46 protein-coding genes, 5 pseudogenes and 1 other annotated feature (1 of these 52 running past the window's edge) are annotated in these 57,671 nt (G+C 69.7%); of the genes and pseudogenes, 27 read left to right on the forward strand and 24 right to left on the reverse strand.

What is annotated here, in order from left to right:
* Nucleotides 1-25: 25 nt before the first annotated feature.
* The 14 genes from CUC05_RS05050 to CUC05_RS05115 form a co-directional block, all read right to left on the reverse strand.
* Nucleotides 26-1,018 carry a Wadjet anti-phage system protein JetD domain-containing protein gene (locus tag CUC05_RS05050; RefSeq protein WP_108665010.1) on the reverse strand — a complete coding sequence of 331 codons (993 nt, stop codon included), beginning with the start codon at nucleotides 1,016-1,018 and terminating at the stop codon, nucleotides 26-28.
* Entirely contained in the window at nucleotides 1,002-5,351 is a 4,350-nt protein-coding gene (locus tag CUC05_RS05055; RefSeq protein WP_157965219.1) for a hypothetical protein, read from the reverse strand. Before CUC05_RS05055 ends, CUC05_RS05050 begins: the two co-directional genes overlap by 17 nt.
* Entirely contained in the window at nucleotides 5,348-6,070 is a 723-nt protein-coding gene (locus tag CUC05_RS05060; RefSeq protein WP_157965220.1) for a hypothetical protein, read from the reverse strand. Before CUC05_RS05060 ends, CUC05_RS05055 begins: the two co-directional genes overlap by 4 nt.
* Nucleotides 6,063-7,454, reverse strand: a complete 1,392-nt coding sequence (locus CUC05_RS05065; protein ID WP_108665013.1) for a hypothetical protein — start codon at nucleotides 7,452-7,454, stop codon at nucleotides 6,063-6,065. Before CUC05_RS05065 ends, CUC05_RS05060 begins: the two co-directional genes overlap by 8 nt.
* Nucleotides 7,455-7,661: 207 nt before the next feature.
* Nucleotides 7,662-8,408: an HAD-IA family hydrolase gene (locus CUC05_RS05070; protein WP_205712136.1), complete on the reverse strand. Its 747-nt coding sequence runs from the start codon at nucleotides 8,406-8,408 to the stop codon at nucleotides 7,662-7,664.
* Nucleotides 8,409-8,411: 3 nt separating this feature from the next.
* A complete protein-coding gene (locus tag CUC05_RS05075) occupies nucleotides 8,412-9,206 on the reverse strand; it encodes an HAD-IIA family hydrolase (protein WP_108665014.1) in 795 nt (264 codons plus the stop codon).
* 3 nt (nucleotides 9,207-9,209) lie between these two features.
* Complete coding sequence (gene cbbX, locus CUC05_RS05080; RefSeq protein WP_170127922.1) at nucleotides 9,210-10,136, reverse strand: CbbX protein; 927 nt, start codon at nucleotides 10,134-10,136, stop codon at nucleotides 9,210-9,212.
* On the reverse strand, nucleotides 10,133-10,564 hold the full coding sequence (locus tag CUC05_RS05085) for a ribulose bisphosphate carboxylase small subunit (RefSeq protein WP_108665015.1): 432 nt from the start codon (nucleotides 10,562-10,564) through the stop codon (nucleotides 10,133-10,135). The genes cbbX and CUC05_RS05085 overlap by 4 nt, the downstream gene beginning before the upstream one ends.
* Nucleotides 10,565-10,579: 15 nt before the next feature.
* Nucleotides 10,580-12,028, reverse strand: coding sequence for a ribulose-bisphosphate carboxylase large subunit (locus CUC05_RS05090; protein WP_108665016.1), 1,449 nt, complete (start codon nucleotides 12,026-12,028; stop codon nucleotides 10,580-10,582).
* Nucleotides 12,029-12,151: 123 nt separating this feature from the next.
* Nucleotides 12,152-13,042, reverse strand: a complete 891-nt coding sequence (locus CUC05_RS05095; protein WP_108665385.1) for a LysR family transcriptional regulator — start codon at nucleotides 13,040-13,042, stop codon at nucleotides 12,152-12,154.
* A gap of 127 nt (nucleotides 13,043-13,169) precedes the next feature.
* On the reverse strand, nucleotides 13,170-14,120 hold the full coding sequence (locus tag CUC05_RS05100; protein WP_108665017.1) for a phosphoribulokinase: 951 nt from the start codon (nucleotides 14,118-14,120) through the stop codon (nucleotides 13,170-13,172).
* Nucleotides 14,113-16,209, reverse strand: coding sequence for a transketolase (gene tkt, locus CUC05_RS05105; RefSeq protein WP_108665018.1), 2,097 nt, complete (start codon nucleotides 16,207-16,209; stop codon nucleotides 14,113-14,115). The genes CUC05_RS05100 and tkt overlap by 8 nt, the downstream gene beginning before the upstream one ends.
* Before the next feature lie 103 nt (nucleotides 16,210-16,312).
* Nucleotides 16,313-16,987: a CBS domain-containing protein gene (locus CUC05_RS05110; RefSeq protein ID WP_108665019.1), complete on the reverse strand. Its 675-nt coding sequence runs from the start codon at nucleotides 16,985-16,987 to the stop codon at nucleotides 16,313-16,315.
* The gene (locus CUC05_RS05115) at nucleotides 16,984-18,312 is read right to left on the reverse strand and encodes an NADH-ubiquinone oxidoreductase-F iron-sulfur binding region domain-containing protein (protein ID WP_108665020.1); all 1,329 of its coding nucleotides are present in this window, start codon (nucleotides 18,310-18,312) and stop codon (nucleotides 16,984-16,986) included. Before CUC05_RS05115 ends, CUC05_RS05110 begins: the two co-directional genes overlap by 4 nt.
* Nucleotides 18,313-18,584: 272 nt before the next feature.
* Between CUC05_RS05115 and CUC05_RS26065 the strand changes: the two are divergent.
* Nucleotides 18,585-19,025: pseudogene (locus CUC05_RS26065) on the forward strand (class I fructose-bisphosphate aldolase); the annotation flags it as partial.
* Between the two features lie 40 nt (nucleotides 19,026-19,065).
* Here CUC05_RS26065 and CUC05_RS05130 read toward each other — a convergent pair.
* Together CUC05_RS05130 and CUC05_RS05135 are read right to left on the reverse strand one after the other, a co-directional pair.
* Nucleotides 19,066-20,490 (reverse strand): annotated as a pseudogene (locus CUC05_RS05130) (type IV secretory system conjugative DNA transfer family protein).
* A gap of 73 nt (nucleotides 20,491-20,563) precedes the next feature.
* Complete coding sequence (locus CUC05_RS05135; RefSeq protein ID WP_157965221.1) at nucleotides 20,564-20,878, reverse strand: hypothetical protein; 315 nt, start codon at nucleotides 20,876-20,878, stop codon at nucleotides 20,564-20,566.
* 272 nt (nucleotides 20,879-21,150) lie between these two features.
* Here CUC05_RS05135 and CUC05_RS05140 point away from each other — a divergent pair, with 272 nt between their 5' ends.
* Entirely contained in the window at nucleotides 21,151-22,290 is a 1,140-nt protein-coding gene (locus CUC05_RS05140) for a class I fructose-bisphosphate aldolase (RefSeq protein WP_205712138.1), read from the forward strand.
* 7 nt (nucleotides 22,291-22,297) lie between these two features.
* On the opposite strand, the gene CUC05_RS05145 is transcribed toward CUC05_RS05140, so the two are convergent.
* Genes CUC05_RS05145 through rpe form a run of 4 tightly spaced genes read right to left on the reverse strand, consistent with a single transcriptional unit; the run spans nucleotide 22,298 to nucleotide 25,929 of the window.
* Nucleotides 22,298-23,530: a GAF domain-containing sensor histidine kinase gene (locus CUC05_RS05145; RefSeq protein WP_108665023.1), complete on the reverse strand. Its 1,233-nt coding sequence runs from the start codon at nucleotides 23,528-23,530 to the stop codon at nucleotides 22,298-22,300.
* Nucleotides 23,531-23,552: 22 nt separating this feature from the next.
* Nucleotides 23,553-24,206, reverse strand: a complete 654-nt coding sequence (locus CUC05_RS05150; RefSeq protein WP_108665024.1) for a response regulator — start codon at nucleotides 24,204-24,206, stop codon at nucleotides 23,553-23,555.
* A 44-nt stretch (nucleotides 24,207-24,250) separates the two neighbouring features.
* Nucleotides 24,251-25,228: a fructose-bisphosphatase class II family protein gene (locus CUC05_RS05155; RefSeq protein ID WP_108665025.1), complete on the reverse strand. Its 978-nt coding sequence runs from the start codon at nucleotides 25,226-25,228 to the stop codon at nucleotides 24,251-24,253.
* Nucleotides 25,225-25,929 (reverse strand): ribulose-phosphate 3-epimerase, encoded by a 705-nt coding sequence (gene rpe, locus CUC05_RS05160; protein ID WP_108665026.1) that lies wholly within the window; start codon nucleotides 25,927-25,929, stop codon nucleotides 25,225-25,227. The genes CUC05_RS05155 and rpe overlap by 4 nt, the downstream gene beginning before the upstream one ends.
* A 117-nt stretch (nucleotides 25,930-26,046) precedes the next feature.
* On the opposite strand from rpe, the gene CUC05_RS05165 reads away from it, so the two are divergent.
* A complete protein-coding gene (locus tag CUC05_RS05165) occupies nucleotides 26,047-26,859 on the forward strand; it encodes a hypothetical protein (protein WP_108665027.1) in 813 nt (270 codons plus the stop codon).
* A gap of 28 nt (nucleotides 26,860-26,887) precedes the next feature.
* On the opposite strand, the gene CUC05_RS05170 is transcribed toward CUC05_RS05165, so the two are convergent.
* On the reverse strand, nucleotides 26,888-27,946 hold the full coding sequence (locus CUC05_RS05170; RefSeq protein WP_108665028.1) for a helix-turn-helix transcriptional regulator: 1,059 nt from the start codon (nucleotides 27,944-27,946) through the stop codon (nucleotides 26,888-26,890).
* Nucleotides 27,947-28,060: 114 nt separating this feature from the next.
* On the opposite strand from CUC05_RS05170, the gene CUC05_RS05175 reads away from it, so the two are divergent.
* The 15 genes and pseudogenes from CUC05_RS05175 to CUC05_RS05245 form a co-directional block, all read left to right on the forward strand.
* A complete protein-coding gene (locus CUC05_RS05175) occupies nucleotides 28,061-28,585 on the forward strand; it encodes a DUF1641 domain-containing protein (protein ID WP_157965222.1) in 525 nt (174 codons plus the stop codon).
* Nucleotides 28,586-28,607: 22 nt separating this feature from the next.
* Nucleotides 28,608-28,976: a hydrogenase maturation nickel metallochaperone HypA/HybF gene (locus tag CUC05_RS05180; RefSeq protein ID WP_108665030.1), complete on the forward strand. Its 369-nt coding sequence runs from the start codon at nucleotides 28,608-28,610 to the stop codon at nucleotides 28,974-28,976.
* A complete protein-coding gene (gene hypB / locus CUC05_RS05185; protein WP_108665031.1) occupies nucleotides 28,973-29,677 on the forward strand; it encodes a hydrogenase nickel incorporation protein HypB in 705 nt (234 codons plus the stop codon). Before CUC05_RS05180 ends, hypB begins: the two co-directional genes overlap by 4 nt.
* Nucleotides 29,678-29,679: 2 nt before the next feature.
* On the forward strand, nucleotides 29,680-30,651 hold the full coding sequence (locus CUC05_RS05190) for an NADH-quinone oxidoreductase subunit B family protein (protein WP_108665032.1): 972 nt from the start codon (nucleotides 29,680-29,682) through the stop codon (nucleotides 30,649-30,651).
* A gap of 25 nt (nucleotides 30,652-30,676) precedes the next feature.
* Nucleotides 30,677-32,284 carry a nickel-dependent hydrogenase large subunit gene (locus CUC05_RS05195; RefSeq protein WP_108665033.1) on the forward strand — a complete coding sequence of 536 codons (1,608 nt, stop codon included), beginning with the start codon at nucleotides 30,677-30,679 and terminating at the stop codon, nucleotides 32,282-32,284.
* A 50-nt stretch (nucleotides 32,285-32,334) separates the two neighbouring features.
* Nucleotides 32,335-32,841, forward strand: coding sequence for a hydrogenase maturation protease (locus CUC05_RS05200; RefSeq protein WP_205712139.1), 507 nt, complete (start codon nucleotides 32,335-32,337; stop codon nucleotides 32,839-32,841).
* Nucleotides 32,841-33,077: an AP2 domain-containing protein gene (locus CUC05_RS05205; RefSeq protein ID WP_108665390.1), complete on the forward strand. Its 237-nt coding sequence runs from the start codon at nucleotides 32,841-32,843 to the stop codon at nucleotides 33,075-33,077. Before CUC05_RS05200 ends, CUC05_RS05205 begins: the two co-directional genes overlap by 1 nt.
* Entirely contained in the window at nucleotides 33,074-34,402 is a 1,329-nt protein-coding gene (locus CUC05_RS05210; RefSeq protein ID WP_205712140.1) for a tetratricopeptide repeat protein, read from the forward strand. The genes CUC05_RS05205 and CUC05_RS05210 overlap by 4 nt, the downstream gene beginning before the upstream one ends.
* Entirely contained in the window at nucleotides 34,399-35,325 is a 927-nt protein-coding gene (locus tag CUC05_RS05215; RefSeq protein WP_108665034.1) for a NifU family protein, read from the forward strand. The genes CUC05_RS05210 and CUC05_RS05215 overlap by 4 nt, the downstream gene beginning before the upstream one ends.
* A 5-nt stretch (nucleotides 35,326-35,330) precedes the next feature.
* A complete protein-coding gene (locus CUC05_RS05220) occupies nucleotides 35,331-36,518 on the forward strand; it encodes an NHL repeat-containing protein (protein ID WP_420810894.1) in 1,188 nt (395 codons plus the stop codon).
* Nucleotides 36,515-38,944, forward strand: a complete 2,430-nt coding sequence (hypF, locus tag CUC05_RS05225; protein WP_108665035.1) for a carbamoyltransferase HypF — start codon at nucleotides 36,515-36,517, stop codon at nucleotides 38,942-38,944. Before CUC05_RS05220 ends, hypF begins: the two co-directional genes overlap by 4 nt.
* Before the next feature lie 47 nt (nucleotides 38,945-38,991).
* Entirely contained in the window at nucleotides 38,992-39,252 is a 261-nt protein-coding gene (locus CUC05_RS05230) for a HypC/HybG/HupF family hydrogenase formation chaperone (protein WP_240606202.1), read from the forward strand.
* On the forward strand, nucleotides 39,249-40,367 hold the full coding sequence (gene hypD, locus CUC05_RS05235; protein ID WP_108665037.1) for a hydrogenase formation protein HypD: 1,119 nt from the start codon (nucleotides 39,249-39,251) through the stop codon (nucleotides 40,365-40,367). Before CUC05_RS05230 ends, hypD begins: the two co-directional genes overlap by 4 nt.
* A 9-nt stretch (nucleotides 40,368-40,376) precedes the next feature.
* Nucleotides 40,377-41,444: a hydrogenase expression/formation protein HypE gene (gene hypE / locus CUC05_RS05240; protein ID WP_108665038.1), complete on the forward strand. Its 1,068-nt coding sequence runs from the start codon at nucleotides 40,377-40,379 to the stop codon at nucleotides 41,442-41,444.
* A gap of 478 nt (nucleotides 41,445-41,922) precedes the next feature.
* Nucleotides 41,923-42,234, forward strand: a pseudogene (locus CUC05_RS05245) (transposase); the annotation flags it as partial.
* An 11-nt stretch (nucleotides 42,235-42,245) separates the two neighbouring features.
* On the opposite strand, the pseudogene CUC05_RS05250 reads toward CUC05_RS05245, so the two are convergent.
* A pseudogene (locus tag CUC05_RS05250) lies at nucleotides 42,246-43,397 on the reverse strand (IS30 family transposase); the annotation flags it as partial.
* Nucleotides 43,398-43,459: 62 nt separating this feature from the next.
* Nucleotides 43,460-43,573: a sequence feature (AL1L pseudoknot), on the forward strand.
* Here CUC05_RS05250 and CUC05_RS05255 point away from each other — a divergent pair.
* The 6 genes and pseudogenes from CUC05_RS05255 to CUC05_RS05280 form a co-directional block, all read left to right on the forward strand.
* Nucleotides 43,463-44,100: pseudogene (locus CUC05_RS05255) on the forward strand (IS3 family transposase); the annotation flags it as partial. It overlaps the preceding feature by 111 nt.
* 48 nt (nucleotides 44,101-44,148) lie before the next feature.
* Nucleotides 44,149-45,540, forward strand: coding sequence for an IS30 family transposase (locus tag CUC05_RS05260; RefSeq protein WP_170127939.1), 1,392 nt, complete (start codon nucleotides 44,149-44,151; stop codon nucleotides 45,538-45,540).
* Nucleotides 45,521-45,988, forward strand: a complete 468-nt coding sequence (locus CUC05_RS05265) for an AAA family ATPase (RefSeq protein ID WP_108665040.1) — start codon at nucleotides 45,521-45,523, stop codon at nucleotides 45,986-45,988. Before CUC05_RS05260 ends, CUC05_RS05265 begins: the two co-directional genes overlap by 20 nt.
* The gene (locus CUC05_RS05270; protein ID WP_108665041.1) at nucleotides 45,985-46,488 is read left to right on the forward strand and encodes a GNAT family N-acetyltransferase; all 504 of its coding nucleotides are present in this window, start codon (nucleotides 45,985-45,987) and stop codon (nucleotides 46,486-46,488) included. Before CUC05_RS05265 ends, CUC05_RS05270 begins: the two co-directional genes overlap by 4 nt.
* Complete coding sequence (locus tag CUC05_RS24475) at nucleotides 46,452-47,090, forward strand: DUF6308 family protein (protein ID WP_276308883.1); 639 nt, start codon at nucleotides 46,452-46,454, stop codon at nucleotides 47,088-47,090. Before CUC05_RS05270 ends, CUC05_RS24475 begins: the two co-directional genes overlap by 37 nt.
* Before the next feature lie 94 nt (nucleotides 47,091-47,184).
* A complete protein-coding gene (locus CUC05_RS05280) occupies nucleotides 47,185-48,477 on the forward strand; it encodes a hypothetical protein (RefSeq protein ID WP_157965225.1) in 1,293 nt (430 codons plus the stop codon).
* A gap of 34 nt (nucleotides 48,478-48,511) precedes the next feature.
* Here CUC05_RS05280 and CUC05_RS05285 read toward each other — a convergent pair whose 3' ends face one another.
* Together CUC05_RS05285 and CUC05_RS24480 are read right to left on the reverse strand one after the other, a co-directional pair.
* The gene (locus CUC05_RS05285; protein WP_108665044.1) at nucleotides 48,512-49,036 is read right to left on the reverse strand and encodes a hypothetical protein; all 525 of its coding nucleotides are present in this window, start codon (nucleotides 49,034-49,036) and stop codon (nucleotides 48,512-48,514) included.
* Nucleotides 49,033-49,593 (reverse strand): hypothetical protein, encoded by a 561-nt coding sequence (locus CUC05_RS24480; RefSeq protein ID WP_157965226.1) that lies wholly within the window; start codon nucleotides 49,591-49,593, stop codon nucleotides 49,033-49,035. Before CUC05_RS24480 ends, CUC05_RS05285 begins: the two co-directional genes overlap by 4 nt.
* A gap of 146 nt (nucleotides 49,594-49,739) precedes the next feature.
* On the opposite strand from CUC05_RS24480, the gene CUC05_RS05290 reads away from it, so the two are divergent.
* The 3 genes from CUC05_RS05290 to CUC05_RS05300 all read left to right on the forward strand — a co-directional run.
* Nucleotides 49,740-50,072: a hypothetical protein gene (locus CUC05_RS05290; protein WP_157965227.1), complete on the forward strand. Its 333-nt coding sequence runs from the start codon at nucleotides 49,740-49,742 to the stop codon at nucleotides 50,070-50,072.
* Between the two features lie 510 nt (nucleotides 50,073-50,582).
* Nucleotides 50,583-52,889 carry a site-specific integrase gene (locus CUC05_RS05295; RefSeq protein WP_157965228.1) on the forward strand — a complete coding sequence of 769 codons (2,307 nt, stop codon included), beginning with the start codon at nucleotides 50,583-50,585 and terminating at the stop codon, nucleotides 52,887-52,889.
* Between the two features lie 386 nt (nucleotides 52,890-53,275).
* On the forward strand, nucleotides 53,276-57,671 hold the 5' portion of the coding sequence (locus CUC05_RS05300) for a tyrosine-type recombinase/integrase (protein ID WP_157965229.1). Its footprint extends 1,610 nt past the window's final position; the window shows 4,396 of its 6,006 coding nt (coding positions 1-4,396); the start codon lies at nucleotides 53,276-53,278; its stop codon lies beyond the right edge, outside the window.

Genomic DNA, 57,671 nt, shown 5'->3' on the forward strand with positions numbered 1-57,671 from the left:
CAACTTCGACAACTACCGCATCCGCCTACTGCTGCACTGCGGCGTGGACTGGCAAGATGCCCCCGCTGCACGCATCAGGCGACGCCGACCCCCCGCAGCGGCGTAGACCCGTGTTGTCGGTGGCCCAGTCGTGGGGTCGGGATCGGCCCAGGTCGACCAGCCACAGGTAGAGGTCCACTGCGGGTCGCACATCGATCCCGGCCTCGCTTCCGACGGTGACCGCGGTGGCCGGCATGTCGAGCCCGGCGGAGTCGAGGTCACCAAAATAGTCGACCTCGGTCACGCCGGGGTGCAGTTGGGGTATCGACGGCAGCATGGAGCGGAAGCGGTTGCCGTCGCCGAACCCGATCGCCCGGTAGCGGCAGGGCCGTCCCGCCACGGCACGGACGGCCGAGTGATAGGTCGCCTTGTTCTCGATGACCAGCACGCGGCTGCCGTGACCGGTGGTGGTGGTGACCATCGGCAGCGGCTCGACATCGTAGGCGAGGAGCGTCTCGTCGAGCCGGCCGGGTGCCCAGATGGTGTGACCGCCCACCCTGCGGTCGATGGCCTTCTCGTCGCCGAAGACCTCAAGGGCGCGTTCGGTCGCTGCGATCGGTCGGAGGTCGGGGTCGGCCTTCAGCCAGGTGTTGACAGCGGTCAGTGTCGCACGGCTGGTCGGGCCCGGCCTGCCGCTGCTGAAGACGGTGGGGATCCATCGGAGCGAGGGGTGCCAGTTGATGGCGTACCAGTCGGTGGGGTCGGTCGGCGGGATGGGTTCGGGCAGGTCGAGCCGCGTGATCCGGGTGGGCAGGGGTGGGTTGGCGCGACTGTCGGTTCGTAGGGATCGGCGCAGCAGTCCTTGGCCCTCGAGGGTTTGGAGGCTGTCAGCGATGGTGGTGTCGACGGTCCCGTGTCCGATCCGGTCGGGGAAGGCGAGGGTGTAGGCCTCGTACAGCCGGGCGAGTGGGACGGTCCTGGTGGAGGAGACGGCCCGGATGGCGTCCCACAGCCGGCTGGCGTCATCGGGGCGTGGCATCGGAGCTGCCTACGTTTGTGGTGGCCCGTTGGTAGGCGGTGAAGGCATCGACTTGGGGCAGTGTTCTGCCGGTGGAGACGACGGTGAGGTGACGGTCGTTCGTGGCGCGGTTGAGTTGCTTCTTCATGTGGGTCCAACGGTGGAGGTGGGCGACGGCGTTGGGGTCGGCGATGCCGGTGCAGTAGATGAGCTGCACCTCCAACGCGTCGGCCATGCGTCGTTGCAGGTCCACCAGTGTGGTCTGGTTGGCCTGACCGAACGGGTTGTCGAGCCACAACGCCCCCGGGCCACGTCCAGTCGATGCGGTCCGTTCGCTGCGGATCCTGGACAGGACGCAGTACAGCAGGATCGCTGCGGTGAGCTTCTGTCCTTCCGACCCGCTGAACTCTTCGATCTGGTTGTACACGCAGTCCAGCTCGCTGTTTGGTTTCAGCATCTTCACCCGTAGGCCTGTCGGGCCGAGGGCCAGTTGCAGGATTCGGACCAGGAGATGCTCCAGCCGGTCGGGGGCGGCGTCGGTGGACAAGAGCTCATCCAGGACCCGCCGGGTGGGTGCGGCGAGGTCCTTCTTGGCCTCACGGTCGTAGTTGACGAGGATGAACTTCTTGCCAGTCCAGTCGCCAAGGTCGCCGTGCATCGTCGACATCCGCGACATGCGGTCCAGCAGCGACAGTACGGAGCCGGCTGCCCCGGCGATCTCCGCGACCATGTGGTCGCGTTCGGTGTCGAACGATTCGAGTTCCACGGTGAGCGCAGCGATCCTCTTGTCGACCTCGTCGGCCACGCGGAGGACGTCGGCGTGACTGACGTTGACGGCCAACCGCATCTGTTCGGCCAGCCTCTGCGGGAACCCGTCGTGGTCGGCGAGCACGGCTAGCACCGCTTCCCTCGCCTCGTGAGCCTGTTCGCGGGCAGCGGTCACCGCCTCCGAGGTGGCACCGAGCTGGCGACGGGCACCGGCCGCGGCGGTCTTGGCCGCGGCCGCATCGCCGGGGAACGGACCGGTGTCGGGCAGCGGCTCTGGGACGTCCAGCCCCCGATCAGCAAGGGTGTTGGTCAGCGTGGTGGCACCCGTGCGGAACACAGTTGCCCGCTGGGTGCAGTCGCGGGCCTTGCCATCGGCGATATCGCGCTGCTCCTGAGCGGAGCGTGCCGCTGCTGCCGCATCGGTGCTGAGCCGTTCTGCGGTGGTCACAACCTGCGCGGCGTCCTGTTCTGAGGTCGGGATGGGCAGGTGGTACTGCTCGGACGGCCTCTCGCCGTGGGGGAGGGCAGCGAGGTCGCGTTCGGCGTTTGCCATGGCCGTGGCGGCTTCACCGGACCGGTGCTGGGCGACCCTGCGGCGCTCGGTGGCATCAGCGATCCGCCGCTGACGCATGAACGCGTCATGGGCGTCGGTGGTGTCGGCCAGCTCCTCGGCATGGGCACGGGTCGCCTTGGTGAGCGGCGCCAGCCGCGTGGTCGCCTGCCCGACGCGTGTCTCCGCTGTCTGGAGTTCCTCCCGGAGGCCGTCGGTCGGGCTGACCTCCTTGACCTTGTCACGCAGCCGTTGGATGTCGACGTACAGCCGTTCGAGGGGGACGAGGTCCGCCGGGTCGACTCGGGCTGCGTCGCCGTCGGGATCGAGTGAATGGCTGACCGCTTCGGTGAGGAGCCGCTCTGCGCTGGTGACCCATGCAGCGGCCTTGGCGCGGAGGTCGGACGCGGTGCCTTCCAGGGCGTCTCGTCGCCGGGTCAGGTCGGGCCGGGCCGATCGGATGTCGGCCAGCCGGGTGTCGCTGTCGTCGATGGTGGTGCGCCAGGTCCGTGCACGTCCGGCCCGTTCGGCCAGCGGGATCAGCCATTCGAGCTCGGTGGTGGCCTGCCGGGCGGTCGTATCGAGGATGTCGATGGACGTGCTGACCGACGCCAGCTCCTCCTGCGCCGTGTCGATCCGGCCGTCCAGGTCCCGCATCGTCGCGCGGTGCCGCCCGATCACCTCGGCGGCGTCGCGTTCGCTGTCGGCTGCGGCGGCGCGTTCGGCCCCAAGACCGGTGAGCCCCTCCAACGCCAGGTGCAACGACGACCAGTTCTTGGCCGCCGAGCGGGTCCGTTCGGCGTCGTCGGCGTCGGCGCGGATCTGCTCGTCGAGTTCGGCCTTGCGTGCTGTGGCGGCGTCGGGATCGTACCGGTGCGGTTCGGGGAGCAGCACGGCATCCACGCCGTTGTGGTCGTGCGGCGCATCGGGTTGGGTGATGACGATTGCCCGGTCGACGGTCACGCCGGCCAACTTGGCGGCGGCGTCCGTCGGGGTGGTGCCCGTGACGACGATGCCGTTGGCCATGCCCGGACGCCGGGTGGCCAACCGGGTGCGGTCAACGGCATCGGAGTCGGCGATGTGTTCCCATCCGGCGTGGGCTGACACGCGTTGCCGGCGCAGCGACGCGACGGCCGCTTCGACATCGGCGTCGACCTCGACCAGGCCGTCGAGACGGGCACGTTCGCTGCGCAGGCGAGACAGCCGGTCGTCGATGTCGGCCAGCCGGTCGCGGGCCTCCGACTCCCTGTGGGAGGTCATGGCCAGGACTGCGTCGAGGTCGCCCAGGACGCTTCCGGTGTCGGTGATGTCAGCAAAGCCGGCGCGTGCCGCGACCTGTGCGACGGCTTTGTCGACCGTCGCGATGCGTTGGCGGGCCAAGGCATGTGTCGACTGGGCCGAGGTCAACAGGCCATTGGCCTTGGCGTGCCGGCTGCGCAGTTCGGTCAGGCCGATCCCCATGCCGCTGTGGACCTCGCGCAACCGGGCGGACTCGGTTTCGGCGTCGGCGCGTTCGACACGTCGGGCATCGGTGGCGCCGACCACGTCCCGGTCGTGAAGGTCCCCGGCGGCGATCCGGGCATCGATGTCGGCGTTGAGCGCGTCAAGCGCATCGCGTGCCGCAGTGAGGTTGGCAACGATCGTTGCCTCCTGTGCTGCCAGTCCTTCCAGTTCGGCCTCGACGGCATTGCGGCCTTCGATGGCCGTGGCCGCGTCTTGCCTGGCGGTGGCGGCCCGGCCGCGGTAGTCGGCGTCCAGGTGAGCGATGGTCCCCAGGGCAACGGCGATCCGGCGGTCGAGGGCCTGCTGGTAGGGCGCCGCCGTGGTGTGGGCGTCATCGATCTCGGTCCGGATCCTCTCGCGGTCCTGACGGGCTGCACGGAGTTCGATGACGTCCTCCACGGCGTTCCATGCGTCGGCGCCCCGTTCGGCCTCCTCCGCCGTCTGCGCGGCGTCGCGGGCGGCCTGTGTCACCCGTTGGACCCGGTAGTCCTGCTGGGTGCGTCGTGCCCACTGGTACCGCTTGTTCCACGCTGCCCGTGCCGTTTCGGCTGCTGCACGACGTGATTCGGCGGCCTGGCGGTCGTTGCCATGGCCAACAGCAAGGTCATCCAGTGTGGCGGCTGACCTGGTCAGACGGCCGGCCAGTTCGACTGCGGCCCGCGCTGATTGATCACGGCGACCCAGGGCCTGGGACAGGTCGTCCAGCATGATCGCGGCGTTGGCCAACGGGTCGGACACGGCGGTGAACGCGTCCAGTTCCTGCCGTCGAGATGCGGTGTGCTGCGCCTTGTCGTGCAACGCCGCGATCGCTGCGACCGCGGCGTCGGACGCGGCGTCGGCGGTGAGTTCAAGCAGACGTTGGGTGAACGTCCACACGTTGCCGTTGTCCTTGAGCAACGACGCGGCGCCGGACTCCTGGGAGTTCATGTTCGCCTGCATCTCGATGAGGTCCGGGTCGATGTGCTCGCCACGCAACCAGGCCGCCCACCGGTCGGTGGTGGCCGGGTGGTCATACAGGTTGTTGTCGCCTTCGGCGGCGGTGCGGATCGCCGCCATGTAGTCGGCGGCCCCCAGGTAGGACCGTTCTCCGGCGCCGTGGGGGAGGGAGTCGAACGACAGGGTGGGGGTGCTGCGGAAGCCGTAGACACGCCGGTCGGGCAACACGTTGGGGCCCCGGCCGGTCATGACCAGGCCGGTCACCTTGGTCTGGAATGCGTCACCGTCCAAGGTAGGTGCAGTGAGCGGCACGGCCCATTCGCAGATCACGTGGGCGACGCTTCCTGCGGTCACGTAGTCGCCCATCCTGTGGCTGGACGTGCGTTTCGTTGCGATGAACCTGGACGGCCGCGGGTCAAGTGAGGCGAACACCCATGAGATCAACGTGGTCTTGCCGCCGCCGTTCTCCAACAGCAGGCCGGAGTGGCACGGCACCCCGCGTTCGTCGACGAAGGACAGCTCGACGGGGTCGAATCGGACCCCCGATGGGCCCGAGGGTCCGAGTCGGACCAGCAGGCAGCGGCGGAGGTACATCATGGTGTCGTGCTCCGGTCGGTTGGGCGGGTGGCGGACCGGAACAGAGACAGGGCGAGGCTGTCGCCCGCTTCCCGCAGTTGGACCCGGAACCTCGCGGTGGTCCGGTACTGGCCGGCCACGCCGGTCTCGCGGATCAGATGGTTGGCCGCCAGCAGGCCGATGGTCTGGTCGAGGTACCAGGCACGGGAGCCGAACTTCTTCTGTCCCCCCGATGCGGTCGGGTTGACCGGGTCCTTCTGCAACCACAGACGCCAGGCGGTCCGCAGGTGCTCCTCATCGACGTCCACACCGTCCCAGTCGCTTTCCAGCACTCGGCACTGGTCGGTGATGTGCGCCGACAGGGCGTCCCGGGTGAAGACCTCCTCCCGGTCGTCGTCGAGCCGGGCGGGCGAGGGATAGCAGTAGGTTGCCACCCCAAGCCAGGCCAGGCCGTACAGCAGCCGGTCGCCCGCTCCGCGGCTGTCACCGGTCAGATCGCCGACGCTGACGGTGAACGGCGAGTTCGGTTGGGGGGCCAGCACCAAACCGGACAGGTCGCTGACGTCGAGCACGTCCAGACCGAGGCCGTTGGCCATGACCTCGGTGAGGTCCCGGAAGCCGGCGTCGGTGCGGTACCGGGTGAGGAGCGCACGATGCTCGGGATGTCGGCCCGGGAGGTGGCGTGCGAGGGTGTGGCGTAGCAGGGTGGCCACGCCGGCGACGTCATCTCGGTCAAACATCGGTGTCGGTTCCTGGGGTGATGGTCAGGTCGGTTCCGTGGTGGGTCGGGCCCACGAAGTTGCCGTCGGCGACGATGCCGACGTCGATGGTTGGGGTGGCCCACTCCGCAAGGGTGAGCATGACAAGCAGGTCGGCAGCCTTGGGGTCGGCGGGGTCCAGGAGGGACGACAGGTTGGTCGGGCTGTCAAGCTCCGAGAGCCGGTGCAGTGCCGCGGTGATGTCGTTGGCGGAGAAGATGTGCCGTTCGGGTTCCTCGACGAGGTCGCGGGGGTCGGCATCGATCCGCTCGCCGGCTACGCGGGGTGCGGCGAGGAGACGATGCAGGGCGTCGCCGACGGTGACGACCGGAGGGGCCACGGGTGTTTGGACCTGGTGGCGCACCGCATCCACGGCGTCGGCCAGTTCGCCCGCCCCCATCAACAGTGCCTGGTGAAACGCGTCGGTGAAGTCGATCGCCGGTTCAACCACGACACCGAACCCCTGGTAGGCCTGGGCGTCCAGGAAGACCGCCTGGGCACCGATCACCTCGGTGAACAGGTGAAGGTGGATCCCACGGTAGGCACGGATCTGCTCGACAACAGCCACGAGGGCGGCGTGGCTGTCGGTCTCGCCCTTCTCGGCCTGTTCCACCATCAGGTTCTCCGAGATCTGGATCAGTTCCTCCTCGTCGGCGAGGCGGTCGTGGATGTGCTGGCGGGCCGTTTCGATGAGTGCGGGGATGCCGTGGGACCAGTCGGCGGCCGCAACGTTGCGCTTGGTCAGGTCGAGCTGGCCGGTGAGTTGCTTTGCGAACGCGGAGGCGACGGCGGCGTTCTGCTTGGCCGTTTCCTGGGCGGCGGAGAACCGGCCCTGGGACAGCTGGGCACGGATGACGGCGTCGTGGGCCACGGTGGCGTCGGCGAGGCTGTTGTCCAACGCGACGTACAGCATGTTGATCAGCGTCGTGTCGGCGGTGATGACCAGGTCGTCATCGACACGGGACTGCTGGCGACGCAGCAACGGCACGTCGAGGGACTCGAAGATGTAACCCTTGGCCGGGTTGGCATACCGGGCGCGGCGGTGCGTCCTGCCCTGGTCCTCCCCGAGCAGCCAGTCGACCACCATGCGTGCAACCGTCGTCCCACGGTCGTTGTCGTCGGTCATCAACAGCGCGGTGGAGGTGACGTGGTCGATGAGTTGGCCGAGATCCGCACCGCCGGCGTCGGTGAAGATGTGGTCGACACAGAACGTCACCGCGGCCTCGACACAGGCGAACACGTCGACGTCATTGGTGGCCTCAGTGGTGTGGCCCCTGCCTGTCGCGCCGGCGAGGTTGGTCAGCTTCGAGGTGCGCCACAGCCCCCGGATGCGTTCTGCGGACCGGGCACGGCTCGCCTGCAGCATCGCCTCAATGGCTGCCGGACCTGACGGTTCGGAGGGAGTCGACATGGGATGGGGTGCGTAGGTGAGCGCCTGGCATGAGGATGCCTGGTGGGTGTGACGCCGTGCTCGCGGAGGACCCGTGAGAGCCAGGCGGCGCGCCCGACCCCCAGACGGCACGTGCTGGCCACAGGCCCGACCCCCTCGTGTGCGAAACGGAACGCCGCAAGGTCACCGCTCTGGCTGGCGTGCCGACCACCATGCCCGGTGGGCCGTCTGGCAGGTCTCGTATGTCAGCGGATCCGCGCCGTCATAGCCCGGTCGTACCATCGCGGCCCCTGTGAAGTCTTGCCGGCTGGTGTAGTTGGTGGTGACGACCACGGTTGCGAGGTGTGCACCGACCGAGGCTGCCAGCCCGGGCTGGGAATCCTCCATGGCCAGTGCGGACCGCGACGTGATCCCGAGCCCCTCCAGGGCGCGGAGGTAGACCTCCGGGTGGGGTTTGAGGCGACGCACGTCGTCTCCGGTCACGGTCACTTCCACGGTGCCCGCGCCAAGGATGTGATCCACCAGTGGTTCAACCCATGCCCGTCGCCCCGTGGTCGCCACCGCGAGGCGGATCCCGGCTTCGGTGAGGGCGGTGACGAGTTCGGGGAGGCCGGGCCGGGGACCGATCTCGCCGGCGAGGACCGACTCCCGGAATATCCGGGTCTTCGTTGCATGCAGCTCAGCGGCCAACGCGTCCACGCGGTCGGCAGGGAAACCTCTGGTCCGCAGGTCCACGACGATTCGTTGACGGCCGCCCGGCGTCCTGAGGAGCCGGCCGTACTCGATCTCGTCCCAGCTGATGTCGATTCCGTGGACGGCGAACGCTGTGTTGAACGCCGGCCGATGCCCATCGCGTTCGGTGTCGGCCAGTGTGCCGTCGACGTCGAAGATGACGGCGTCGAACGGCCGGCCCATGTCCGACCCGGTCACCGGCTACTCCACCGTCGTGTGATCGAGCAGACGGCAGACCATTCCGGCCAGGTCCGCAACCACGTGCTCCGGGCCCGGGGTCACGGGGAGGGCCTCCTCGCTCGTCACACCGGACAGGACCAGCCCGAAGTCCAGGCCCAACGCGTGGGCGAGCAGCCCGTCGGTCTCGGGCCGGTCGCCCACACCGACGCCGGGGGCCGTTCCCCATCGTCGGCGGATCAGGTCCACGATCGGCTGGTGGGGCTTGCCGGCCACGACCGCAGGACGGCCGCCTGCGGCCTCGATCGCGGCGACGATGGCGCCGCAGCCCGGATCGAGTCTGCCGTCCGTGGCCGGGAACGTCGTGTCGTCGTTGGTGGCGACGAGCCGGGCACCGTCCCGGATTGCATGTCCGGCGGCCCGCAGGGTTTCGTAGTCGAAGTGGCGGGAGAGGCCGACGAGGACGGTGTCGCAGGGCCCGGACGTCGGTACCGCGCCCGCCTTGGCGGCGGCGTCGGCGATCCCGTGCTCGCCGATGACCATCACCCGTTCTCCGGGGCGTAGGAGGGAGGCGGCGGCCTCTGAGGAGGTGACGATGTTGCCTTGTGATCGGATGCCGAGGTGCGCCAGCCGGGCGGTGACCTGCTCGGGGGTCCTGGTGGAGTTGTTGGTGGCGAACACCACGGTTGCGCCGGCCCGCTGCAGCCGGTCGATGGCGTCACGGCTGCCGTCCACCTCCTTGCTGCCACGCCACACGACGCCGTCGAGGTCCAAGACCCAGAGCTGGCCGGCCAGAGTCTGGTCGATGGGGTCCGTCATCGGTCAGGACGGCTCGAAGACGCGGCTGGCGAGGATGTCGGAGGGTTCTATGGTGACCAGGTCGTCCAGGCCGAGCTTGCCGCCGGCGGTGACGAGGCGGTTCGCGTGACGGAGCCGGATGCGGTCGAGGGCGTTGCGGACCGATCGGGCGTTGGCGAACTGGGGTTGGTCCACGCGCCGCTGGAGGTAGTCGGTGAAGGCCTGTCGTGCATCGTCGTTGAAGCGGTAGTTCTGGTCGGCCAGCATGATGTCGGCGATGGCGGCCAGCTCCTGGACGGTGTAGTCGGGGAAGGTGAGGTGGTGGCCGATCCGGGAGCGGAAGCCGGGGCTTGCCTGGAAGAACGCGTCCATCTTGTCGGCGTAGCCGGCGAGGATGACGACGAGGTCGTCGCGGTGGTCCTCCATGGTCTGCAACAGGATCTCCACGGCCTCCTGGCCGTAGTCGCGCTCGTTCTCGGGCCGGTACAGGTAGTAGGCCTCGTCGATGAACAGCACGCCGCCCATGGCACGTTTGATGGCGTCTTTGGTCTTGGGGGCGGTGTGGCCGATGTACTGCCCGACCAGGTCGTCGCGGGTGACGGTGACGACCTGGCCCTCACGGACGTAGCCGAGCCGGTGAAGTATCTGGGCCATGCGGACCGCGACGGTGGTCTTGCCGGTGCCGGGGCTTCCGGTGAAGCTCATGTGGAGTGTGGGTGGTCGTGACGTCAGCCCGGCGTCCTGCCGCGCCTGGTCGACCAGTAGGAGCGCGGCGATCTCGCGGACTCGGGTCTTGATCTCCGCCAGCCCGACAAGGTCCCGGTCGAGGTCGTCGAACACCTCCTGCAAGCCGGAGTCGGCCATGGCGGCGGCCAGGTCGACCGGTGGCCGGTCGTCGCGATGCCCGACGGTTGTGTCCTGCGGGTCGGTGGCGGTGGTGTCGGCGGTCACGGGCCGTCGGTGCCGTAGCGGCGTCCGGGCGGGTCGTCGGTGGCGTAGGCGGTGGAGGTGTAGCGGATGCGGCGGCCGTCGATCTCCTGGCGGTGGAGGCGGAAGCCGGGTTCGTCGTCGGGCCGGTTGACGATGAACGACAGGCGGGTGGTCTCCCATCCCTCGGAGCTGTCGAACCCGACGATGCGGATGTAATCGGTGGGGTGCACGGCACGGCACTCGGTGAGTTCCATCAGGACACCGGCGGGGTCGCGGAGGTCGAACATCGGCTGTTGCCACATCTCCCAGTAGGTGTTGCGGGGGTGCGGGTCGTCGGTGTGCTCGATCCCGACGGCCCAGCCGTGGTCCAAGCAGTACTTCACCTGGCTGGCGATCTGGTCGTCGGTGAGGTCGGGGAGGAAGGAGAACGTGCCTTGGGTGAGTCGCATGGTGGTGACCTGTGGCTAGGAGGGGGTCGGGGTCGGGACGAAGTCGGGGGTGTCGGTGGAGGTGTAGTCGAAGGTGATGTCCTTCCAGGTGTCCAGCGCGGCTTCCAGCGGCCGGCAGGTCTTGGCGGCCTCCCGGAGGATCTGTGGGCCTTCGGCCAGGTAGTCCCTGCCCTCGTTGCGGGCCATGATCATGGTCTCCAGGGCCACGCGGTTGGCGGTCGCGCCGGCTCGGATGCCCATGGGGTGGCCGATGGTGCCGCCGCCGAACTGCAACACGACGTCCTCGCCGAGGTAGTGCAGCAGCTGGTGCATCTGCCCGGCGTGGATCCCGCCGGAGGCGACGGGCATGACCTTGTTGAGCGACGCCCAGTCCTGGTCGAAGAAGATGCCCCGTTCGAGGTTGACGGGGTTGTGGGTCTCCCGGAGCACGTCGTAGAACCCGCCGACCATGTTGGGGTCGCCCTCGAGCTTGCCGACGACGGTGCCGGCGTGGATGTGGTCCACCCCGATCATCCGCATCCACTTGCTGATGACGCGGAAGCTGACCCCGTGGGTCTTCTGGCGGGTGTAGGTGGAGTGCCCGGCCCGGTGCAGGTGCAAGATCATGTCGTTGGCGCGGGCCCACTTCGAGATCGACTGGGCGGCGGTGTAGCCGATGACCAGGTCGATCATGATGATGACCGACCCGAGGTCCTTGGCGAACTCGGCCCGCTCGTACATGTCCTCCATGGTGGCGGCGGTCACGTTGAGGTAGTGGCCCTTGACCTCCCCGGTGCGGGCGGAGGCGTTGTTGACGGCCTCCATCACGTACAGGAACCGGTCGCGCCAGTGCATGAACGGCTGGGAGTTGATGTTCTCGTCGTCCTTGACGAAGTCCAGGCCGCCGCACAGCGCCTCGTACACGACGCGGCCGTAGTTCTTGCCCGACAGGCCGAGCTTGGGCTTGGTGGTGGCGCCGAGCAGTGGTCGGCCGAACTTGTCCAGCCGTTCGCGTTCGACCACGATCCCGGTCGGCGGCCCGGTGAACGTCTTCATGTACGCGACGGGGATGCGCATGTCTTCCAGGCGCAGTGCCTTGACGGCTTTGAACCCGAACACGTTGCCGATGATCGAGGCGGTAAGGTTGGTGATCGAGCCCTGCTCGAACAGGTCGATGTCGTAGGCGATGTAGGCGAAGTACTGGTCGGGGCTGCCGGGCACCGGGTCCAGCCGGTAGGCCTTGGCCCGATACCGCTCGCAGTCGGTCAGCCGGTCGGTCCACACCACCGTCCAGGTGGCGGTCGATGACTCACCCGCGACCGCCGCGGCGGCCTCGCCGGGGTCGACCCCCGGCTGGGGGGTGATCCGGAAGACCGCCAGCACGTCGGTGTCGGCCGGTTCGTAGTCGGGGTCCCAGTAGCCCATCTGCTTGTAGGGGATGACCCCGGCGTCGTAGCGCCGGGTGTCGGGTTGGGTGGTGGTCATGCCGGCAGTGTGGGTCGCACCCCCACATCAACTCAACATCTAAACGCTAACACTTTCACATGACTGATAAACTCTGATTTATGTGATGGCATTTGGGGGGCGCGGTTGCAGGCGGTCGTCGGGTCAGGGCCGTCGGAACGGGGTGGAGGCGTCGTCGGTGAGGAGGTCGGTGATGAACAGCTCCGCCGTGGGAGGGGCGTCGGCGTGGGTGACGGCGTGCCAGGGCCGGTCCAGTGGCGTGACGTCGGTGGGGAGTTCCACGAGCGTCCCATCGGCGAGCTCGCGTTCGACGGCGGAACGGGACAGCAGTGTCACCCCCAACCCGGCGACCGCTCCGGCGACGACGGCCCCGTTGGACCCCAGGGTGAGCGTGGTCGGGTCGAGCTCGTGGGTCTCCAGCAGCCCCTCGAGTGTGGCTCTGGTCCCCGAGCCGGCTTCTCGAAGCAGGAACGTCATCGCGGCCAGGTCCACGAGTGTCCGCGGATTGGTCGGGGCCACCGACGGGGCGGCGACGAGGACCAGGGCGTTTGGGGCCACCGCCCGGACCCGCAGCGACGTGCCGGCCGGGGGCCGCCCCGCAAGGGCGACGTCGGCGGCGCGTCGGTCCATCATCGCCCAGACCTCGTCGCGGGTCCCGACGTCAAGGGAGACCTCGACCTCGGGGTGACGGGCGTGGAACATGGCCAGGGATCGGGCGAGCACGTGCTCGCTGGCGGTGGTGACCGCGACGACGCGGACGAGGCCGGCCTCGGGTCTGGCGTGGTCGGTGGCGGCACGCGTTGCCTGGTCGAGGATCCCGAGCGCCAGCCGGGTCCGTTCGGCGAACTGGCGGCCGGCTGCGGTCAGTCGTAGCCCGCGCCCGTCTGGTTCGACCAGGGCAACGCCGAGCTCGTCCTGCAGGTTTCGCAGGGCGGCGGAGACGGCTGGCTGGGTGACGAAGAGCCGTTCGGCGGTGGCGCGTGCCGAGCCGGTGTCGGCCAGTGCGACGAAGACGCGGAGTTGGTTCAGGGTCACCGGCACACCCTATGCACGACCGGGGTGTGGGCCACGGGTTTGTCGGCCGGGAACGGCGCCGGTCAGTAGCCGCTGCCGGTCAGGTACTGGCTCATCGCTTCGGTGGCGACCTCCATCGGGCCGGCGGTCATTCGAAGCTCCGCAGCAGGTGGTGGAGGAGGATCAGCTGGGTCAGCGCCAGAGGCTCGCTGGTGAAGTCGCTGCCGATCCGGCCCAGGCTGTCGGGTAGTGGTTCGTCCCTGCCCAGGTCCTCCCACACGAGCTTCTTCAGCGCGCGGGTGTCCTCCGGCGGGGCATGGCCGTGGATGTGCAGCGCGTCGACGGGCCGGCCGTCGTCGTCACGCATGAGCTTGAGGTGCATGGCCGGTTCGCCGGCCGCGTCGCCCGGCGACTGCATCCTGCCGAAGTCGGGGTGGGGGATGGTCGGGCGGAGCAGCAGGGTGGCTGACAGAGGCGTGCCAGGCGGGTCGTCACGCCCCTCGATCGGAGCGAAGGTGACGACGATGTCGGCGTGGCTGCGCTGCGGGCGGATGTAGGCCTCGGACTCCGGTTCCCGTCGTCTGAGGGCGTCCAGGACCTGGTCCTCGGTGTAGCCGCGCTGGGTGGTGTCGCGATGGACCTTCCAGCCCTTGCGAATGTCTTCGGGGGGCGAGAGGTACACGGAGACGTCGAAGCAAGCGCGGGACAGCCGCGTGTGCAGGGGCAGGAGGCCCTCCACGATGACGATCTCCTTGGGCTCGACCAGTTCGGGACGGACCAGCTCGCCGGTGGCGTGGTCGTAGACGGGTTTGAGGATGGGTTGGCCGATCGCCAGCAGCTGCAGGTGCTGCTCCATGACCTGGACGTAGTTGCAGTCGGGGTGGAGCGGGGTGATGGTCATCCCCTTGCGCTCGGCACGGTCGTAGCGGTGGTAGTCGTCCACGCAGATGACCGTCGCCCGGTCCTCGCCGATGGCTTCCACCAGCCCGCGTGACAGTGTCGTCTTGCCCGCGGCGCTGTCACCGGCGATCGCGAGCAGTCGTGGGCGGGCCTGCCCGTTGGTGGACGCTTGACGGATCCTGACCGCCTTGTCAGGCATGGGCTACTCCTGTCGTGGTGGGCGAGGGGGTCGGGTCGGCCGTTCGTGCGGCTGCTCGGGCGGCCACGACGGCTCGGGCGGCGGCCACCACGGCGTCCTCGGTGAGGCCGAGACGCTGTTGGACCTCCGGGCCGGGGGCTGACAGTCCGAACCGGTCCAGTGCGAGGACCGCCCCGGCATCGCCGACGATCCGGTCCCAGCCCTCACGGACCCCGGCTTCGATGGCGACCCGTGGCACGCCCGGTGGCAGCAGCCGGTCGTGTCGATGGCCGGGCTGGCGGAGGAACTGCTCCCGCCAGGGCATCGACACGACACGGGCGGCCAACGGGTCGGGGTCGGCGGCCAACCGTGCGGCGGCTTCGATGGCCAGTGCGACCTCCGAACCGGTGGCGATCAGGACGACGTCGGGCCGGGTGGCGCTGTCGTGGACGGTCCAGGCGCCGTCCTGGCCCACCGCGCCGCGGGGTGCAGCGTCGAGCACCGGCAGGTCCTGCCTGGTGAGGAACAACGCGGTCGGTCCGTCGGTGCGGTTCAGCGCCACCTCCCAGGCGGCGGCGGTCTCGTTGGCGTCGGCCGGCCGCAGCACTGCCAGGTCCGGGATGAGCCGCAGGGCGGTGAGCTGTTCGACGGGCTGATGTGTGGGTCCGTCCTCGCCAACGGCGATGGAGTCGTGGGTGAACACGTGGATGACGGGCTGGCCCATCAGCGCCGACAGCCGGATCGCGGGGCGGGCGTAGTCGGAGAACACCGCGAAGGTGGCGCCGTAGGGTCGCAGGCCGCCGTGGAGCGCGATGCCGTTGCAGGCCGCGGCCATGGCGTGCTCGCGGACACCGAAGTGGAGTCGGCGGCCACGGTGGTCCTCGCGGGTGACGTCGGTGGTGTCGGACGTCCCGGTCTTGGTGGATGCGGCAAGGTCCGCGGATCCGCCGACCAGCTCGGGCATCACCGCCGAGGTGGCCCTGAGCACCGCACCGAACGCGCTGCGCGTCGCCATCCGTGTGCCGGGTTCGAACGTCGGAACCGCGTCGGTGAGCCCGTCGGGCAGCGACCCGCTCATCGTTCGCCGCCACTGTGAGGCTGCGGAGGGGTTCCGGGTGCCCCATGCCGCATGGCGGGCCTCCCAGTCCTGCCGGCGGCGCCGTCCGGCCGCGACGAGCCGGTCGCGAACACCGATCAGCGGTGCGGGGACGTGGAACGACTGGTCGGGGTCGCCGCCGAGCCGTTGCTTGGCCCGTGCCAGCTGGTCGGCCCCGAGCGGGGCCCCATGGGCTGCGGGGGTGCCCTCCACGTCGGGAGCGCCGTAGCCGATCGTCGTGCGGATCCGGATCAGGCTGGGCCGGTCCGGCTCGGCGACCGCAGCCTGGACGGCGGCATGGATCGCTTCGGTGTCGTTGCCGTCCTCCACGGTGGCGACGTGCCAGCCGTAGGCGGCGAACCGCGTGTCGGTGTCGTCGCTGCACGCGATGTCGGTGCGCCCGTCGATGGTGATCTCGTTGTCGTCGTACAACACGATGAGCCGTCCAAGGCCCAGATGTCCGGCCAGGGACGCCGCCTCGTGGCTGATGCCCTCCATCAGGTCGCCGTCGGAGGCGAGCACGAACGTGCGGTGGTCAACGACGGTGCCGTCCTCGTCGTTGTACGTGGCCGCCAGGAGCCGTTCGGCCAGCGCCATGCCGACCGCGGTGGCGATGCCCTGTCCGAGCGGGCCGGTGGTCATCTCCACACCCGGTGTGAGGCCGTGCTCGGGGTGGCCAGGCGTGCGGGAATCGATCTGGCGGAACCTGCGCAGCTCGTCCAGCGGCAGGTCGAACCCGCAGAGGTGAAGCAGGCCGTACAGCAGCGCCGAGCCGTGTCCTGCGGACAGCACGAACCGATCCCGGTCCGGCCAGTCGGGCTCGGCGGGGTCAAACCGAAGCGTCCTGGACCACAACACCCAGGCGGCCGGGGCCATGCCCATTGGCAGACCGGGGTGGCCGCTGCTGGCGGCCTCCACGGCATCTGCGGCCAGCAGTCGCAGCGTCCGGATGGCCAGCGTGTCCTGCTGGGCCGAGCCGGTCTTGGCTGGCACGGCGGTCGTCGGGGCAGTCATCTGGGGGCCAATCGATCGGTTTCGTGGGAGGGGCGGGTGGACGGTATGGACGTCCGGCCGCTGCCGGCATCCCCCTGTGGTGGGGAACGGCGGGTGAGGTTGGTCAGTCCCATCGCCGCCAGCCGGGCGCGGGCTGCACCGACCGTTGGAGATGGGGGAGTTCGTCGCGGACCGCGGCGCGGAGCAGGTCCAGGTCGGCCGCCGCGAGGGCTGACAGGCCCGCGGTGCCCGCGGGAACGGCGACGGCCAGCGACCACGCACCGACGATCAGGGGGATGAGCTCATCGACGCCGATCTGGTCGGTCGGTCCGGGTTCCACCGACAACAGGCACTTCTGGAGGCGTCGGCGTTCCCTGACGGTGAACGTCAGGGGGTCACGCAGGACGACCCAGCCGCCACCGGTCAGCGGCACGCGTTGGCCGGCCAACAGGACATCGCGGACCGACAGGATTCCCACAACCCGTCCGTCCTCGGTGACCACGAGGTGACGGATCCTGTGGTCGCCCATCTCCGCCGCCGCCTCATAGACCTCCCAATCGGGCCCGACGGTCACCACCGGCGAGGTCATCCGCTGCTGAACCGGGGTGGTGTCGGGGTCCTCGGATGCAGCGACGGAACGCAGCAGGTCGCGTTCGGTGAGGATGCCGACCAGGGCGCCGTCGTCGAGCACGACAACCGATCCGACCCCGGCGGCGTCCATCCGCTTCGCGGCATCGCGGAGCGTGTCGGTCGGCTCGGCGGTCACCACGTCGCCGGTGGCCAGCTCCCCGACCGTCATCGGGCCGGCTCCAGTCCGGCTGTGGCGTACCTGACCCGGCCGGTCACCCGGTCCATGTCGGCGATGACCGGAACGGCCAGGGCCCGATGGGCCTCGCACGGCCCGGCGGCATGGCCCAGGAACTCCTCCTCGAAGCAGTCGATGAGGCTGTCCACCAACGCCGACACGCCTTTGGGAAGCCCGCAGCGGCTGCCGCCGGTCACGCTGCGGGACCGGTCGGCCAATGCTCCGATCACGTCGGCCTGCCCGGTTCCGGCTTCGAGCCGTTCGACGGTCTCGGCGATACGGATCGTGCCCTGCCCGCAGGCGGGGCACTGCCCGCACGAACCGTCGCGCAGGAACGCGGTGAACACCGCCGCGGCCTCCACCATGCACGTGGAGGTGTCGTAGACGACGAACCCGCCCGACCCCAGGCCCGACCCGGCGGCCGACATCGCCTCGAACGACAACGGCACGTCGAGCCGGTCGGCGGTGAGCACCCCGCTGGACGCGCCGGGGAACACCGCCTTGACCCGACGTCCCGACCGGGTGCCACCCGCACACCGGTCGATCAACGTCCGCAGCGGCGTGCCCAGCGGCAGTTCGTACACGCCTGGCCTGTTGACGTCGCCGCACACCGTGAACAGCATGCTGCCAGGACTGTCGGGGGTCCCGAGGGACCGGAACGCCTCGACGCCGTCGGCCAGGATGCGGGTCACGTTGGCCAGCGTCTCGGCGTTGTTGACCACCGTCGGGTTGGGTGAGCCGGGCTTGGCGAACAGGCCGACCTGGTAGGGCGGCAGGATCCGGGGCAGCGCCGGCCGGCCCTCGATGACCTCAAGCATCGCCTTCTCCTCACCGAACAGGTACTCGTCGGGGCCGACAGCGACCCGCACGGCCGCCCCGTCCAGCAGACCTGCAGCCGACATCTCCGCGATCGCTGCCTCGACACGATCGCGTTCGGTGACGAACCGCTCCTTGAGGGCGATGTAGGCCACGTCGGCGGTGACGGCGTGGGCCGCGATAACCAGACCCTCGATGACGGCGTACGGGGCGGTCCGCAGCAACCAGCGGTCCTTGAACGTGCCTGGTTCGCCCTCTGCGGCGTTGCACACCACATAGCGGGTCTGGCACAGGCTGTCGGCCACGCTGGCCCACTTGCGTGCCGTCGGGAACCAGGCACCACCTCGGCCGCGCAGTCCGGCGTCGGACAGCATGCCGATCACCTCCGTCGGGTGCCGTGCCGTCGCTGCGGCAACGCCGCGCCCACCGCCGGCCGCCAGGTAAGCGGCGAGGTCGTCGGTGGCACAGGGAACCAACGGCCCCTCGAAACGCTCTGTCTGCATCGACTTGTCCGTTCGGGCTGGGTGACTGGGGCCGGTCCGACGCTAGGAGCCGGCCGACGTCGGGCCATCCCCCCCAGGGGTGGCATGCAGGGTGGGTCTGACCCCGCGCCCACCCGATCTCCACCCTCGGGGGGAGCACAGCTCACGGACCCGCGGTCGAGCATGCCGGGCACGGCCCCTCTGACCCGAAGGAACGACCGATGACGACCCTGCCGGCCACCACCACCGACGACGGACCCGACCTGGGACGGTTGGAACGCCAGCTGCGCAGCATGGACGGGGTGATCCCTCCGCTGCGCGACGCCCGGCAGGTCCGCGAGATCGCGCAACGGCTGGTGGCGCCCGGGAAGGGCATCCTGGCCGCCGACGAGAGCGATGGGACCGCCGACAAGCGCCTGGCTGCGGTGGGGGCCGCCACCGGACCCGCCGGCCGACGGGCCTACCGTCAGGTGCTGTTGGGCACCGCCGATCTCGGCGCCCACATCAGCGGTGTGATCCTGTACGACGAGACGATCAGGCAGACCGCCGATGACGGGACCCCGTTCCCCTCGTTTCTGTCAGCAGCAGGGGTCCTGCCTGGCATCAAGGTCGACACCGGCATCGTGCCACTGGCCCGCCAACCCGGCGAAACGGTGACCAAGGGGCTTGACGGACTTCGTACCCGACTGGCCAACTACACCGCCCTGGGTGCACGCTTCGCGAAGTGGCGAGCCACCAGCAGCCGACGAGTCGGTGGGATGTCGACGAGGAGGTTCAGGTTCGAGCCGGCCACGGCGCTGTCTGCGGCGACCGACCCGAAGACGCGGACGTCCCTGGCGTCGTACCGGTCGGCGATCGCCAGCACCTCGGCAGCTCGCTCCTGCACGTCCCCGAGCGTCGGCACGACGACGCGGCCCGGCGTCGGCGCGACGGGCGGGGCGGCGACATCGGTAAGGTCCAACACGTCGTCGCCGTCACCCGGCTCGCACCCTCGGCGGCGGCAGTCGAGGGCGTCCCGCCAGCAACTGGCAGGGCGGCGCGGTCGCGGAGGTGGCGTGTGGCGTAGTGGGGCCGGAGCTGGACCTGGAACGGCGCGAGGTGCTGGTAGATCCCGACCGCCCCGCCTTCGGGGAGGCTGCGGATCGCGTGGGTGGCCATGAGCGGCTTGGGGGCCGGGTGGCCGCCGGTCGTCGGGCCGTTCGGGCGGTGTGTGCCGGCCGAGCGGGTCGCTCGTGGAGGAGAGGGCGTCGAGGTCGCGCGTGCATCGCAGGACGAGGATGTACCCATCGCCCTCATGCCGGCGTGGTTGTTGACGATGGTGGCCGCGCGGGGGCCGTAGCGGGTGCGGATCTGGGCGAGGTCCTGCCAGATGGTGACCAGTGTGATCCCGAGGCCCATGGCGGTGGAGGCGAGCTCGTCCAGGTCGGGTAGCGGCGCGATGTTGGCGGCTTCGTCCAGCACGATGAGCAGGGGCCGGTCGAAGGTGCCGCTGTGCTACTCGGCCCGCCGGTTGGCGGCGGTGATCGCCTGGTGGAGCAGCCCGACGAACAGCGGCCGCAGCCGCTTCTGGTCCTCGCGTGGCGCGCACAGGTACAGGGTGTTGTCGCCGTCGAGAAGCCGGTCGGGGTCGATGCCGGAGGTGACGGCGGAGGCGGCGACGGTGGGGTCCTCGTAGGCGGCGAGGACGGTCTCGGCCGTGGTGTAGATCGAGGACTTCTGGTTGTCCGCCCTCCCGGTGGAGGCCGCAAAGGCGTTGATGGCCTCGGGCACGCCGGCTGCCGCGAGGAGGGTATGGACGTGCCGTTCCTCCTGGGTGTTGAGCCAGGCGACGACGGTGGCGATCGGCAGGTCGTTGGCGGCGGCGGCGAGCAACAGCGGGGCGAGGAGCTTGGCTGCCGAGGCGTACCAGAAGTCTCCGTCGGTCAGCCCGCCGGCGGTGCCGGTCGCCTTGACCGTCGCTGACATCGCGTGTGCGGTCCGGACGGCACCCATCCAACTGGCACACGCGGCGAGCGGTGACCAGCTGGTGGCGGGCAGCCCGGTGGCGCCGGTCGGGTCGTACAACTGGACGCCGCCGCGGCTGGCGCGCCAGCCGGCGGTGTCGCGGACCAGGTCGGTCTTGACGGAGGTCGCGATGACCGGCCCGTCCCATTCGAGGATCGCGGGGATGGCAAGGCCGGTGGTCTTGCCCGGCGGGATGGGCCGAGGACGAGGATCGACCGGGACGGCTCGGCGGCCAGCAGCCCACCGCGCGGGTGCCCGTGGCCGAGGGTCAGCCGGTTTCCGACCAGTTGCCGCACCCGCAGCGGCGCGAGGTCACGCCGGGTCGCCCAGGCCGCGTCCTCTGGCCTTCGGTTCCGCCGTTCGCGCCAGCGCACCCAGAGAGGACTGACCCGATCGTGGTCGGGACGAGCAGCAGGCCGAGCAGCGGGCCGTAGAAGACGATCGGGCCGGGCAGCCGGACGCGGTCGACCTCCGGCCATGCGGCCGCGGGGTCGGCGGAGTTGGCGAGCAGCTGCACGGCCACGCTGGCGGCACCGGCGGGGCTGGTGTCCAGCTGGCCGGCGGTGAGGAGCCAGCCGGTCAACCACACGAGCAGGCCGACGGTGGCCCAGGCGGCGATGAGGACGAGGACGACCAGCTCGAACGGGCTGAACGTCGCCGGCCGGTCAGCCGGCGGGCGCGGGTGCCTGGTTCATCGGATCCCGGTCACCTCCCCCCGTGGGGGGCCTGGGTGGGCCCCATGGGCACCGCCGGTCCGATCTCCTCCCGCAGGTCAGCCCCAGGGGGGAGGCATCGCGACGCACTTCGGGAGGACGATTGCTCCACGACCCGACCGAACTGCACGAAGGACCCCCGATGCCCTCCCCCACCCCCGACATCCCGCCGCACATCGACCTGGGCGAGCTGGAGCTCCAGCTGCGGTCGATGGATTCCGCGTTGCCCTCCGACCCGCGCGGTCCGGGGCGGGTCCGGCAGACCGCGGCCGAGCTGGTGGCGCCGGGCAAGGGGATCCTGGCTGCTGACGAGAGCAACTCAACCGCCGACGCACGCCTGGCCGCGTTCGGGGCCTCGACCGGTCCGGAGGGCCGCCGCGCCTACCGGCAGATGCTCCTGGCCGCCGACGGGCTGTCGGCGCACGTCAGCGGTGTGATCCTCTACGACGAGACCCTGCGTCAGCAGGCCGACGACGGGACGCCGTTCGCGACCCTCCTGGCCAGCCGCGGGATCATGCCCGGGGTCAAGGTGGACACGGGGACCGCCCCCCTCGCCGGCCGGTCGGGTGAGACGATCACCAAGGGCCTGGACGGCTTGCGCACCAGGTTGGCCGAGTACGTCGAGCTGGGCGTCCGCTTCGCCAAGTGGCGCGCGACGTTCCGCGTCGACAGGGGACCCTCGGACGCATGCCTGGCGGCGAACGTGACCGCCATGGCCCAGTACGCGGCGCTGTGCCAGGAGGCGGGCGTCGTGCCCATGGTCGAGCCGGAGGTGTTGATGAGCGGCGCCCACGGACTGGCCGCGGTCGAGGACGCGTCGACCCGGATCCTGCATGCCCTCTACGGCGCGTTGTTCGTCCAGGGGGTGGACCTGGCGGGAACCCTGCTCAAGGTGAACATGGCGGTCCCCGGCCAGTCCAGCACTGAGCAGCCGTCACCGGTGGAGGTGGCGGAGGCCACGCTGCGGATGCTGCGACGCACCGTCCCCGTCTCCGTGCCGGGGGTAGTGTTCCTGTCCGGCGGCCAGTCGGCGGGCGACGCGACGGTGCGACTGGACGCGATCAGCCGTGCCGCGGCCGAGGCCGGTACCCCGTGGACGCTGTCGTTCTCCTACTCCCGGGCGCTGCAGGAGACGGTGCTGACCATCTGGTCGGGCCAGTCCGAGAACGTCGTGGCTGCCCAGCGACAGCTCGTGCACCGCGCCGCCTGCAACGGGGCCGCCTCGACCGGGTCCTACGACCCCGTGATGGAGGCGGAGGGCGCGCTCGCAGGGGCACGCTGACCCGCCGTCAGCCGGGGATCGTGACCAGGACGATGGTGCCCTTGCCCTCGGCGGAGCGGATCTGCAGGTCGGCGTCGATCAGGTCGGCTCGCTCCCGCATGCCCGACAGCCCGTAGCTGGCCCGCTCACCGGCGCCGTCGGCGCCATCGGAGCGGAAGCCGCGCCCGTCGTCCCGGACCTCCAGCTCGACGGCTGAGCCCGTTGCGGACAACGTCAGCCAGACGTGGTCCGCCTCGGCGTGCTTCATGATGTTCTGCAGCGCCTCCTGGGCGATGCGGTACACCGCGATCTCCTGGTGGTCGGCGAGTTCGACCTGCTCATCGATCGCCAGCTCCACGTCGACGCCGGGCAGGGTCCGCGCCAGGCTCTCCAGCCCCGCCGCCAGGCCGAGGTCGTCGAGGACGGTCGGCCGCAGGCCTGCGATCGCCACACGAGTCTCGTCCAGAGCTGCGGCGGCGAGGGCCCGTGCCGCCAGCACCTGCTGACCTGCGAACACCGGGTCGACTGGCCCGCCGCCGGTCAGGGCGTCCGCGGCCGCGGACAGGTGGAAGGACAGGCCGACCAGACGCTGGCTGATGCCGTCGTGGATGTCGCCTGCCAGCCGACGGCGCTCCGACTCCTGCACGGCCAGTAGGCGCTCGGCGAACCGCTCCCTGGCGCGCTCACGGCGGGCCAGGGAGCGGTGCAGGCTGGCGTTGTCGATCGCGCCGGCCATCAGGTTGGCGATCGTCCGCAGCAACTGCAGCTCGGACTCGCTGAAGTCCCGACGCATGGTGCTGTGGACGTTGAGCACGCCGACCAGGCGCTCCGGGCCGGCGATCATGGGGACCGACACCAGTGACGTGTAGTCGTCCCCACGCAGTTCCGGGATGTACCGGTACCGCGGGTCCGCGCGCTTGTCCTCGGCGATCAGGACCGGCCGGCCGTGCTTGGCGACCCATCCGGCGACGCCGTCACCGACCGCGAGCTCGATGGTGCCGACATGCCGGTCGAAGGGCGGGGTCGCACCGACCAGGGTCAGGCGCTGTCGCTCGGCGTCCAGCAGGTGGACGAAGCACACGTCGGTCGCGGTCGCCTCGGTGATGACCCCGGCGACGCGTTGGACCAGCGCGCCCATGTCCAGACCTGCGGTGATGACGTCGATGATCCGCTGGAGCAGGGTGCGTTCGCGCTCGGCGTCGGCCATGCCCAGTCCACCCGGCGGGATGGTCCAGCCGCTGCCCTGGCTCAGGTCCGGCATCGGACCGTGCTCGGCATGAGCGTCAATGGAACAGGCCTTCCCGCAGCGCCATTGCGACGGCTTCGGTTCGGTCGGCGACGCCCATCTTGCGGTAGACGGAGCGGGTGTGGCTCTTGACGGTCTCCTCGGTGATGTGCAGCGTCGCGCCCACCGCCCGGTTCGAGCGCCCGCTGACCACGAGCGCCAGCACCTCGCTCTCGCGCTGCGTCAGGCCCAGGTGCGCCCCCGGCCAGAACTCCCCGCGGTGGATCCGTGCCGCCGAGGCAGCGACCCGACCGGCCAACGTCGGGTCGATCACGATCTCGCCCTCCTGCACGTGGGCCAGGTGCCGCAGCAGCTCGTCGGCGTCGACGCGCTTCAGTAGGAAACCCGACGCACCGGTCCGCAGCGCCTGGAACAGGTACTGCTCGTCGTCGTAGACCGTCAGGAAGACGATGCGGCACTCGGGGCTGACCCCCCGCATCTCGGCAGCCAGGTCCAGGCCGCTCTCGCCTCGCAGCCGCACGTCGAGCAGGACGATGTCGGGGGTGGTCTCCTGGAGCGCGACCAGCGCCTCGTCCCGGCTGCTGGCCTCGCCGACGATGGCGACCTCGTCGTGGCGGCTGAGCATGGCCTTGAGCCCGTCGATGACCATCTGGTGGTCGTCGACGAGCAGCAGGCGTATCGGCTCGGCCATGGCGGCGTGACTCTACGGGCGGCTCGCGGGCCGCTGCAACGTCCTCATCCGGTGTGGACCGCGTCCACGACAAGGCGCGGATGCAGGGGTGAGGCCACGAAGGATCGGGTCCGCCATCCGCCTGGCACCCGCAGCGGGTGTCGCTGGAGCGAGCCCCAGGTGACGCTCGTGACGACCATGCAGCACTGGTCCGTCGTGACGATGTCCTCCAAGGTCATCGGCGCCCCCGGGCTGTGGCCGGCGTCGATCAGACGGTCGCGCTCGACGTCGCTCTGGGGTGCGAGCCGCGCCTGCATCCCCCCGCCGAGCACCCGGACCGCGCAGGCCGTGATGACGCCCTCCGGTGCACCTCCCACGCCCATGAGGGCATCGGCCCGCCCGTCCGGCGCCAGCACCTCCAGCGCGCCGGCGACGTCGCCGTCGGGGATCAGGGACACGGCGGCACCCGTGGCACGGATCCTCGAGATCAGCTCGACGTGCCGCGCCTTGTCCAGGACCACCGTTCGCAGCTCGTGCACCGCCTTGCCCGTCGCCGTGGCGATCACCGCCAGGTTCTCCTCCACCGGGCGGGAGATGTCGATCACGTCCCGCGCCGCCGGGCCGACGACGAGCTTGTCCATGTACCAGGCCTCCCCCGACCCCCACAGGGTGCCCGACGGTGCGGCCGCGACGACGGTGATCGCCCCGTCGGTGTCCCGGGCGCACGCCTTGGTGTTCTCGAGGGGGTCGATCGCCAGGTCGACCGCGGGTGCCCCCCCGAGACCGACGACCTCCCCCCGGTACAGCATCGGGGCGTCGTCCTTCTCGCCTTCGCCGATGACGACCGTCGCAGTCCCCGGCAGCTGCGCGAACGCCTGTCGCAGGGCGCTGACCGCGGCCTGGTCCGCGGCGTTCGCATCCCCCCGTCCGATCCACGGCTGGCAGGCCAGGGCCGCGTGCTGGGTCGCTCGCAGCAGGTGGGGGACGACGGTGTCGATGGCCACCTCCTGGACGTTGGGCGGGTCGAGGCTGACGGTTCTCATGCGGCGGCCACATCCTCGGGCGCCGATGTGCCCTCGCCTGCGGCCTGACGGAGCTCGGCGATCCCTGCCGTGTAGCCGTCGGGATGGCGGATGATCGCGCTGCCGGCCACGAAGGACCGTGCGCCGGCCCCTCGCGCACGCATGATCGTCTCGGCCGAGATGCCGCCGTCCACCTCCAGCCTGATGGTTCGGTCGCTGCGGTCGAGCTCGCGGCGCAGGTGGCTCGTCTTGGCTTCCATCTCCGCGAGATAGCGCTGACCGCCGTAGCCCGGGTTCACCGTCATCACCAGCACATGGTCCAGCAGGCCCAGAACCTGCGAGACGGCCTGCGGGGGCGTCCCGGGGTTCAGCGCCACACCGACGCGAGCGTCGAGATCGGCGATGGCCCCGAGCGTGCGGTGCAGATGGGTGCAGGCCTCGGCGTGGACGGTCACGAGAGCACAGCCCGCCTCGACCCACCGGTGCAGGCTGCCGGCCGGTTCGTCCACCATCAGGTGCGCCTCGAAGGGCAGGGACGTGTGCGGACGCACCGACGCGATGACGTCCGGTCCGATCGTGAGGTTGGGGACGAACCTGCCGTCCATCACATCCCAGTGGATCGCATCGGCTCCCGCTGCCTCCAGCGCGAGGACCTCCTCGGTCAGCCGGCCGAAGTCCGCGTTGAGGACGGAAGGGGCGATCCTGATTCGTGCCGCGGTCATGATCTCACCGTATGGGGCGGTCCACGCGCGGGCGTCCCCCCGAGGTGGGGAACCGGGGGTGAACCACGACGCGCTTCCCTTGTGTGCCCACCGGCCGGCTCGTAGGCTCCCGCAGCGATGCTGCCACCCTTCGTCGAGCCGGCGGCGGACTCGGTCGACGGGTTCGTCTGGATCGATGCTGCGCGCACGGTCGGGCTGCCCCAGGTGCTCGCCGACCCCCTTCGTCCCGCGGGGGCGCTGCTGCGTCAGCACCTGGATGCGCTCGACCAGATGCTCATCACGGTGATGGGCGAGCTCGGTGTCCTCCTCGGCGGTTCGGCCGGGGCGCTCGATCCGGCACAGAGCGATCGGCTGGACCGTCTGGAGGCCGCTATCGACCGGTTGGTCGGCGAGTACCGGGCTGGCCTCCTCACGGTCGGGGTGGTCGCCGACGTCCGTGGCGGCCAGATCTGCGGCACCGCCACCATCATCGGCCATCGCATCCGCGTGGTGCGAGGACGTGTGCCCTCCGCGCCCCTGTCCGGGCAGGTGGATGAGCCGGGCCTGGGCGTGGTGGCGGGCCTCGCCGAGATGTCCGATCCCGTGGCGGGTGCCCCCTGGTCGGGCCGACGGTGGATCGTGCGCACCCAGGACGGTCGTCGGCTTCCGGCGACGCTGGGGATGCTCCTGGGCGATTCGTCGGGGGTGGACCGCAAGGCGACGCTCGATGCCCACCGCGAGGCGCTGAAGGACATCACGGGTGTGGCGGGCGACGACCCGCGCGCCGCCGGGGCGCTGGAGCACCTCCTGCTGGACTGGCTGATGGCGCACCGCGAGGACCAGACCTCCATCGCCGTGGAGATCGCCAAGGGACGGATCGACGACGCGGCGATGATCGTGGACGCGGCCACGACGGCCGGATCGTTGCGGACGCTGGCGACCGGGCACTGACGCAGGGTCTGCGGCGCCCACCGCGGCTCTAGCGGCGGAAGGTCGCCGAGGGGGGTTCACCGAACCGCTGGCGGTAGGCCGTGGCGAAGCGTCCCGCGTTGCTGAACCCCCAGTCGCTGGCCACCATCGCGATGGTGACCCCGTCGCCAGGTCCGTAGCGCAGAAGGTCCTCGCGGGCGGCCTCGAGTCGTCGGTCCCTGACGTAGTTCATCGGTGTGGTGTCCAGCAGATCCCTGAAGGTGCTCTGGACCGCCCGTACCGAGACGCCTGCGGCACGGGCGATGTCTGCCATGGAGATCGGTTCGTCGAGGTGTGCCTCGATGTGGTCGACGGCGCGCCGCGCCACGCGGTTGCGGCGGACCCCCGGCATGCGCAGCAGCTCGACGGTGCAGCTCGACTGGTGGGTCACCAGGATCGTGGTCAGCACCAGTGACTCGAGCGGCTGCGCCTCGACCGGCACCTCGGCCCCCGGTTCCAGGAGCGCGATCTCACCGTGCAACAACGCCAGCGCCGACTGCCAGCGCTCTGCGGACAGCTCGGTCAGGTTCATCTTCTCGTCGAAGACCACCTCGTCGACGAAGGTCCGCCCCAGCAACGCGTCGAGGCCCCGCCGCAGGCCGTGCACCTCCAGGGACAGGATCATCAGCGGCCCTGCCCCGTCGGACTCGACCCGCACGGGCCGACGACGGGCGGGGAACCCGGCGGTCGTCGAGTCCAGCCAGGTCGAGGTGGTCCCGCTGCGGACCAGGACCGTCCCGTCGGTGGGCACGATGACCAGCTGGGCATCCTTGGGCAGCCGAGTCGCACGCAGGACCCAGGGCCGGTCGACCTCGAGGTAGGCCACCTTCACCCAGGTCATCTCCGCGAGGTACAGGCCCGCGCTGTGGCCCGGCACATCGGTCGCGGCATCGAAGCGACACCCCCCGAACAGGGTGGCGAGCGAGTGCCCAAGGGCGGCTGGGTCATCGCCGTGGTCGGCGACGAGGTAGCGGACGAACCCGTTCGGCAGGCCACGCCGCGGGGCCAGGGGGCGAACGGGGTGTGCCGTCTTCGCGATCTTGATCTTCTGCAGGTGTTGGAAGCCCATTGCGCTAATCGTCCCAACTGTACGTCAAACGTCTTTTCAAGCTTACCCAACTGAACTAGTTTGCGACTACAGACGGGCCAGCCAGCGTGGTTGGTCCAACGGAAGGAGGGCGTGGTGAGCACTGAGTCTTCGTTGGTGCGCTCGGATTCGTCAGAGCGGCAGCCGATAGATGCGTTGACCGACCGGCTCAACGATCCTGCGGTCGCCGCATCGTTGGGGTTGCTGCTGGACAACGTCGAGGCGTTGGCGGTCCTGGCCATGGGCGCGCAGGGCCTGCTCAACCGCGGCGACACGCTGGCCGACTCGTTGGCAGACGGCGTGCACATGCTCCGCGATGCATCCGCGGGCGCCGGCGTGGACATCGACGAGGCCAGGCAAGCCATGGCCTTCGGTCGACACGTCATGGGCCACGCGGGGGACATCGAGCACCTGCTCGAGTCGCGCATGCTCCGCCCGCAGGTGGTCGAGGTGCTGTCGATGGCCGCCGAGGCGCTGGTCGAAGGTCGTGCCGCCGCACGGGACGGCGAGCCGGAGATCACGGGCATCAGGTCGGCGTTGCGCGTGCTGAAGGATCCCGACGTCGCGAGGGGACTCGACTTCCTCATCAATGTCGCCCGCGCGCTGTCGACGCGCCTGTAGCCGCAGGACGGCGTAGACGACCATGCACGAACTCTCCATCGCCAGCGCCGTCGCGCGAGAGGTGACCGACCAGCTCGGTGACCAGACCGCGCAGGTCCGCACGGTCCGCCTCGACGTGGGCCGGCTGTCGGGGATCGTCACCGACGCGCTCGCCTACGGCTGGACCTTCGTCCGCCAGGACACCCCGCTGGCCGACGCCGATCTGGAGATCACGTCGGTCGATGTGACGATCCGCTGCCAGCCCTGCGGTAACGTCGCCCGGGCGGTCGGTTTCGAGGGATTCGTCTGCGTCGAGTGCGGCACCCCCAGCGCCGACTTCCTCAGCGGCACCGATCTGATGATCCGCGGTGTCGTGCTGACCGACAGCGTTCCCGCCGGGGCTACGCTATGAGCGCCCGGGCCGATGTCGACGCCCGCGAGGTGGCCCTCGAGCGGAAGGTTCTGGCCGCCAACGACGACGTAGCGATGCGGCTCCGGCAGCGCTTTGTCGCGGCGAGAACCGTGGCGATCAACATCCTCAGCTCCCCCGGCAGCGGGAAGACCACCCTCCTCACCGCGCTGCTCCGCGAGCTGGGCACGGTCGGCCTTGGTGCAGCTGCGCTGGTCGGTGATTGCGCGACCGACAACGACGCACGGCGGCTGGCCGCCAGCGGCGCTCCCGTGCTGCAGATCGTGACAGAGGGGATGTGCCACCTGGAGGCGGACATGATCGACGCCCACCTCGATCGTCTCGCGGTCGAGCAGGGTGCGCCGCTGGACGACCTGGACGTGCTGCTGCTGGAGAACGTCGGCAACCTCGTCTGCCCGGCTGGCTTCGACCTCGGCGAGACCGAGCGCTGGGTGCTGCTCAGCGTCAGCGAGGGCGAGGACAAGCCGCTGAAGTACCCGGCGGCCTTCGCCGGGGCCGATGTGGTCGTGATCAGCAAGATCGACCTCGCCGAGCCGTGCCGGTTCGACCGCGCGGCCGCTCACGACGCCATCCGACGGGTCGCACCGAGGGCGACCGTCATCGAGACCTCCTCCTTCACAGGTGAGGGACTGCAAGACCTGCTGCGGCGAGCCGCCGCTGCGACGCGACAAGAAGGGAGCTGACCGTGGCATCCGTCCTCTGGTTCCAAGGAGGGGCGTGCAGCGGCAACACGATGTCGTTCCTCAACGCTGAGGAGCCGTCTGTTGTCGATCTGATCGTCGACTTCGGGCTTGACCTCATCTGGCATCCGTCGCTGGGCATGGAGCTCGGCGACCAAGCCAAGAAGATCTTCGCCGACTGCGCCAGCGGTGCGCGGGACATGGACATCTTCGTCTTCGAGGGCACCGTCATCGAGGGGCCGAACGGCACCGGCATGATGCAGACGTTCGCCGACCGTCCCATGAAGGACTGGGTCGACGAGCTGGCCGCCGCGGCGTCGATCGTCGTCGCGATCGGTGACTGCGCCTGCTGGGGTGGCATCCCGGCGACCGACCCCAACCCGACCGACTCCACCGGCCTGCAGTTCCACAAGCGGGCCAAGGGCGGCTACCTGGGCGGCGACTTCGTCTCCAAGGCGGGCCTGCCGGTGATCAACATCCCGGGCTGCCCGGCACACCCGGACTGGATCACGCAGATCCTGGTCGCCCTGGCCACCGGTCGCGCCGGCGACCTCTCGCTGGACGAGCTGCATCGTCCTGAGACGTTCTTCAAGACCTTCACCCAGACCGGCTGCACCCGGGTGCAGTTCTTCGAGTACAAGCAGGACACGGCCTCGTTCGGCGAGGGCACCCGGACAGGCTGCCTGTTCTACGAGTTCGGGTGCCGCGGGCCGATGACGCACTCACCCTGCAACCGGATCCTGTGGAACCGGCAATCCTCCAAGACCCGTGCGGGCATGCCCTGCATCGGCTGTACGGAGCCGGAGTTCCCGCACTTCGACCTCGCGCCTGGGACGGTGTTCAAGACGCAGAAGATCAGCGGCGTCGTCCCGCGCGAGGTGCCGGAGGGGACCGATCACCTGACCTACATGGCCCACGCAGCTGCAGCGCGGATCGCCGCGCCGCAGTGGTCCAAGGAAGACATGTTCGTCGTCTGAGGACGGACCGGAAGGAACCAAGAGCATGAGCACGCTAGATCTGCACGTCAGCCCGCTGGGCCGCGTCGAGGGCGACCTGGACGTCCGCGTCACCATCGAGGACGGCCACGTCACCTCGGCGTGGACCGAGGCCGCGATGTTCCGTGGCTTCGAGATCATCCTGCGCGGCAAGGACCCGCAGGCCGGCCTGGTCGTCACACCCCGCATCTGCGGGATCTGCGGTGGCAGTCACCTGTACAAGTCCTGCTACGCGCTGGACACCGCCTGGGCGACCCACGTCCCCCCGAACGCCACGCGGGTGCGCAACATCGCTCAGGCATGCGAGACGCTGCAGTCTATCCCGCGCTACTTCTACGCGCTGTTCGCGATCGACCTGGTGAACAAGAACTACGCCAAGTCCTCGCTGTACGACGAGGCCGTCAGGCGCTTCGCACCCTACGTCGGCACGGCCTACCAGAAGGGCGTGACGCTCTCGAACAAGCCGGTGGAGGTCTACGCGATCTTCGGCGGCCAGTGGCCGCACAGCTCGTTCATGATTCCCGGCGGGGTCATGTGCGCGCCGAACCTGGCCGACGTCACGCGCTCCATCGCGATCCTGGAGCACTGGAAGGACAACTGGTTGGAGGCCGAGTGGCTCGGCTGCTCCATCGACCGGTGGCTGGAGAACAAGACGTGGAACGACGTCCTGGCATGGCTGGAGGAGTCTGAGGCGCACTACAACTCCGACTGCGGCTTCTTCATCCGCTTCTGCATGGACGTCGGCCTGGACACCTACGGACAGGGCTGCGGCAACTACATCGCGACCGGCACCTACTTCCAGCCCGAGCTGTACACCACCCCGACCATCGACGCTCGCAACGATGCGCTGATCAACCGATCGGGGGTCTACGCCGGCGGCGAGTTCCACACCTTCGACCATCTTCGCGTCGGTGAGGACGTCACCCACAGCTTCTTCCAGGGCAGCGGCGTGCTGCACCCCTGGGAGGGGCAGACGATCCCGCTCGACCCGGTCGAGGCCAGGAAGCAGGGCAAGTACTCGTGGGCGAAGTCGCCCCGGTACAACGTCGAGGGCAAGGGCTACATCCCGCTGGAGGCGGGCCCGCTGGCCCGACGGATGGCGGCGGCCGCACCCGGCGCGGGAGCGCACCAGGACGACGACCCGCTGTTCCTGGATATCATGAACACGATCGGGCCGTCGGTCATGACCCGGCAGCTCGCACGGATGCACGAGGGCCCGAAGTACTACAAGTGGACCCGGCAGTGGCTGGACGAGCTGGAGCTCGGCGAATCCTTCTACACCAAGCCGGTGGAGCACGCCGAGGGGCGCGGCTTCGGTTCGACCGAGGCAGCGCGCGGTGCGCTGTCGGACTGGATCGTGATCGAGGACAACAAGATCGCGAACTACCAGGTCGTCACCCCGACCGCCTGGAACATCGGCCCACGCGACGGAGAGGCCACGCTCGGCCCCATCGAGCAGGCCCTCGTCGGCGCACCGATCGTCGACCAGGACGACCCGGTGGAGCTCGGGCACGTCGCCCGGAGCTTCGACAGCTGCCTGGTCTGCACGGTGCACGCCTACGACGGCAAGACGGGCAAGGAGCTGTCCCGCTTCGTCATCAACGGCAACGGCTGAGGACGAGGATCCTGGCCCCCCACCCGCCGCCGCAGTCGACGACCGACACCTTGGTCGTCGGCTGCGGCAACCTGCTTCGAGGTGACGACGGCGTCGGCCCGATCGTGATCCGCGAGCTGTGGGAGGGGCTCGGCGGACTCGCGATCACCCCCGGAGGCGTGGAGCTGGTCGACGGAGGGACCGCTGGGATGGACGTCGCCTTCAAGATGCGCGGCGTCCGTCGGGTGATCGTGATCGACGCCGCGGCGACCGGTGCCGAACCCGGCACCGTCTTCGAGGTTCCCGGCCAGGCGCTGGAGGACCTGCCGCCGCTTGAGGGGCTCCACACCCACCTGTTCAGGTGGGATCACGCACTGGCGTTCGCGCGCTGGCTGCTGAAGGACGAGTATCCGACGGATATCACCGTCCTTCTGGTGGAGGCCGTCTCGGTGGGGCTGGGGGATCCGCTGTCGGAGCCCGCACGACGCGGCCTGGACATCGTCAAGCAGCGGATCATCGACGACGTGCTGGGCAGCGATTGGTCCCAGCCCGACCCCGCCGTGCTGCCGTGTCGGTGATGGCGACCGCGGAACCGGCCGACCTGGCCACGGCGTCGGTCGAGCGGGAGGACGGCCAGTGGGTCGTGTACCTGACGGTGCTGTTCCCCGACGGCGTGGTGCGGCGTCGCATCGGCCAGCACCGCACCGAGCACCTCGCCCGGATCGCGGCCACATGGATCGAACGCGCATCCAACCGGGACGTGTTGACCCCGGGCAACCAGCGGCCCCCGACGGAGGGACCAGCAACGACATGAGCACGATGACGACCTCGACCAGCAGCACGATCGCACGACCGCAGCCCCTGGGTGTGCTCCCGCTGCCCGCCGGCTACCTGGTCCTGCCGGATCTCGACCCCGCGCATCACGAGGTCCTGGCCGGACTGTGCCGTGGACAGATCCCCACCAGCTGGCCGCCGGCCCTCGAGACCCTGCGCCTGGCGCTCTCCGGTGATCTCGCGGCGGCAGCGGCCAGCCTCGACGGGGATGACTCACCCGTTGGGACGGTCAACCGACTGGTCCTGACGGGAGACCCGAACCTGCTGTCGCGGCTGGCGGGGCTGGACGGGGACCTGGCAGCCCACGTCCGGTTGGTCGCCTTCTCGCTGGGGCTGTCCGACGAGGTGCCGGATCCCTCCGGCCTCGACGGTGTCGTGGCCGCGTTGGCGCACGCGGCGGTGGCCGCCGCAGCGACCGCGGCCCACGAGCACGGTCACGCGGTCCTTGCGCTGGAGTCGGCCGTTGAGGCCGCGCGGCCCGAGAGCGAGGCGCTGACCGGCCAGTTGCTCGGTGCGCTGGCCGGCGCAATGCAGGACGCAGGTGCCGCGGCTGGCCGCGTCCTGCAGCGCTACGAGGAGGGACTGCGGCTGCTGGAGGCCAGCGACCTCCGTCTGGCGCAGGCCGAGCTGCACCTCGCCGCGGGGATGGTGGTGCAGGAGCTGGCGGGCGAGAACCGGGACGCCCTGGGCGCCGCGGTCAGGCACTACCAGGGTGCGCTCCGCCTCGCCGATCCGAGGGTCGCGCCGGAGCTGTTCGCCCAAGCCCACACCAACCTCGCGACGGCCTACCTGACGATGCCGATGCTCGAGGCCAGCGATCAGCTGCGGGTCGGCATCGCGGTCCGGTCGCTGCGCAAGGCACTGGAGATCCTCGACCCGGAGCGCCACTCGGCGCAGGTCGCGTCGGTGCGGCTGAACCTGGCCAACGCGCTGGTGTACCTGCCGTCGCAGGTCCAAGGGGACAACCTGGTGGAGGCCGTGGAGTTGTACGAGGAGGTTCTGGCCGAACGCGACGCCGACGCCGACCCTGCGGCCTACGCCAGGGCGGCAGCGAACCAGGGCAACGCGCTGGCTCACCTGGGCATGTTCGATCAGGCGACCGCGCGCCTGCACGAGGCCCGGGTCATCTTCGACCAGATCGGCGACTACGACGGGGTGGCCACCGTCCGCGAGGTGCTGGGGGAGATCGCCCGCCAGGTCGCGCGGGATGGGAAGCGTGCCGGATACATCGGTGCGCTGCCGCCAAAGCCCGAGGCCGGCGCGTCGGCGAGCCGTTACCCGACCGAGGAGATCCCGCAGCCGTGAGCACGACGACCGAGCGGGAGGTGGCCGCCGATCAGCCGACGCTGACGCGGCTCGCCGGCCGGGTCGACGCCGCGATGGCAGCCCTGTCGGGGCTGGACCACGACGCGCGTGCCGTGGCCAAGGAGGTCAAGGCCTCGCTGGAGGCGTTCCACGGCGAGGCGCTGCGCCGCGTCGTCCGACGCCTGAAGGACGACGACCGCGGACGAGAGCTGTTGATGGAGCTGGTCGATGACGACCTGGTCAGGGCGACGCTCGGGTTGCACGGGATCCTGCGCCCGCCTGTGCATGTGCAGGCCGAACGGGCCCTGGCAGGGGTGCGGCCTTACCTGGAGAGCCACGGCGGCGGGGTGAGCCTGGTCGAGATCACCGATGATGGCGTCGCCCGGGTCAGGCTGGAGGGCGCCTGCAACGGCTGCTCGATGTCAGCGCAGACGCTGACCAACGCCGTGCAGGTGGCGCTGGTCGAAGGTGTCCCCGAGATCGGCGGAATCGAGGTAGTGACCGAGCAGGCGGTGAACCTGATCAGCCCGGAGTCCCTCACCCGGCGACCGCAGCCTAGCGGGCCTGCGACGTCCGACGGGCCAGGGGCACCCGTCCGCGAGGCCGGGTCGGAGGCGGGATGGGTTCGCGGACCTGGGCTCCTGGAGATCGGCGACCCCGGAGCCACCATCGCGAGGACCGATCTCGGGGAGATCCTCGTGGTCCAAGATGGTGGCGTCGTCGCGGCTTACCGCAACCAGTGCGGTCATCTGGGTCTGTCCCTGGAGGATGCCGATGTCGGGGCAGGCAAGGTCATCTGCGCCCACCACGGCTACCGCTTCGACGTCGCGACCGGGGCCGGGCTGACCGAGCCCGGATCGGCGCTCAGCCCGATCCCCAGCCGGGTCGAGGGGGTCCACGTCTGGCTCCGGCCGGGTTCGTGACTGAGGTGGCGGAGATCCGCGCGCCGCTGGCGCACAGCCGACCGGCGTTGATCGCCACGTCAGGCACGGCCGCGGCTGGTTCCTGGCGGCCAACCGTGCGCGTGGGGGCTCCCGCTGTCGGAGGGCTGTCGCTGCCCGCGGCCCACCCGACCGCCGCGCACCTGTACGCCCCCCGAGGTGTGTGGTTCGACGACGACGTGCTGGTCGTTGCCGACAGCGGCAACCACCGCATCTTGATCTGGCACGGGCTTCCGAGCTCCGACGAGGCCGAAGCCGACGTGATCCTGTGCCAACCCGCTCCGACCGCCGAGGGTCCGGCCGCCGGGGGGCGCGGCCCGAGCAAGGGAGTGCACCTGCCGACCGGGGTCCTCGTCCACGACGGCGCACTGTTCGTCGCCGACGCGTGGCATCACAGGATCCTGGTCTGGTCCACGCTGCCGACCGCGCACGACGCCCCACCCGACGGCGTGATCGGCCAGACCGACCTGCAGAGCGTGCAGCCCAACCGCGGCGAGGACTCGTGCGGTCCGGACTCGATGTACTGGCCCTACGGACTGGGCCTCGTCGGCGGGGTGTTCTGGGTCGCCGACACCGGCAACCGACGTGTGCTCGGCTGGAGTGGCGGCCCCCCCGAGCCCGGGTCCACGCGAGGCCCCGACATCCTGCTGGGACAGGCCGCCTGGACCGCCCGGGACGAGAACCGGGGCGGGGACCCCACCGCCGACTCCTTCCGCTGGCCACATGACATCGCCGGAACCGATCACCTGCTGCTGGTCGCCGACGCGGGCAACCACCGCGTGCTCGGATGGGCGCCCGTGCCCGACGGCGATGGACCCGCCGACCTGGTGCTGGGCCAGGACGCGATGACCACAGCGACGGAGTGGCCGTACGGTCCGCAGCGCGCGATCGGCCACCGCTTCCCCTACGCGATCAGCGTGGACGGGGACCGCCTGGTCGTCGCCGACACCGCCAACAACCGGCTACTGGTGTGGGACTCCGTCCCACGACACACCCAACAAGCGCCGGACCACGTCCTGGCACAGCCCGACTTCGCCGCCAACGGTGAGAACCGCTGGGACCAGGTGCGCGACGACACGCTGTGCTGGCCCTACGGCGTGCACCTGCGCGGGGACCGGCTGGCCGTGGCGGACTCCGGCAATAACCGTGTCATGGTGTGGGAGTCGCTCCCGTGAAGGGCCAGGCGGTCGCTGCCCATGTCCGCCTTCGGGTTCGGGGCACGGTGCAGGGTGTGGGGTTCAGGCCGCACGTGCACCGCCTGGCGACCTCGCTGGGCCTTGCCGGCAGCGTCCGCAACGACAGCGAAGGCGTGCTGATCGAGCTGTCCGGCCCCAGCGGGGCGATCACCGACTTCCGACGCCGGCTGGTCACCGACGCCCCCGCCCTCGCGGTGATCGCCGACGTCTGCGAGGAGACGACGCCGCCGGGCGACCGGCCATCGCCGGAGGGCTTCACGATCGGCCTCAGCGACGCCGGTGACGGGCAGCGCCGGACCGCGGGCGCACCGCCGGACACCACGACCTGTCGGGCCTGCCTCGACGAGCTGCACGATCCCCGGGATCGTCGCTACCGCCACCCCTTCATCACCTGTACCGACTGCGGCCCCCGCTTCACCATCATCCGGTCCCTGCCGTACGACCGTCCCGCCACCACGATGGCCGACTTCGACCTGTGCGGGCCGTGCACCGAGGAGTACCACGACCCGTCCGACCGGCGCTTCCACGCCCAGCCCATCGCCTGCCACGAGTGCGGGCCCGGGCTGTGGTTCGATGGCCAGGGCGGTCGTGGCCGCGCGCTTACCGACGCCGCGTTGGCGGCGGCGCAGTCGGCTCTGCGGCAGGGACGGATCGTGGCGGTCAAGGGCATCGGTGGCTACCACCTGGCCTGTCGTGCCGACGACACCGCCGTTGTGGCGCGCCTGCGTCAGCGCAAGCAACGGCCGGGGAAGCCCTTCGCGCTGCTGGTGCGCGACCTGGACGATGCCCGGTCGATCGCGCACGTCGATGACGTCGAGGCAGAGGCCCTGTCAGGGCCGGCTGCCCCGATCGTCCTGCTCCGTCGGCGGGACAATGCGGCCGCCGCAGCCCGCATCGCGGCCGGGCAGGTCGCCCCGGGCAACCCGCTGATCGGCGTGATGCTGGCGTCGAACCCGCTGCACCGGCTGCTGCTGGAACCCGTCCCCGGCATCGCGTCGGCACCGCCGGCCGTGCTGGTGATGACCAGCGGGAACCTGAGCGAGGAACCGATCTGCACCGACGACAGCGACGCCCGGCGCCGGCTGGGGGACATCGCCGACGCCTTCCTCGCCCACGACCGCCCGATCGCCGTACCGTGCGACGACTCGGTGGTGCGGGTGCTCGACGGGCAGCCCGTCGTCCTGCGACGCTCACGCGGCTTCGTGCCCACCGCGGTCAGGTTGCCTGCTCCGGGCGCTGCCGCGCTGGGCCTCGGGGGCCAGCTGAAGTCGACGGTCTGCCTGACCGACGGCACCCAGGCCTGGTTGTCCCAGCACATCGGCGACATGGGGAGCCTGCCGGCGCTGGAGGCCTTCCAGCGCAGCGTCGAGCGGACTCGGACGATGTACCGGGTCCGACCGCGGGTGCTCGCCTGCGATGCCCATCCCGACCACACCGCCCATGCCTGGGCGCGGCGCCACGCCGACGGCGTGCCGGTCATGCCGATCCAGCACCATCACGCCCACGTCACCGCCCTCATGGTCGAGTCCGGCCTCACGGGGCCCGTGATCGGGGTGGCCTTCGATGGCACCGGATTCGGGCGGGCGCCCGATGGGTCTGCACAGATCTGGGGCGGCGAGATCCTGATCGCGACCCTGCAGGACGCGCGGCGCGCTGCCCACCTGTCGCTGGTGGCGCTACCCGGAGGGGACGCCGCGATCCGCCATCCACGACGGGTCGCGCTGTCGCACCTTCGCGCTGCCGGCCTCGACTGGGCTGCGGACCTTGCCCCCGTCGTCGCCACCGATGTCGACGAACGCGCCGTCATCGCAGCCCAGATCGACCAGGGCGTGAACACCGTGCCGACCAGCAGCATGGGACGGCTCTTCGACGCCGTCTCCTCCCTGCTGGGGATCCGTCACGACATCACCTACGAGGCGCAGGCGGCCATCGAGCTGGAGATCGTCGCCGATGACCACCGTCGCCGGGGTGGCCGGACTGCCGAGCTGATCCTGCCGCTGATGTGGGACGCAAGGGTCGGGCAGGCAGACGCGAGCGAGCCGGGCGTGCTGCATGCACCGACCCTGGTCCACACGATCGTGGCGGCGCTGCGAGCCGGCGAGCCCGTGGGCGCCATCGCCCTGGGCTTCCACGTGGCGGTGGCGCACGCGGTGTCCACGGTTGCCGAGGATCTGGCCCGCCGGACCGGGGTGCGGGACGTATGCCTCACCGGTGGGGTCTTCGCCAACGCCCTGCTGCTGTCGCTGACGACCGACCGCCTGCGGGACGTAGGCCTGACGCCCCACCGCCATCGTGTTGTCCCGCCCAACGACGGCGGGTTGGCGCTGGGGCAGGCCGCCATCGCCTCGGCCTCCGCTAAGAACATCGGACAACCGCTACAAGAGAGGGGCGCACCATGTGCCTAGGAGTGCCAGGGAAGGTCGTCGAGATCAGGGAGGAGCGGGGAACCCGGATGGCCACCGTCGATTTCGGCGGGGTGACCAAGGACTGCTGCCTCGCCTACGTCCCCGAGGCGCAGATCGGTGAGTACACCGTGATCCACGCCGGCTTCGCCATCACCATGCTGGACGAGGATTCCGCGCTGCAGACGCTGAAGCTGTTCGATGAGATCGGGCTGCTGGAGGAGGAGCTGGGTGTGCCCGACCAGATCGCCATCGTCGACAAGCGCACCCGCCGCGAGATCGGTCTGCAGGCAGGAGGAGGAACCTCATGAAGTACCTGGACGAGTTCAGCGACCCCGACCTGGCGCACAAGCTGTTCGCCGACATCGCCGCCACGGTCACACGCCGGTGGGCGATCATGGAGGTGTGCGGTGGGCAGACGCACTCGATCGTCCGCAACGGGATCGACCAGCTGCTGCCCGACGCGGTGGAGCTGATCCACGGGCCCGGTTGCCCGGTCTGCGTCACGCCGCTGGAGACGATCGACAAGGCGCTGGCGATCGCCGAACGGCCTGACGTGATCTTCTGCTCCTTCGGCGACATGCTGCGCGTCCCGGGTAGCCACACCGACCTGTTCGGGGTCCGTTCGCGCGGCGGCGACGTGCGCGTCGTCTACTCGCCGATGGATGCCGTGGTGGTCGCCGAGGAGAACCCTGACAAGCAGGTGGTCTTCTTCGCGATCGGCTTCGAGACCACCGCACCCGGTAACGCCATGGTCGCCCATCAGGCCCGGTCGCGGAACCTCACGAACCTGTCGTTGCTGGTCAGCCATGTGCTGGTGCCCCCTGCGATCGAGGCGATCGCTTCCTCGCCCACCAGCCGTGTCGACGGGTTCCTGGCCGCGGGGCACGTGTGCTCGGTGATGGGCACCCATCAGTACGGCCCGATCGTCGACCGCTACAAGCTGCCCATCGTGGTCACGGGGTTCGAGCCGCTGGACGTCCTGGACGGGATCCGTCGGACGCTCATCCAGCTGGAGGAGGGGCGCGCGGAGCTCGAGAACGGCTATCCGCGGGCCGTCCGGGCCGAGGGCAACCTGCCGGCGCAGCAGATGCTGGCCGACGTGTTCGAGGTGACCGATCGGAGGTGGCGTGGCATCGGCATGATCCCACAGTCGGGGTGGAAGCTGTCCCCCGCGTATGCGGACGTCGACGCCGAGATCCGCTTCGACGTAGGACACATCGACGTCGAGGAGTCCTCGCTGTGCCGTGCTGGTGAGGTGCTGCAGGGTCTGCTGAAGCCGAACGAGTGCGAGGCCTTCGGCAAGGAGTGCACACCGCGCAACCCCTTGGGTGCGACGATGGTCTCCTCGGAGGGCGCGTGCGCCGCCTACTACCAGTACCGCAGGCTTGAGCATTCCCGCTCCTTGCCCGTCGTGGCTGGCTGAGGATCCTCTATGAGCGACCACCTGGATCTGGAGAACTGGTCCTGTCCCTTGCCTCTACGCGACCACGAGCGGATTGTGAGCGGCCACGGCGGTGGCGGCAAGCTATCCGCCGAGCTGGTCGAGCATCTGTTCCTACCGGCGTTCGGTGAGGCGGCCGCCACCGCCACCCCGACCGATGCGGCAACGGTGATGGTGGGTGGCGCTCGACTCGCCTTCTCCACCGACAGCTACGTGGTGCAGCCGCTGTTCTTCCCCGGCGGCAACATCGGCGAGCTCGCCATCAACGGCACCGTAAACGACATCGCGATGTCGGGGGCGGTCCCGCTGGCCCTGTCGACCGCCTTCATCCTCGAGGAGGGTTTGGAGCTGGCCGTGCTCGATGCGATCGCACGATCCATGGGCAAGGCCGCCGGGGCCGCCCAGGTTCCGTTGGTCACGGGCGACACCAAGGTCGTCGATACCGGGGACGGCAACGGGATGACGGTCACGACGGCGGGGTTCGGACTGGTCCCCGACGGTGTTGAACTTGCGCCGGGCCATATCCGTCCGGGCGACCGGATCATCGTGTCCGGACCGATCGGCGCGCACGGTGTCGCTGTGATGAGCGTTCGCGAGGGACTGTCGTTCGGCACCGAGGTCCGCTCGGACACGCGGCCGCTGACGCGCATGGTGCAGTCGATGCTGTCTGCGGCCCCCGCCGGGGCGGTGCACTGCCTCCGTGACGCCACGCGTGGCGGGATGGCGGCCTCCCTGTGCGAGCTCGCGCTGACCGCCGACGTGGGTGTGGCCTATCAGGAGCGAGCCGTGCCGGTCCCCCCCGAGGTTGCGAGCGCCTGTGCGTTTCTCGGGCTCGATCCGATCCATGTGGCCAACGAGGGGACCTTGGTGGCTTTCGTCGCAGCCGATGCGGCGGATGCCGTCCTGGCTGCCATGCACGGAACCTCCGAGGGCGCCGGCGCGGCGATCATCGGGGATGTGGTGGATGACCACCACGGGATCGTCGTGGCCCGAACTGCAATCGGTGCCAACCGAGTGGTCGACCTGCCACTGGGTGAGCAGCTTCCTCGGATCTGTTGACTGATGGCGTTGGAGGCTCAGGGCCCGAGCGCCTTGTGGACCGCGCGGATCCGCCGGCCCTGCGCCTCGGTCACGTCGGCCGCCAGACGGCGTTGCCCAAGCCGACTATGGTCTTGGTCAGCAGCATCGCGTCGTCGGTGCCTGTCGGCCTCCGGGATCTACAAGGACCTCGCCCGCTACGGCCTCGTCACGCGCCACAAGCGTCTCATCGCACTCGCGACTGGATCGATCCACCACTTGATCGGCAAGATGGCCCCCATCGAGTTCGATCAGCAGTACCTCGACAGGCCCGTACCGTAGTCACCCACGTCCGCATTGTCGACACCTGGACACTCGACGCGGCCCTGACCACAACCGATGACTACGACGACCGCGGCAACCTCGTGCTGCAGATCGACCCCGCCGGTGCGACCACCAGCCACTGAGCCGCCCTGGGATCGGTGGAGGCTCCTAACCTTGGATTCCAAGGAGGAGCACGATAAGCACGACAGGTCCATCGGGGTCGCCGAACTCGCGTCGGTACACCCCTGAGGAGAAGGCCCAGGCCGTCCGGCTGGTGCGCGCGCTGCGGACCGAGCTGGGCACGACGCAGGGCACCGTGACCCGGGTCGCCGACCAGCTCGGCTACGGCCGCGAGACGGTCCGCAAGTGGGTCCGCGACGACGAGATCACCAACGGCGCCACTCCGACCGTCGCTGAACAGAGCACGGCGGAGCAGCGCCGGATCGCGCAGCTGGAGCAGGAGAATCGCGAGCGCAAGCGGGCCAACGCGATCCTGAAGTCCGCATCCCTGAACTCAAGGGTCAGCGCAACGGTTGCGAGGGTAGCGGAGGGCGTGGCGAACTCGAGGCGCTTGCGGGGCCGGCGATTCAACTTGGCCGCGATCGCGTCGAAGTCGGCCTGGGTCAGGCCGGCCATCGACTCACCCTTCGGCAGGTACTGGCGCAGCAGACCGTTCGTGTTCTCGTTCGTGCCACGCTGCCAGGGTGACCGGGAATCGCAGAAGAAGACCGGGACGCTGGTCTCCTCGGTGAGCCGCTGGTGATCGGCGAGTTCCATCCCGCGGTCCCAGGTCAGCGACTTGAACAGTCCGTCCGGCGCGTTGCCGATCCGGTTGATGATCGCGTCGACGACGACGCTGGTGTGCCGACTCGCCAGCTCCAGGCAGATCGTGTAGCCGCTGGTGCGCTCGACCAGCGTCGCGATCTGCGTCCAGTGGCGGCCGAGAAGCATGTCACCTTCCCAGTGGCCTACTTCCTCGCGGGTCTCCACGTGCGCCGGCCGGTCGTGGATCGACACGGCGTTCTTGATCTGGGAGCGCCACTGCCCGGTCGTGGTGTTGTGCACGTTGCGGCGGGTGGGCCGCCGTGTGCGCAGCCGCTTCGTCAGCTGGTGGTCCAGCACGCCGCGGGAGCGGACGAACAGCGACTTGTAGATGGCTTCGTGGGAGATCACCACGCCGTCGCCGAGCGGCTAGTCTCGTCGAAGCGTTCCGGCGATTTGCTCCGGCGACCAGTCCTCGGCGAGCCGATCAGCGACGTAGCCGCGTAGGCGCGGGTCACGTTTCAGCAGACAGGGCTTGGGGCGTCGGGCCCGCCGCCATGACCGGTCATCGGCGTCGACAGCACGGTAGTGCCGACGCCCGTTGTTTCTGGAGATCTCGCGACTGATCGTTGATGGGGGCCGCCCCAGATCGCGGGCAATCTGACGGATCGACTGCCCGGCGGCCAGACCTCTGGAGATCTCCTCCCGATCCTCAAGCGTCAGCGTGCCGGGACGACGGCGACGTGGCGGCGGAACGTAGCCGCCGGTCTGACGGATGATCGTGTAGATCGACCCCGGCGGGTGTCCGACGGCCTCTGCGATCTCGCTGAAGGAGCTGCCCGACCCCCACATCTTCCACACCGTCGCATGCTTCTCATCGGACATGCCGGGCCTCCCCAGCTTCGCCATCGCACACCACCTCCAGGGGTCATCTTCACGGGGGTGTTGCGCAGACCGGTTGAACCCAGGTCGGCTTTCCTCGCGGCGGAGCTCGACCGCCCACACAGGTGATGGTCGACTACATCGACGCCCACAAGGACGAGTACGGGATCGAGCCGATCAGCCGGGTGCTGCCGATCGCCCCGTCGACCTACTACGCCGCCAAGCAGCGGGAGGAACGGCCCTCAACACGGGCCGTGCGCGACGCGATCATGATGCCGGTCCTGCTCGCGCTGTGGACCGCCAACCGCAAGGTCTACGGGGCCGACAAGCTGTGGCGTGCCGCACGACGGGCCGGCCACGACATCGGCCGCGACCAGGTCGCCCGGCTCATGCGCCAGCTCGACATCCACGGCGTCTCCCGCCAGCGGAAACGCGTGTTCACGACCCGACCTGATCCGGACGCGGCCAGGCCGCCGGACCTGGTCAACCGCGACTTCACCGCGGCGGCGCCGAACCTGCTGTGGGTCACGGACCTGACCTACGTCCCGACCCGGTCGGGGATGGCGTACGTGTGCTTCATCGTGGATGCGTTCTCCCGACGGATCGTCGGGTGGCGGGTCGCCTCGCACATGCGCCCGACATGGTCCTCGATGCGCTGGAGATGGCCCGACGCTCCCGCGGGACCGGCCGGTTCGTCGGCCTCGTGACACACGCCGATGCAGGGTCGCAAGGCGAACTCAACCGGTCGTCGCAACAACCTCGACGTATGGAGGTTGTGATGGTTCGACGGCAGCAGGCAGCAGATCGGGCGTTGCGTCCGGCGATGCGGTCACCGGGACGGCCGATCCCGGCACGTCATGTGGAACGCGAGTTCTGGCGGCTGATCGCCCAGGGGCTGAGCACCGAGGACGCCGCGGTCGAGGTCGGCGTGTCGGTTCCCGTCGGTTCACGATGGTTCCGCCACGCTGGCGGCATGACACCGCTGCCGCTTGCCGAGCCGTCCGGCCGGTACCTGTCGTTCGCCGAGCGCGAAGAGCTGGCGCTGCTCCGCGCCCAGAACCTGGGTGTCCGGGCGATCGCCCGCGAGATGAAACGCGATCCGAGCACGATCTCGCGCGAACTGCGCCGCAACGCCGCCACCCGCGGTGGCAAGCTGGACTACCGGGCCAGCGTGGCGCAGTGGAAGGCCCAGATGGCAGCCAAGCGCCCGAAGCCGGCGAAGCTGACCACGAACCCGCGGCTGGCCGACTACGTGCGCGAACGACTCAGCGGCGAGCTGACCCGGCCCGACGGCACGGCTGCGGCCGGCCCCCCGACGACGTGGAAGGGGCTGAACAAGCCGCACCGGTCGGATCGTCGCTGGGCCACCGCGTGGAGCCCGGAGCAGATCTCCCGGCGGCTGGTCATCGACTTCCCCGATGATGAGGACATGCGCATCAGCCACGAGGCGATCTACCAGGCGCTCTACATCGAAGGGCGGGGTGCGCTGAAGCGCGCACTGGTCGCCTGCCTGCGGACAGGGCGTGCGCTGCGCAAGCCGCGTGAACGGGCACGCAACCGCCCGCAAGGCCATGTGACCGCCGACGTGGTGCTGAGCGAACGGCCAGCCGAAGCCGAAGACCGGGCCGTGCCGGGACACTGGGAAGGAGACCTCATCATCGGCCTGCACCGCTCCGCCATCGGCACCGTCGTGGAACGCAGCAGCCGCTACACCCTTCTCGTGCACCTGCCACGACTTGAGGGGTACGGCATCCAGGCGCCGGTGAAGAACGGGCCGGCGCTTGGCGGCTACGGCGCGGTCGCGATGAAGGACGCCCTCGAAGCGACCCTCGCAACGATGCCGCAGGGGTTGGTGCGCTCGCTGACCTGGGACCGCGGCAAGGAGCTGTCCGCCCACGCGCAGTTTACCATCGACACCGGCGTCGCGGTGTTCTTCGCCGACCCGCACTCACCGTGGCAGCGCGCGACCAACGAGAACACCAACGGGCTGCTCCGCCAGTACTTCCCCAAGGGCACCGACCTCTCCCGCTGGAGCCTTCAGGACGTCCTCGCCGTCCAAGACGCGCTCAACAGCAGACCCCGGAAGGTCCTCGGCTGGAAGACCCCCGCCGAAGTCCTCGACGAGCAACTACGCTCTCTGGAACAAGCAGGTGTTGCATCGACTGGTTGAACCTGGGCCGACGCTGGTCCTGATCGAGGACGTAGACGCCCATGCCCCACGTCGCGGCCGGTCCGTCGATGGCCGGCTGGGGGAGTTCCTCAACGCGCTGGACGGGCTAGGGCGAACGGACGCCCCGGTGGTCACGCTCATGACCACCAACGACCTCCGCGTCCTCGATGAAGCCGCTCGGCGAGCCGGGCGCATCGACGTGGTCATCGAGGTGCCACGCCCCAACGTCTCGGGACGCGAATCGATCCTCCGTCATCTTTTGGCCAACGTCGATCACACCGTCGATGTCCGCCAGGCCGCGAGAGCCACCGACGGCTGCACCGCCGCAGACATCCGAGAGTTCGTACGCCGAGCAGCGTTCACCGGCCGAGGCCGCGTCGAACACGACGATGTGATGCGGGAGATCGCCGACTCGCGCGACTGGGCGCCGGCAGGGGCCTACCTGTGAACGCGGTCAGAGCCGAGCTGCTGTCCCTGCCCGGAACCGGGTTCGACGACGACTGTGCCCGGATCGCCGAGGCGGCGTACCAAGGTCTCGACGGGACGACCGCTGTCCGGGCGCGGGATTCATTCCAGCGGATGCGCGACACCAGCGGACTGCATCGCATGGGTGCGTTCGCCCACGGCGAGCTCCGCGGATTCATTGCGGCAACGACCAACAGCGACTCCCCGTTGGCGTGGCAGGTGTGGTGGCTGGCCGTGCAGACGGGTGATCGCAGACGGGGCCTTGGTACCCAGCTCATTCGTGATCTTGAGGCCGATGCCCGGAAGGCAGGTGTCGTGCAGTTGTGGCTGTGGACCTGGCAGACCGCCGAGGCGGCGATGGCCCTCTACGACGCAGTTGGCTGGCAGAAGTGTGAGCGGGTCGTCGTCGAACTGGAGGGGGATGCGCGAGGGCCCCTCCAGTCCCGATGGGTCTACCGACGCGAGATCGAGGCTCTCCGGTGAGTACACAGATCGACCTACCGATCGCCGGCGGAACGGTTCGCGCGGCTGGCGAGCTCGTTCGACGCTACTGCGGGATGACCGGAGAGACATGGGCGTACCCGTTCTACGACGCGGTCCCGACCTCGCCGGTGGTCGGTCCGGTCGACTTGCTCGCCGCGGGGATCATGCATGGTCCCATCCGGCAGGAAGACCTGGAGTGGTTCGTCCAAGTCCGAGATGGCATGCAGCGTCTGGTCGATGCGCTCCCTGACGATACGGGCCTCGATGACGCCGATGACGCGACGGTGGACACCCTAACCTCGGGAGTGTTGGACCTGGGTGATGGGCGCCCACCCTCACTGCTGACGAAGATCATCCATCGACATCGGCCGAGGCTGATCGTCCTGGACGAGCGAGATATCGGTCGTCGCTACGGCTCTGCCATCGATGGACGTGGTCGGCTGCCCTACCCGCGGCTGGTCCACGCCGTCCGGGAGGACATGCGGCAGCCCGCCGTTCGTGAGGGGCTGGAGGCGATCGGTCGTGAGCTCCGGGGACTGCTCCCAGTGCCCTCACGGCTGCGGATCCTCGACATCGCCGTCTGGATGGACGCGCGGCGCTAGGCGTGCGCCGTCCGGCAGCGTCCTGGAGTCCGCGGACTCGTGTCACAGGCGAGGGATACCGTGAACCCTGTCCGCTCGTTCTTGGAGGTGCTCAGTGAAGGTTGCCGTGGTCGGGCTGCGGTGGGATGGCACCGCTCGGATCGTGAGGGCCTTGGTGGAGGCTGGACATGACGTACTGGCGATCCATGAGGGGGCGATGGACGGAAGCTCGTTGCCGGAGGAGCGGCTTTCCGAACTCCAGCCCGTGGCTGGTCGGTTCACGCTCGTGGGTGGGGATGGTGGCATCCACGACGAACTTGAGTCAATCGGCTGGAAAGCCGTCTCCCGTCTCGCTGACGGCTGTGACGTCGTTGTCTTGGGACGCTGGTACGGCTGGCTCGAGCATCATGTTGGCGAGCAAGCGGTGCAGTGGGCTGCCGATACCAGCGTGCACCTCGTGGTCATGGAGTCGGCCAACGTGGTCGTTGACTCCACCGTTCGGGCCTTCGCTGACTGGGCAACGCAACACGACGCGGGCAGCCAAGTTCGGTTCGTCCGCGACGTCGAAGACGACTTGGCGCTAGCCGACCTTGGCTCCCTGAACGCACCAGGCGATGGCATCGGAGAGTTGCTGATCGTCCTAGCCGCGGCCGGCTTCGAATCCACCTCCGCAGCCATCGTGGATGAGCAGCGCGACCGGCTCCGGTGGGAATGGGGTGTCCCCGTGATCGGGCTCGACTGGGCGGAGGAGGGCTGGGTGGGCGGAGAGAAGTGGCACCTCCGGCTCGGGCCCTCGCGGGCAGCCCTTCAGCGTGATCACGAAGACGGGGTGGACTGGCATCCACCCGAGGGCATCCCAGCGATGATCCTGAGGGGGACGGACGAGGGCGGCGACACCGTCGCAGTGCGTCTCGTCGGTGACACCGATGCGTTCTCCAGCGACGCCTCCCGGACCACCCGGGCTGTACTCAGCTTGCCGACCGGCGAGCTCTTCGTCGGGCCCGTCGATGCCGGTGAGGACGAGGTCATCGACGTCATCGATATCTCCCCCGGAGACTGGGTCGTCCAGCTCGATGACGAGCCGTGTGGAGCACAGATCTTCCCTGCCAGTCCGAGCGTGCGGCAGGCATGGCCCGCATGCCCTGCCTGTGGTGAGCAGGTTGGGTTCTTGGTCAGCGGCATGCCGTCCTCAGATCTGCTTCCCGCCGTTGAGCGCGGCGAGGTCAGGCTGGGAGGTTGCATGCCAGCTGTGGGTGGTCCGCCGGACGCGTGTCCTCGGTGCCGGAGCTGGCTCGCGCCGGTGTACCAGGATGACGCCGACCTCGATGAGGACGATGAGGGAGCGCAGGTCGGCTGGCGGACGCTGCCGTGGTCGGTCGGGTCGTTCGAGTTCTCCCTTGGGCGGTAGTTCGCGGCAGGGGGCCCAGCGGGTGAGTGCCACCTCAGTTGTGGTCTCGGGTGACGCTGACGTTGTCGAGGCCGAGCTCTGCCAGCGTCTCCTCCTCGTGGCCTGCGTCTGCCCAAACCGGTCCGGCCGGCAGGCCTTGGATAACGGACAGCCCGCACTCGTCATCGGTCCAGATGGTTGCGATGCCCCATCCCCAGAGCACCGTCCCTGCTTCACGGTGCTTGACCAGCAGACCCCGGGGCGTCAGCACCCAGCTGCCGGAGGACTGGATCGCTCCTCCGTCATGGATTGCGATCGCTCCGGTGCCATGAACCGGGACGAGGTTGCAGCCGTTGTCAGGCATCCGGAGACGCCATCCCTCGGTGACGAGATCCCATGCCTGGGGGTCCTCGCCCACGAGGGGCATCGCGGCTGGAAGGTCCATCGCCGACAGATGGACCCGCGACCTGCTGCTGTCCGGCCACTGGACCGTGAGCCAGCATCCATCGGCGATCAGCTGCAGGCGCCGCCCATCTCGATGATGAAGTTCCCAGTGCTCGACTTGGATGTGCTCGGTCATGAGTCCTCCCTCGGGAGTGGTGCGCGTTTGGCGCGGGTGGGCACGAGTCGGGCGCGGCGATTCAGATGGGACAAGCCGTGTCGGCGGGCGTGGAGGGCCACGGTCGGGGCGCTCACCTTCGCCCGTTGAGCGATCCGTGCGTAGCTCAGGCCGTCCTCGAGCCAGGCCCTGAGATCGATTGGGTTGAGGAGTTCGGCGATCTCGCCGCGACGACGAGCAGCGCCTCCTCCGCCGGTCCTGGCGATGGTGCACTGCCGGAGTTGAGATGCGGAGATCGGAACGCCTTCCTGGGCAAGCAGTCGGGCGGCACCGGCCCAACTCACACCGATGCGGTGCTTCTCCACATCCATCGCCGCCCGGATCGGGGTACGGAGCGTGGCTCGCCACAACCCTGCGAGGACCACGTAGGCATGGGCAAGGGCGATCAGGCGGTCCTTGCCGGCCGGGGCGATCTTGAGTGCCTCGGCCGATCTTCGGACGCTTTCGGAGGCCTCGAGGAGCTGGCGGCTCAATGGGTCAGCTGGCTCTGAGGTTGCGTGGGGATGGTAGGAGGTCATGGGTCTTCCTTCCTGCGGGCGTTATTAACGACACACCTGACGCTAGATGGGGTCGGCGACACGTTCGTCCCCGGGGCGGGTTGCCGGACCTGACCAGGATCTCGGGCGCTGCGTGGGGCGAGTTGTCGATCAGCTACTGTCGCGCCATGACTGATGACAAGGGAATCCCGTCGATAGGTCGGGAGTTCTGGTCTGACATCAAGGTGCTCGAAGTTCTCCGGTCCCTTGCGCTGCAACACGGCCGCGGCGATGGCTTGGACCAGCTGCTTGTTGCCTTCGCTGCCGAGGAGGCTGCCCGCGACTTTGTCTCCACGGTGGTTGCACAGGTACTGAACGAGGGGCACACGTGGGCCGGGATTGCAGACCGAGTTCATCTCTCCAGGCCCGCTGTAGCGCAGCGATACGACGCCCGACAGCGAATTGCCAATCGCGAGCGACAGGCAAAGCGTGTGGCGGAGTCGCGCCCGAAGACTCCGTGACTCCTCGGGGTTGGATGGACTCGCCCGGAGCACGGCAGCGAGGTCAGAAGGCCGGTCCAAGTGCGCAGGACATCCACCGAGCTTTCTGCGACAGGAATGCCGCCACCTTGCCGATGACTAGTACATGTCTTGGTCCGGTACTGAACAGGGTGGGGGTGAACCGACTCCCCGGCGGCGGGAGGGTGAACCCAGCTCCCCCGTTTGTGCTGGAAAAACCGGCAGTTGGTTCACCCCCTCACGCGTGATGGTTCACCCCTTGCTTAAAACCGCAGGTCAGGATATGTTTGCTCGGCCCACCGAGGTAGGTAGTGGTGCCGGTGTAGGTCGGGCCGGCGTGGTTGGGGGCGGTTTCTGGTTCACCCCCTCAGCGGGATGTTCCGAATGGTCTGTCCGGGGGTCGTGCGGGTGGTAAGGGGGCGCCGTCGGCGGGATCCGGCGATCGGCAAGGACCGGTCGGCTGCGGCCGAAGATCGGTCCGTTCCGGTGGGCGCGGGGGTCGACGCTGACCTGGTGGCGCTGCTGATGGGGGAGTCGCCGGGGTTCCAGATGGTGCGAGCGGCCTACGGTCGCCACCGGGTCGACGGGTTGCGGTCTGCCTGGCGGCCCTGGGCGCGGTTCTGCCGCTACCACGACGCCGACCCGATGCTGCCGCAGGACCGTTTGGTCGCGGGGTTCGTGGAGGCGAGGGCGGTGGCGGGGCATGCGTTTGCGACCATCCGGTCGTCGTTGATGTGCGTGGCGCATGTGGTCGACCACCGGTGGGCGGTGACGCCATCGACGGTGGTCGGTCACCGTCACCTGACGGACCTGTGGTCGGCGGGGGAGTTCGACCCGGGGGTGGCCAGGGCGCCCCTGCTGAGTGTCGGTGAGGTCAAGGGAATCACGGCCGCGGCAGGGGAACGGCCGCGGAGCAACCGGTTCGGGGCCGGAGTCGCGGCGCTGCTGGCGGCCAGGGACCGGTTCGTGGTCGCCTTGATCTACTCGGCCGCGCTGCGGCCCGACGAGGTGACGTGGATGGGGTTGGGCGACATCGCGGTCCGCGACGACGGCGTTGACATGGTGCTGCCGCAGACGAAGACGGGATTCTGGCAACGGCATCGCGTCGACGGCGATGTCGGCGACGTGCTCGAAGCGGCCCGGCTTTACCTGTCGTTGCGGGAGGGAGTGTCGCCGGATCCAGACGGTCCGCTGCTGGTGGATTCCCGTGGCGGGCTCGGGAGGCCGGACACTCCGGCGGTTGGCTATGCACTGCGGGCGGCGGCGGCCGCGGCGGGTGTGTCGGCGTTCTCGCCGTATAGCCTACGTCGGTCGCGGACGATGCATGCGTGGCTGCTGGGTGCGGATGCGAGGTGGTTGCGGCTGCTGTTGCGCCACACGTCGGAGGGTGTCTACACGCGATATGTCGAGCCGTTGCACGCGCTCATGGACGACAAGGCGGCACGACGGCGGTTCCTGGACCCGTCGGTTCCCGAGTTGGGGCCTGTTCCGGTCGAGCGCGTGCGCGGGACGGGTGTGGGACGTCGTGCAGTCCGCGGGACGTTCGCCGGCGGGCCTCTGGAGGATCTGCTTGCCGGGATCGACGTCGATGGGTTGCGGGTCCCCGTGTCGCTCGCGGATGTCGATGGGGCGTCTCTTGCAGCCGGACGGTCCACGTACAAGCGGTTCAGCGAATGGGCCGACAGGGTGGGGGAGGACCCTGCGGACCCGCATCCGGACGCGTTGTTGGAGTGGGCGGGGGAGGAGCTGCTGGCGGACAAGACGGTGTCGACGGTGCGGCGGGCGGTGCGGGCGGTCGAGATTGGGTTCGTTCTGGCGACCGGTGAGGGTTTCATGCCGGGCGCGAGTTTGACGGCGGACGCGCTGCGTGGTGCGGCGATCCGCGACGCAGGCCGGACGAAGTCGCCGATGTCGAGGGAGGCGACGACGGCCGACATGGCAGTGCTGCTCGACCGTGCCGTGCCACCGTTGTCGGTCAGCTGGGCCGAGGCGGTGCTGACGACGGTCGCGCGGGCGCGGGTGGTCCGGGTGGTTCGGGTCGGCGAGGTCGACGGCGACGCGGTCGTGGAGGTTCTCGCCGACGGGCGGCCCGGAATGCTGTCGGAGGGCCCGGGGACGGTGGTGTGCCCGGTGGAGGCCGCACGGGTCTTGCTCGACGCCGGCGTGGAGGAGGTGCGGGGCAGCCCCGACTGGTCGGAGGTGTTCCGCCTCGCCGGGCCGACGAGCAGCGCGATGGTGGAGGACCTGGTGCTCAGGCTGCTGTGGGCGACGGGGGGACGCCGGTCGGATCTCGGGCGGTCCAGGATGGCCGGCTACGACCCGGACCAGCCGGGAGGGGTCGCGATCTGGCTGGAGGCCTCCAAGTCCAAGCCGGCTACGACGGTCCGTCCTGTCCTGCTGTGGATCGACGCCGACGACGATCCGTATGACGCGATCGCGGCGCTCGAGGGTTGGGTGCGGTGGTGGCCCTACGACGACGGCCCGCTGCTGCCCGCGGCTCCGGGCGGCACCCGGGCGGCACGGGGGAGCACGAAGCCGCTGGGAAAGGACGGGGTGGGTCGTGTCGTGGCCGATCGCGTGACGGACGCGGTCGGTCGGGGCCTGATCGAGCCGGGCCTGTCGTCACACGGGTTCCGGTACGCGCTCGCGGGACGCCTCCATGAGGACCGGGTGTGTCCGGAGGTCATCCAGGTCCGTCTCGGCCACACCGACGTGTCTACGACGATCGGGTACTGCCAGCGGTGGAACCCGTTCCTCGGCACCGACCTGGACCCGCTGATGGACCAGGTCGCCGTCGACCTCGACGAGAACGTGTCGTGAGCGCTGGCGGCTGCCAGCTCGTCGTCGGTGACGGCGGCGCCGTGTGCGGTCGTGGCGCGACCCGGACCGTCGACGGGATCGGCTACTGCCACCACCACCCACCGACCAGGTGGCCTGCGGATCCCGACCGCTGCCGCCACCGCTTCGACAGCGGCCACCGGTGCCACCTCCGACGGATGTCGGGGGCGTGGACGACGGTGTGCGAACGACATCTGTCACGGTGCGCCGACTGCGGGACGCCCCACGGGCGGGCCGCATGGGAGCGGGCACGGTGCGAACGGTGCCGCGACCCGTCGGAGCTCCGGGGGGTCTGGGGTGACGACGGCTGCCAGATGGTCCTAGATGACGGCGGGGTCACCTGCGGCGCCCGCGCCGGTGTAGAGGCGATGGGCACGGTGTTCTGCCGGCGCCACGATCCCGCCAAATGGCTTCCCGACGACCAGCTCTGCGTCCGCGTCCACCGCAGCGTCCACGGGGAGCACCGCTGCAGGATCAAACGGCTCGCCAGCCGCCACACGACGGTCTGCAAGTTCCACCGGTCCCCGTGCATGACCTGCGGCGAGCCAAGCAACCGAGACCGGGACGAGCAACCGCGCTGCGAGAAGTGCCGCGACATCTCGGAGCTGCGCGGGGTCTGGGGCGACGATGGCTGCCAGCTCGTCATCGGCGACGGCGGGGTCACCTGCGGCCGGACGGCGGTCACCTACACCGGAGGTGTCGGGTTCTGCCTGACGCACGACCCGTCCAGGTGGCCCGACAACGACGACCGGTGCCTGCACGAGCACGTCCACGGCGACCTGAAGTTCCGTTGCACGGTCGCGCGGCTCCAGAGCCGGTACGCGGAGGTCTGCACCGACCACCAGGCGCCGTGCACGTCCTGCGGCGTGGAGCACAACAAGCTGGCAGGCCGGCTCTGCAAGCGGTGCGGAGGCAAGGCGTCCCCGTCCTACGAGCGTCACAACGTCGATGCGAGCGGGCTCGCGCGGGAGCAGTGCGCCGCCCCGTTAGACGAGGACCCCGACGGCACCGTCTTGTGGTGCCCGCACAGCACCGACGCCGGGAAGGAGTACTGCCGCGCACACGCTCGAGAGGCCGGTCCGCAGTGCATCCACGTCTTCCCGATCTCGGGCTTAAGGTGCCGTGCCCACCCACCGGCCCGTCACTGGGGCGTTTGGGACTACTGCGGCAGCCATTACGAGCGCCGGTGCCCAGGACCCGGCGAAGAGGATGACTGCATCTACCAGCCGGCAGGCGGCGCTGAACTGCGGGTCGCCGGGCAGACACACTGCATGCGCTGCGAGAAGGAAGCTGCCCGACGATCAGATCTGGGCTGCCTGTTCGAGGTCGACGGCGGTGTGCTCTGCGGCAGCAAGAAGGACTCCGGTATCGCCGAGGAACGACGTTGCCCACGCCACGCCACGGCCGACGCGGACCCCCTCCCTGATGATCTGCGGTGCCGGAGGGTGTACGACTCCGGCTCCCGGTGCCACCGCCGCCTGCGCAACAACGGAGAAGTGTGCGTCGCCCACCTGCACACCTGTCCCGCCGACGCATGCGAGGCGAAGGTCCCGACGCTCGATCCGACGACGTGCTGCCGTGCCCATCGTCCGCGGTGCGGTGTGGAGTCCGAACGCGGACTTGGGCCGTGCCAGGAGGCCCAGACCCTCGACGGCGGACCGTGCCGGTGGCACGCCGAGGTCGCCGAACCCTGCCTCGCCTGGGTGCCCGACTCCGACAGCCGCTGCACGAGACCGGCGACACCCGACGGCTACTGCGGCAACCACCATCCCGCAGACCCGGAGGTGCGCTGCCTTGCCGACACCCCGACAGGGCAGTGCCCCAACCAGCGGATCGCCCGGCAGCCGCACTGCTCCGGTCACATCCGCACCAACGGATGGACCTCGGTGCTGCAGGACGGCACGCGCGGACCCGACGGGCGGATGAGGGCCACCGCATGCAACGGATGCGGCCGGACGACGGCGAGCCATACGCGCCACTGCACCGACTGTGCCCCATCAAGGACCATCTGCCGTGCCATCGCGCTGAACGGCCCGAACGCAGGGAAGCGGTGCCGCCGACGCGTCACCGACACCGACTACTGCCATCTGCACCGACCGGTGCCCTCTAACGATGCCAGGTGTACGGCCACTCTGGCCGACGGCCACGAGGTGCTTCGATGTACAGCAGTGCATGTGGACGGCACGGCATGCGAGATGCATGGAGGGGTGCGCACGATGAGGATGTGCGCCGCACACGTTCAGGACCCTAATGCCGGCTGGGGCGTCGCACGGCCCTGTAGGACCGCAGCCGTGACCGGTAGCGACCATTGCAGCCTTCACCGGTCCCTGGAGGACCTAGCTGAAGAGGACCGCTGCAGAGTGGTGTTCTCCAACGTGGACAGCCGATGCGCGCAGAAGCACCAGGCGAGCCGCGGCAACGGCGGTTCGACCGTGTGCCCCACCCATCGTGTCCCGTGCGACCACCCCGAAGGATGTACACGCAGGACCGGCGACCTCTCGCGGCGCCGCTGCGCCGACCACGCACCTCGGTGCGCAGCGACGATCCACACCGGTGATCCGTGTCCGCGTGCCGCCGCGATGGACGAGGACCTTTGCATGGTCCACCTGTCAACCGAGGAGAACGTTCACCCCGATGACCGTTGCACCTTTGTGCATGACAACGGCGATCGCTGCCGCGCTGACACCCGGATCGGCCTAGCAGCACGAGCCTCACACCGCTTGGTTTACCGCGACCTCTGCCTATCCCACGTGCTGGTCTGCGGCGTCACGTCGTGCACGACCCGCACCGGGTTCAGCGACGGGCGCTGCTTGCAGCACCGACCGCCCTGCTCCCACGATGGCTGCCTCAAGGCGGCCGTCGCCGCCGGTGACCTGTGTGAACGCCATGACCGGAGCTCCGCGTCGGGACGGTGCCGGCAGCGCAGGACCAACGGTAAGGACTGCGGCCATCCGGCATCCGGCGACGACACGGCTGGGCTGCTCATGTGCAGCTGGCACCGGGATGGGATGCCATCCGATGCCGACCGTTGCACGCACATCTGGGAGGACGGGATCCGCTGTCCCGGGAGCCGCACAACCATCGCCGGGCACTTGGGGTTGTACTGCGCCCACGGGCCGCTGCACCCCGACAAGCCGTGCTGCTCGGTCAAGGTGGCGATCTGGAAGGACGGACGGTACCGGCGCTCGGTCTGCTCGTACCCGGCGACGGTCGAAACCGAAGCCGACGGGCGGATCTGCACCCGCCACCTGGCCACGCTGCCCGCTGATGAGGACCGCTGCGACCACACCGATCAGCAGGGTCACCGTTGCCCCCGCAGCCGCCTGACAGTTGATACCGGTTTCACGATTGACACGTGTTTCGTGCACCGGGGGGCTGCGGGGGTGTGCGGGCTGCCGGCCACCAACGGCGCCTGCGGATCGCCCGCGACGGTGACCACGCCCGACGACGGCCGCGTCTGCACCCGCCACGCCCAGACCATCCCCGCCGACGAGGACCGCTGCGACATCGCTGATGACCAGGGGCGCCGGTGCGCGTTGCTGAGGCTTGCGCTGGAGGGCGGCACGCTCCTCTCCTCCTGCTTCGTGCACCGGGGGGCTGCGGGGGTGTGCGGGCTGCCGGCCACCAACGGCGCCTGCGGATCGCCCGCGACGGTGACCACGCCCGACGACGGCCGCGTCTGCACCCGCCACGCCCAGACCATCCCCGCCGACGAGGACCGCTGCGATCACACCGACCCGTCGGGTCGGCGATGTCCGCTCAGCCGCCTGGTGGTGGCTACCGGTGAGGCGTTGTCCATCTGCGCCGCCCACCGCGGTGCCGCCGGCCCGTGCGGACTACCGATCGGCGCCGGGGTGTGCGAGTGGCCCGCAACGGTCGAAACCGAAGCCGACGGGCGGATCTGCACCCGCCACCTGGTCACCCTTCCGGCACACGAAGACCGCTGCGACCACACCAATGCGCAGGGCCGCCGTTGCGGTGAGGCTGCGATGTACTTCCTCAACGGCAACCGCAAACTGCCGTGCACGAACCATCTCGAGCGGAAGCCCTGCGGTGGCAGGAACGAGGACGGTGGTAGGTGCAGACGGCTGGGGCGGATCACCAACTGGGGAACCGTGCTGGATCGGTGCTGGCAACACGACCTCGACGAGGAGGACCAGTGCGTGCACGTCGACGACGACGGTCGCTGCTGGCGTCCCCGGGCGCACCGGATCGAGTACTGCACCCGCCATAAGAGGTTGGCCCCGAGCTGCGCCCGGACCCGCCACGGCCGGCGCTGCATGCGTCTCGCACTCGACGGCCGGGCGACCTGCGACCGACACCGACTATGGAGCCCTGGCATGCCCGACGACAGCAAAGAAGACCTGGCGCTGTTCTTCTTCGGACCGCTCTGCAAACCCGAACGCATCGAGCGGCTCGCCAACCGCCTGCTGGCCATGAAGGACGACTCCGTCGACATCCTCCGCGATTACGGCCTTGACGCCTTCCGGGACGCGATGTTCGACGTCCGGATCGATCCCGGGGCCGCAGATCGCAATGCTGTCGCGCCCACATCGCACACTGCCGCCATGACCGATACTGCACGCAGTAATGCAGTCGGCTCGGCGGAATCGCCGACCCGGCTCATCAGCAACCACGCCTGGGCGCACGCCCCGCGCGATCTTCGCGAGCTGATCGTCGACCTGACAGTCAACGATCCCTATGACCTCACCGGAGCGCAGTCCCGTTTCGCCGGCGCCGTAGAACGGTTCGGCAAGCAGGGGC

Origin of the sequence: Euzebya rosea (assembly GCF_003073135.1) — a bacterium.
Taxonomy (GTDB): Bacteria; Actinomycetota; Nitriliruptoria; order Euzebyales; family Euzebyaceae; genus Euzebya; species Euzebya rosea.

Coding starts and splice junctions, on each gene's coding strand:
- CUC05_RS05050 (WP_108665010.1), bottom strand. CDS start 1,018: ATGCCACGCCCCGATGACGCCAGCCGGCTGTGGGACGCCATCCGGGCC.
- CUC05_RS05055 (WP_157965219.1), bottom strand. CDS start 5,351: ATGATGTACCTCCGCCGCTGCCTGCTGGTCCGACTCGGACCCTCGGGC.
- CUC05_RS05060 (WP_157965220.1), bottom strand. CDS start 6,070: ATGTTTGACCGAGATGACGTCGCCGGCGTGGCCACCCTGCTACGCCAC.
- CUC05_RS05065 (WP_108665013.1), bottom strand. CDS start 7,454: ATGCTGCAGGCGAGCCGTGCCCGGTCCGCAGAACGCATCCGGGGGCTG.
- CUC05_RS05075 (WP_108665014.1), bottom strand. CDS start 9,206: ATGACGGACCCCATCGACCAGACTCTGGCCGGCCAGCTCTGGGTCTTG.
- CUC05_RS05085 (WP_108665015.1), bottom strand. CDS start 10,564: ATGCGACTCACCCAAGGCACGTTCTCCTTCCTCCCCGACCTCACCGAC.
- CUC05_RS05090 (WP_108665016.1), bottom strand. CDS start 12,028: ATGACCACCACCCAACCCGACACCCGGCGCTACGACGCCGGGGTCATC.
- CUC05_RS05100 (WP_108665017.1), bottom strand. CDS start 14,120: ATGCCTGACAAGGCGGTCAGGATCCGTCAAGCGTCCACCAACGGGCAG.
- tkt (WP_108665018.1), bottom strand. CDS start 16,209: ATGACTGCCCCGACGACCGCCGTGCCAGCCAAGACCGGCTCGGCCCAG.
- CUC05_RS05110 (WP_108665019.1), bottom strand. CDS start 16,987: ATGACGGTCGGGGAGCTGGCCACCGGCGACGTGGTGACCGCCGAGCCG.
- CUC05_RS05115 (WP_108665020.1), bottom strand. CDS start 18,312: ATGCAGACAGAGCGTTTCGAGGGGCCGTTGGTTCCCTGTGCCACCGAC.
- CUC05_RS05140 (WP_205712138.1), top strand. CDS start 21,151: ATGCCCTCCCCCACCCCCGACATCCCGCCGCACATCGACCTGGGCGAG.
- CUC05_RS05145 (WP_108665023.1), bottom strand. CDS start 23,530: ATGCCGGACCTGAGCCAGGGCAGCGGCTGGACCATCCCGCCGGGTGGA.
- CUC05_RS05150 (WP_108665024.1), bottom strand. CDS start 24,206: ATGGCCGAGCCGATACGCCTGCTGCTCGTCGACGACCACCAGATGGTC.
- CUC05_RS05155 (WP_108665025.1), bottom strand. CDS start 25,228: ATGAGAACCGTCAGCCTCGACCCGCCCAACGTCCAGGAGGTGGCCATC.
- rpe (WP_108665026.1), bottom strand. CDS start 25,929: ATGACCGCGGCACGAATCAGGATCGCCCCTTCCGTCCTCAACGCGGAC.
- CUC05_RS05165 (WP_108665027.1), top strand. CDS start 26,047: ATGCTGCCACCCTTCGTCGAGCCGGCGGCGGACTCGGTCGACGGGTTC.
- CUC05_RS05170 (WP_108665028.1), bottom strand. CDS start 27,946: ATGGGCTTCCAACACCTGCAGAAGATCAAGATCGCGAAGACGGCACAC.
- CUC05_RS05180 (WP_108665030.1), top strand. CDS start 28,608: ATGCACGAACTCTCCATCGCCAGCGCCGTCGCGCGAGAGGTGACCGAC.
- hypB (WP_108665031.1), top strand. CDS start 28,973: ATGAGCGCCCGGGCCGATGTCGACGCCCGCGAGGTGGCCCTCGAGCGG.
- CUC05_RS05195 (WP_108665033.1), top strand. CDS start 30,677: ATGAGCACGCTAGATCTGCACGTCAGCCCGCTGGGCCGCGTCGAGGGC.
- CUC05_RS05205 (WP_108665390.1), top strand. CDS start 32,841: ATGGCGACCGCGGAACCGGCCGACCTGGCCACGGCGTCGGTCGAGCGG.
- CUC05_RS05210 (WP_205712140.1), top strand. CDS start 33,074: ATGAGCACGATGACGACCTCGACCAGCAGCACGATCGCACGACCGCAG.
- CUC05_RS05230 (WP_240606202.1), top strand. CDS start 38,992: ATGGCCACCGTCGATTTCGGCGGGGTGACCAAGGACTGCTGCCTCGCC.
- hypD (WP_108665037.1), top strand. CDS start 39,249: ATGAAGTACCTGGACGAGTTCAGCGACCCCGACCTGGCGCACAAGCTG.
- hypE (WP_108665038.1), top strand. CDS start 40,377: ATGAGCGACCACCTGGATCTGGAGAACTGGTCCTGTCCCTTGCCTCTA.
- CUC05_RS05260 (WP_170127939.1), top strand. CDS start 44,149: ATGGTTCGACGGCAGCAGGCAGCAGATCGGGCGTTGCGTCCGGCGATG.
- CUC05_RS24475 (WP_276308883.1), top strand. CDS start 46,452: ATGGGTCTACCGACGCGAGATCGAGGCTCTCCGGTGAGTACACAGATC.
- CUC05_RS05285 (WP_108665044.1), bottom strand. CDS start 49,036: ATGACCGAGCACATCCAAGTCGAGCACTGGGAACTTCATCATCGAGAT.
- CUC05_RS24480 (WP_157965226.1), bottom strand. CDS start 49,593: ATGACCTCCTACCATCCCCACGCAACCTCAGAGCCAGCTGACCCATTG.
- CUC05_RS05290 (WP_157965227.1), top strand. CDS start 49,740: ATGACTGATGACAAGGGAATCCCGTCGATAGGTCGGGAGTTCTGGTCT.